The following is a 57671-nucleotide window of genomic DNA, read 5'->3' as shown; positions in this document are numbered from 1 at the left end:
TGCGGGGTCGGCCAGGTCCGCTTTCAGCAACGCCGACTGTCTCGTTATGGTCGACCAGAGGCTGTCGTGCCTGCCCGAATTGAATAGCCGCGCGGGTGTCTGGCTCCCGCATCACACATCAGCTGATCAGAACTTGTACTCCGGATTCTTTGGATCGAATACCGAGTCGTCGAAATGTTTCGGCGTCACCTCCGTGAACGAAAACTTCTCCAAGAGTTCCTTGTCGTTGTCCCACGCTTCGCTCGTGCGAAAAAAAGGTTGCCGCAAGTCGAGGCCGAGCCGCTCCTTCTTTGCATAGAAGTCGGGCCGCCCGGTAGGTGTTTCCCACGTGAACGCCACTACGCGCGCACCATGATCGTTCAGCACCTCGATCTTCGAGGGCTTCTCGACGGCTGCCGCGCGATACTTCTTCAGCTCAGCCAGAAACAGATCCGTGAAATAGTCTATGCCCAGTTCACGCACGGTATGGTTCGACTGCGCCTTGACGCGAGCGCCATCGATTGGTACCCACAACGACACGAGGTTGAGGATCCCACCCGGATGCGCGTAAAGCTGGTCTGGATCCTTCTTCTCGTCATAAATCATTTCCTGCCCGGCATTCCTGCCGTCAGCCAGCCACTTGACATAGACTTGCCGTGGCTCCTGACGATAGCGGACCAGCATGTGAGCCGGCTTCGTCTGCCACTTGCCTTTCACGCGTTGTTGGCTGAACGTCTGGAACTCGCACTCCCGGTAGCGCGTGATGCCCGTCTGCACGTAGCGAGGCACAGTGTCGGGCGCGAGCGCTTGAAAGAGTTCGATCAGTTGCGCGTCGTCCAATCTCTCGAGCTCACCGCTTTGCGCGGCGCGGCTTAGCCAGGCGACCTGGCGCTCGACAGGCAGACTCGCCACCTGCGCGATCGCGACGGGTGACTGATCTGCCGGCGCTGGATGGCTCGCCGGTGTCGGCGCGTCCTCAGCATGCCCCGGCGCGACAATCATTGCAGCCGATATGAGCGCTAGAAATGCGAGCCTCGCGAACCCTGCGGCGCGGGAATTGATTGACGTCTTGGCGACACCCAGCATGTGGCACCCCGGTTTCGTCGATTTTTCGTTAAGACAGCGAGGCAGGCACGATCTGCAGCCTTCTGACATGAGCCTTGAACGCGTCGCGCGTTTCGCGATCGGCTGTCGATCAAGTGCGACGTCTCGGCGATTTCGACGTGCTCAGGGAAGTCATCGGCGACCTTGCTCCTTATGTCCGGTGGCAACGATCGAACGATAGTGACCAGAAAAGCCTCCTCAGCGTGAATCATCCCAGTATGGAACGGGTATCGAAGCGAAGGTCCTGTGGATCACAGGTGCGATCTCCGGGTCGGCCAACCACATGATCTTTTGCGCATCCGCCAGCGCCCTGCGCACAAGCGTCACGCGGCTAGTAACGAAGTCAACGCGAACTCCATCAATGGCGTTGATGGACATCGCTGGTTCCGTCGTGAGTCTCGAGGAATCCTGGCACGATCAATTCATGGGTTGACTCGCTTAGGGCGCGGATTCAGCCGCGCGTCGCACGGTCGGATCAATTGTGCATCTCCCGCACGTACGCTCGCCCCTTCTCTGTGATCAGACACCCACCGTGTGGGGCCGCCGAAATCAGGTCGCGCTTTTCCAGTTCGGTCTGGATGTCCCATTCAACCATGAGAGGTTGGTCGCTCGCCGCGCGTTGGCTGAGTTCCAGAAGCGTTTCTTGCGCTTTGGTGCTGAGCTCTTGTGCCATGGTCGTCTCCTTCCAGATCTTCAAGGAATTCTAGTATGAAGCAACGTCCGATTCTTTCGTCGACGCAGCGGCGCGCACTCGCAGCGGTAAGCCTTCACAGTCGCCCCCGAAATGCTCGGCTAACCATTGGTCCCGCGTCGGTCTTGCGACGTTGCGGCGCAACCCTGTTTCCTCCCATCACCAAAGCTGCCCACGTCCCGCTGTTCATTTAACCTCGACCGAAACAAAACTGCGCGCGTGGTTGCGCTGGATCAGCACGGCTACCTGTTTCCCTGCCTTGGCTTCCAGCGCGGTCACATCCGCCTGCGTTTCGACCAGCGTGTCATTGAGCGACAGGACGATATCGCCAGGCTGGATGCCGGCTTTTGCCGCCGGCCCGTCGACTTTGTCCACCATTAGACCAACGGCCAGGTCGCTTGCGTGGCTTGCACCTGCGATCGCACCTTGGCCGCCATGTTGATCGGGATGGCAAAGGCCAGGCTGGGGTACCTGCCTGAGTCCGCATAAACCTGCACGTCAATGCCGACCACCTCGCCAGCGCGGTTGAACAGCGGGCCACCCGAGTTGTCGGGGTTGACGGAGACGTCGGTCTGGAAAAAGGGAGAATTACTGCCATCCGGCAGCGTGCGGGAAGTGGCGCTGACTATGCCGGCTGTGACGGTATTCTGGAAGCGGTCGGGCGAGCCGATCGCCAGGACCTGTTCGCCGACGCGCACTCGCGACGAGTCGCCAAGTTTGACCGTCGGAAGCTTCGTGGCGTCGATCTGAATCACCGCGACGTCGCTCTGGGCGTCGACAGTCAGCACCTTTGCCTTGAACTCGCGCCGGTCGGTCAGCCTGACCGAAACTTCGTCGGCTTGATCCACCACGTGAGCCGTAGTCAGAATGAGGCCATCGGGGCTAACGATGAATCCGGAGCCCGCACCCGATCTCGCGCCTGGCGGGTTGCCTTGAGACTCCTGCGGTTGCTGCGGCGCGCGCTTGAAGAACGCAAAAAAGGGATCGTCAGGATCGAGCGCCACGAAGGCTGGCGCAGACGTTTGTTGCTCCTGGGCCGTCGTGCTGATATTTACGACGGCGGGCCCGTATCGCTCTACGATAGTGGGGAAGTCGACCGGCCCGGCAGCGTTAGCCGGCGAAACCCGCTTCTCCTTCGCAAGCAGCGGAGCCGCGCCCGCGGCAGTCGGCGTTGACTTCAGGCACGGATAACCAACGAGAAATACAGCTATCACGGCAGCGCGGAACAAGGTGCGGGCAAAAGTCTGGCGGAACACAGCGCACCTCCGGGGCGGTCGTTATGCCGGGGCCGGGCGCGTGAAGCGCCGGTGGCTAACAAGCACTGTGGATAAATTATTTCGCGCGTAGCAACCGGCGACTGTGACACAGCGCACCGATGAAATCGAAAACGAAAACGAAAACGAAAAAATCAGCAACGGCCAACGCATTGACAGCGGCCATGCGACCCACCATGCGATCCACGTTCCGGATTTACGGACGCGGATGGTGAGGAATCGAGTCAATAGACCTGTTCAGGCGGGTCGATGTCGACGTTAATCGCGGCGTAGAGCCCCCGCTTTGGCGCGGCCTCCGCGCCCGAGGGCTGGGTATGTTGACGTGCGCCCTCGAACATCGCGTTCGAGGCGGCTACTCCCCAATGAGCGGGTGCGATTTTATCGCGCTGGGTGTTACAGAAGCAAGTCGCCAGAAGAAAGCGGTGGCGGCGCTCCCATTGATTCAGGTGTCTGACGTTCGCGGCTCGGACGATGACACTGGAGATTCGCGCTGCAGCTTGGCCTGTCGCCGCGCCCGGTCGTTAATCACCTGGTGGCGCCGGTGGTCGGTCATCTTCTTCCAAGCCCGAATTTCATCGAGCGTACGAAAGCACCCGACGCACAATTTGCTCTTGCCATCGAAGGCACACACATCGATGCACGGTGACTTGACCGCCATGACTCAGGCCGCCGCGTGTGAAGGTTGCACTTCAACGGTGACATGCGACAGCCCCTTGAAGCGCTCGAGCACTGCGTGATAGAAGCGCGAGTCTCGCTGGGATTCACTGGTCGCCACCGACACCACGGCACTCATGTGACCTGGGCCCACGCGCCATACGTGCAGGTCGACAACCTTGTCGCCACGGTCCTCGATAGCATGGCGTACGTTCTCCGCCATGCGCCGGTCGGGACTCATGTCGAGCAGGATTGCGCCCGTGTCACGCATCAACCCATACGACCAGTTCGCAATCACCAGCGCACCGATGACACCCGCGAGAGGGTCCATCCAGAGCCAGCCAAATGTGCGCGCCAGTAAGAGACCGATGATAGCCAGCACGGAGACCGCCGCGTCCGCCATCACATGAATGTACGCGGACCGGATGTTATGGTCCCGGGTCGCTGTCTCATGCACGTCGTGGCCGTGCTCATGTTCTTCGAATTCGACTTCGTGCTCGCCGTCCGGAATCCGCACGATGACCTTGAAAGCATGCGGCTCGGGAATGTCTTCCTTCGATTCCAGATAGCCACCACGATCCGCCAGCGCGAATACCTGTTGCGCCCCATCGGGTCGCACCGTCGTCACGGACACCGCGGAAGCGTCCAGTCGTGAACCCTCCGCCGCCGGCGTAATGCGGAAAACGGGCGGCACGCCATCCTCGAAGACGGAAACGGCAAACACACCGGACGGCGCGAAAATCTTCTGCACCTCGTCTTCGTGAGCATGGTCCTCGTGACCATGACCATGACCGTGGCCGTGACTATGACCGTGGCTGTGCCCATGGTCGCCGCCGCTCAGCAGCCACACGCTTGCCAGGTTAACCAGCAGGCCGACCACCGCGATAGGAATCGCTTCACCGAAGTGAATGGGTACCGGCGACAGGAAACGCGACACCGCTTCATAGCCAATCAGCAGCGCAATCATTGCGAGCACGATGGCGCTCGTAAAGCCCGCGAGGTCGCCGAGCTTGCCGGTACCGAACACGAAGCGGGAGTCGGTGGCGTGCTTGCGCGCGTAGGTGTACGCGAGTGCCGCGATCAGCATCGCGCCCGCATGCGTCGACATATGCAAACCGTCGGCGACAAGCGCAAGCGAGCCGAACATACTGCCGCCGACGATTTCAACCAGCATCATCGCGCTGCACAGCGCAATTACAGCCCACGTCTTGCGCTCATTCTTTTCATGACCGGCACCCAGAAAGATGTGGTCATGTCCTGCGCCAAATGCGGCGTTATTGAAATCACTCATTTTTGAGTCTACTTGAAATAGCTGTGGACGACTTCGATGAGTTGGTCGGTCGCGCTGCCGTCCGGCTCTTCATTGGTATCAGCGTCCACGAGATGGGTGCGGATATGGTCCTCGAGCACCACGGCCAGCAGGCCGTTCATCGCCCCACGGCAGCTTGTGATTTGCTGCAGCACGTCGACACATCCTTGCTCCTGTTCCAGCGCCCGCTCGATGGCTTCGACCTGCCCCTTGATGCGGCGGACCCGGTTGAGAAGCTTCTGTTTCTCGCGAATGGTGTGACTCATTGATGCCCTCCGATATACCGTGGGGGAGTATATCTCAGATAGGGTAGAGGGGTATATCAATCTTCGCGGGCGAAAGCATTCTGAAAAAACCGGGTGCGGTCTACTTTGTTTTGTCTTTTGTGGATTGGCGGTCCTTCCACGCCGAAAGGAGAGCGCGTCAACATACTCGGGCTGTGACCGTGGTGCATTCGACTGGTTCGGTTCGGCGAGACCATGGGCGCGTTGCATCGCTCCTCGTCGGACGGCGGCCTGCCATCGGCGTCATGCGCACACCGTGGGACCCGGCGGGTGGAGATCCCAACGGGCGCCACGGGGTGCCCTTCTAGAAACGGACCTTTTCGGACGCTAAGCTTTTGCTAGATCTGGACGACAAACGGTGCCGGGTTCCAGGATGAACCTAACGGAGGCCGCCACGTTTCGGGTCGAAGACACCTACCCTACACACGCCACAGCGAATGCGTAAGCCCGTACATACCGACTCGTCGTTGTCAAACGTAAGCCACTTCGGTCATCATGCCAGCCGCCTGGTGATACTCGTTGTGACAATGCATAAGCCAGCGACCTGCGTTGTCCGCGTCGAATGCAACAGTGACCTTTGCCATCGCCGGCACGATCACGGTGTCGCGCATCGCGCCCTGGAACGCCTTGCCGTTGAATGCGACGACCTGAAAATGATGACCATGCAAGTGCATCGGGTGCGACATCATAGTCGTATTGTGAAAAGTGATGGTCACCCGTTGACCAGCCCGGACTTTTACGGTGTCGCGGTTGTCCCAACCCTTACCGTTGATTCCCCAACTGTACGGCTGCATCGACCCGGTCAGCATCAGCATGAACTTCGCATCCACGGGGCGGGTCGCCAAAGGTTCCAGTGCCGACAACCGCAGCTCCTGATCAAAACTCACGGCGCCAGCCTGTTCGACCGCCGTCCCCGAAAGCTTGCGTACATTCATGCCGCCAGTGGCGAGAATGACACCAGTTTGTTGCCTCTCGCCTTCCCGAACCGCGAGGATCGGCCACACCCCTGCCCCCTTCGGAAGGTCCACAAGGATATCGATTCGCTGGGCCATGGCTAAACCAAATCGGCTACCTGTGAGCGGCTGGACGGCGTCACCGTCGACCGCGGCGACCGTCCCTTGCAGCGTTCCAAGGTCGACGTGGAAGTTCGTGGACGCAGCGCCATTGATAATGCGCAAGCGAACCTTCCCGCCTCGCTCGACGCGGATGACTTCGGGGTCGTCGAGAGTGCGATCGTTGGCGAGATAGGCATCGAAATCGACATCGTTGAGATCCATTTTCATGCCGGTCATTTGCCCCGACATGTTCATCCCCGACATGTTCATCCCCGTCATGCCGGGTTTGCCTGGCATGCCTTGCGGCGTCGAACCCCCGACCGGACTTGCCATCGCGGCCTGATCGGCCCGTTCAGGCTTTTGCAGCGCGGCCATCACCTCGGCGGGATCGCGGAAAAGGAAATCCTCCAGGAATATCGTCACCTCTTGAGCGTCGGCACGCACGTCATCGCTCGTGCGAACGATCAAAGGGGCCGCAAGCAGTTTTTGGGGCTGCAAACCACTATGCGAATGCATCCAGTGAGTGCCGGGCCGCGCAACAAAATCATAAGAGCGTCGCTCGCCTGGCCGAAGCATGGGTACGCCGAACTCGCTCACGCCGTCCTGATCGGATGGTGGCGACTGTCCGTGCCAGTGGACGATGGTCGGTTCGCTCAGGCCATTATGCAGGTCTACCAGGAAGCGTTCACCCGGATCGAGCAAAAGGGCGCGGGTGCCGTCAGGTTGACGCAGCCCGAACATTGTGGCGGCACGGCCGTTGACTTCGATCGAACGCGTCTCGACGAGCAGACGACGCCGGACGCTACCGCCATTTCCGCTGCCGATTGGCGGCAAGCTACTGACGCCCCATGCACCAGGACCCGCAAGCGCCGCAGTTGCGGCCACGGCAGAGGTCAATAAAAATTTTCGGCGAGGTAGCAACATAACGTTTTTTCCCCTTAATTCAAGAGTTTCCTGGAGACAGTGTTACGAGGAGCGATGATGTGAGTCTGGACCTGCGGTTCGACCGGAGAACGACGAATTGCCGAACTCGCCAACTGTGTTGTGAACATCTTTGACTTGGCTGCGGCTGTCACCGACGCTTTCTATCCGGCGACCACAATCGCAGCGTCAGCGCGTTACTCACAACGCTGACACTACTGAACGCCATCGCCGCGCCTGCCACGACTGGATTGAGCAAGCCCAGCGCCGCCAGCGGCACGCCAACCACGTTATAGACGAACGCCCAGAAGAGGTTCTGCTGAATCTTCCGGTAGGTGCGGCGTGAGATGTCGATGGCGTCCGCGATGAGGGCGGGGTCTCCGCGCATCAGCGTAATGCCGGCCGCGTGCATCGCCACGTCGGTCCCGGTCGCCATCGCGATGCCGACGTCCGCCGCAGCAAGCGCGGGCGCATCGTTGATGCCATCGCCGACCATGGCAACTGTTCTACCCGACGCGCGAAGTTCAGATACGACGCGCGCCTTGTCCTCGGGCAGTACCTCGGCGTTCACTGCCCCAATACCAAGCCGTTCAGCTACAGCGCGTGCCGCGCCCTTGTTATCGCCGGTCAGCAGGACCGTCCGTATTCTCATGGCATGCAACTGGTCAACGGCCGCCGCCGCGGTGTCCTTGACAGTGTCGCCAAAGGCGAGCAGCGCCACAACCATGCTGGGATTGCCCAATTCGACAAGCCACGAAACGGTCCGTCCACCAGCTTGTGCAGCGTTGCCCTTAAGAAGAATCGCCGCCGGTACCTTGACGCCCGATTCCTGCAGGAATCGGGCATTCGCAATGGCGTAGGGCCGGGCATCGACGACCGCCTGCACTCCACGCCCGGCTATGGCACGCACGTCACTCGCCCTCGGAACGACTATCCCGTCCGCGTGCGCTGCTTGCGTCACTGCATGTGCCAGCGGATGCTCGCTGCCCTGCTGGATAGCCGCCGCGATAGCGAGCGCTTCATCGCGCGCGAGGCCAAGGGTATGGAACTCGACGAGTGCCGGCCTGCCAACTGTCAGCGTGCCTGTCTTGTCGAACGTGACGGTATTGATTCTATGAGCTATCTCCAGGGCTTCGGCATCCTTGATGAGAATGCCGTGCCGCGCCGCGACCCCAGTGCCAGCCATGATGGCGGTCGGTGTTGCCAGTCCCAGTGCGCACGGGCAGGCGATAACAAGCACGGCGACCGCGTTGAGAATGGCGGTTTCCACGTTACCTGAGTAGAGCATCCAGCCAACGAAAGTCACGCAAGCAATGGCCAGAATCGTCGGCACAAATACGGCACTGACCTTGTCGACCAATCGCTGAATCGGCGCCTTCTCAGCCTGTGCGGATTCGACCAGCCGGATGATTCTGGACAGCGTTGTTTCCGCGCCGACGGCTGTCGTCTCGATGACAAGCAATCCGTCGACATTGATTGCCCCACCGGTGACCTTGTCGCCGGGCTGCTTCGCGACGGGCAGGCTCTCGCCCGTGATGAGTGATTCGTCCACTGAACTGGAGCCTTCCAAAATCTTGCCGTCTACCGGCACGCGCTCACCCGGGCGGACGACCACCTGGGTGCCGATGCGTACGGCGGTGAGAGGTAGCTCGTGCTCAGTCCCGTCCATGCGGACACGCGCCCTGTCAGGCCGGAGTGCGTTCAATGCGCGGATAGCCTCCGTAGTCTGGCGCTTTGCCTTGGCCTCGAGCCATTTCCCGAACTGGACCAGCGTGATGACAACAGCCGATGCTTCGAAATACAGATGGCCCATGTCGCCCGGATGGGTGATGACCTCATAGACGCTCAGCCCGTATGCTGCCGACGTACCGAGTGCAACCAGCAAGTCCATGTTGCCGGCCTTCGCGAGCACCGCCTTGTACGCCGATTTGTAGAAGCGCAGGTCGAACCCGAATTGCACGACACTCGACAGTGCCAACGAAAGCCAGACCGGGAGCATGACGTGGCCGCCCAACCATTGCGCCACCATTGGCACGACGAGCGGCGCGCTGAAAATGGCTGCACCGGCGACCTTGAGCGCCGCCAGGTCTCGCTTGGGCGACGGCTCGATCTCAGTTGCCGGAATGGTCGCGTCGTACCCTGCCTTCTGTACGGCACCCACGAGGGCGTCCAGGGGGACTCCTGCAAGGGCTTTTATCGTTGCCTGTTCCGTCGCCAGGTTCACGCTGGCCGATGACATGCCGACGACCTTGTTCAGTGACTTCTCAACGCGCGCGACACACGATGCGCAGGTCATGCCATTGATGCTCAGCACGACCTCCTGTTCCGGCACCTCATAGCCAGCCGCACGGACTGCGTCCGCGACGGCAGCCTGCGCCTGCAGGGATTCAGCTTCGATCGACGCTTTCTCGGTCGCAAGATTCACGGAGGTACGCGTCACGCCGGGCACACGCGCAATAGCTTTCTCCACCCGCGCGACGCATGATGCGCACGTCATGCCCTCAATGGGCAGTTCAAACGTGGTGGTAGCGCCAGGCGTCGCGCCATTGATATTCAGAAGTTCGGTAGCCATGGTGTGTTTGGAACGCCGCACCGGTGGGTGCGGCCGTCGGGGACTGCAGCACCGGCACTATGCCGACAAGAGGGTCAAGCGCGAACAGCTGGGGTGTACCCCGCTTCCTGGATGGCTGACAAAAAGTCGGCCGTACCGTGGGCGGATTCGATGCGCACCGTCCTGGCCGCAACGTCGATGTCCACTTGCGCCTGTGCGTCGACATCCCTTACCGCTTTAGTGATGACACCCGCGCAATGCCCGCAGGTCATGTCTTTGACTTCCAGTTCCATTTTGAAAACTCCATTTTGTAGTGAGCAATTTCAGTATCGACATTCCAACCGTTGGAATGTCAAGTGTTGCAACTAATTTCTCTGGCCAGCCAGTTCTTCCAGAATCGGGCATTCCGGGCGTGAATCGCCTCGACAGTGCTGCGCCAAATGCTCGAGCGTGTCTCTCATTTCGGTCAGATCCCGGATACGCAAGTCCAACTCCGCGATGTGTTCCTGCGCGAGTCGTTTGACCTCGCTACTGGGCCGGCTCCGGTTTTCCCAAAGACCCAGCAATGCGGAGATCTGCTTCATTGAGAAGCCGAGCCGTCGAGCTTGTTTGACGAAACGGAGCACCTCCACATCCTTGCGCGTATACACGCGGTAGTTCGATTCCGTCCGCATGGCAGCCTGAATCAGGCCGGCCTCCTCGTAGTGACGAATCATCTTGGCCGAAACGCCGGATGCCTTCGCGACTTCACCAATGTTCATGTCGAGTTCCCTCCAAACAACGGCGCACTGGCCATCGGAGCTAATTTTCAACATTCCTACAATGGGAAGGTCAAGCAGTTCTTGAGCGGGATTTGATGGCGTGAGGATGGCCTCGACAACGGGTATCGCGGGTCCGGCGAGCCAGATGTGGTGCATCGGGCGTGGCGCGCCTCGGCCATCGTAAAACGAAGTAAAGTCGTCAACACCCGGTTTTGCGTATCGCACACGACAGTTTTGGGGCGTCGATCATTGGAAGCTTCTCGAGCACCGCCGCTGCCACCTGAGCCCGCGAGCTACAGGTCGCGATCGCCAATGCCAAGGCAAAAGCTGCCTGCCATGCGATTATGGAAATGGCGCGCGATGGCGATACGATGCTCTTTGCGCATCGCTGGCTTCGTTGCAAAAGCTGGAGGAGATCGGGTCGCGTGAAGCGCGCCGCAGCACGCACAACGATACGGTGAGCCCACAAGACTCGCGTTGAGGATGTAGGGTGTCTCCTGCCCGCAATGCTGGCATTTCGTCTCAAGCTTCTGTCGGTCAGCGGGACACCGGTTTTCACTGAACATCTGGTACGTCACGCTGTGATGACCAAGCGATGTGCATTGCCTGCAGTACCGGAAAACCGGGTGATGCCGTCCCCGCTGGCCAGTGAAAAAATCACTTCGCTCTACGAAGGTGGCGAGATCGGGCGCACAGAAGCGAAGCCGGATTAGCTGCCATCTGATTTCGGTCAGATTTATATGAGCATGCGATCCTGGCGCGGGCGCACGCCAGTCAACTGGTATGCAGACGCGGGCAACTCACAATGCTCCGGGGTCCGGAAATACAGGCCGGCGCATGCTGCGTCGGAACGACTGGCGCCAGTGAAAAAACTCGGCGAAGCACAGGCACCGGCCATACCGGCAAGCAGGTCGATCAGGAACGGTCCAGCCGGTTTCCGTCAATCCGCACGCGGTCGCCCGGACGGAGATCGCCGGGTGAGGGCACGTCGAAGGAGCGTGACGATCCGTCATTGAGTTGAACAACGATTCGATACGCGCTCGGGGCCGCATTGCTGTACTGCCGGCCAATCTGATTTCCGGCCACCGCGCCGCCGAGCGCACCCACTACGGTCGCCACGTCGCGGCCATGCCCGCCGCCAAACTGGTTGCCGACCACACCACCGACGACCGCGCCGACCACCGTGCCCATTACACTGCCCGGGCTCACCGCATTGGATGTGGCGAGAGGCTGAATTCCCGAAACAACCCCATACTGAAGTCCGTAACCGGAGCTTGCAGGAGGCGCGTTGCCATAGGCGCTTGCGCTATCGACTGGCTGTGGATAGGTTGGCTGCACATACGCCGGCTGGGCATATGCGGGTTGCGCATAGGCAGGCTGCGCCGGACTCGCACCGTACGGCATGTTTGCGCCAGGAACCACGCATCCACTCAGGGGTAAAGCTGCGCACAGCGCGATGTAAAAGATTGGTTTGGCAAATTGAGTGTTGTACATGATGCTCTCGACATCTTGACGCCGCATGTCAGCGGGCAAAGTTGAAGTTCGGCATGGAGTATAAGGAAGCGTTGCCGAATATTTTCACTGCGCCGCGTAACAGTGTGTAAGTTGTTCCGCCGCCAACGCTCAAGTCAAACGCATCGCCTTGCTGACTTGTGTAGTTTCTCTGCGACGCGTTCCCGGACGCTTCGCTCGACGGGTGAGCGGCGTCGCGGAGTCACTTTGAGTCGACCGCTTGATGTGTGCCGGGCACTAGGCAAACGGGGGTGCCGGAACACAGCCGCTCGAACGCACTTACGTCCTTCCTCGCGGCCGCAGTTCGAAACGCTGATCAGCACTCGCCTGTTTTCGCATGTCCCGGCGGACAGTGATCGGGCCCATGCCCGTGATGGCGATGACGCTCTTCCCATTCGTCGCGATCCCAGTAGCGGCGTCCGTCGTAGTAACGGTCGCCATGCCAACCCGGAGACACGACGACCACCGCTGCTGTTGGCGTTCACAATTGATGGGAGTGGACAAAAACTGGGGGAGCGCGGCGTTTTGCCCTAAGCTACCTTCGACACCCGTTCAGCGAGGTGACGGATGGATATGCACTGGACGATTTACCTGCAGCGAGACGGTGCCGACGAGAATGTGCCGTTGGCGAGGTTTCAGCGTCCGCTCGAAGGAGCGACCCCGGCTGACTTCGGATTGTCGATGTCTGAGGCAAGAAGCCTGCTTTCCAGTCTTCAACAAGTGGTGGCTCAGGACCAGATCCGCGCCTACGATGCTCGACGCCGCCGCTGCAGACATTGCGGGCGATACCGCCGTATAAAAGACTGGCGCCCTCGGGTGTTTGCGACCGCGTTGGGCAGTGTCAAAGTTCGAGTGCCCCGGGTGATATCGTGCTTGTGCACCCCTGAACCGCTCGACGAGAACGATGACTCAGCGGATCTTCGATTCTCCGAGTGCCCGATAGAAAGTTTGCTACCGGGACGACGTACGCCGGAGCTTGCATACCTGTGTGCGAAGCAAGGTGCTGCCGTTTCCTACCGGTCTGCTGCACGCAGTATCGCCGATCTCACCGGGTTGCAAACTCTGTCTCACGCCACTGTTCGCAAAGAGACGCTCAACTGCGGTGAGCAAATTGAGAACGACCAGTTCTACGTTGGGTGGTTCGCGGGAACCCAACACCGTGGTGGAACGAAGCACCTGGGTCTCGCAATTGACGGCACGGTAGTCACGGCGGTGCCGCTGGAAGAGGTGCGCAGGTTCGAAGTTATCGCGGGCCGTGTTGAGTGTGAGGGGATAGCGGCTCGACGATTCGCTCGTGCTCTCCAGCGTCCAAGCCTTACACGCGTGCTTATCGCTGCTGCACTCGACCAGTGTGGCTGGGGCCGTTCTACTTTGGTCGACGTGGTCACAGATGGTGCCCGGGGTATGCGATCGTTAGTGACTTCAGTGGCGTCTTGCGTCGCACCGCGGATTCTTGACTGGTTTCACATCGGCATGAAACTTCACGCTGTGCGGTCAGCGCTCTGCGCATACACATTTCCTCTCTACCAGCGACCGGTGGTGATGCGGCGATGCGAGCGACTAATAAATCGCGTGCGCGACAAGCTGTGGCGCGGCCGGGGCGACGCGGCAATCGAGATCCTACGTACCCTCATCGCCTCCCTGGATCTTGAGATCGGATCTTTGCCACAGTTCTATGGTCTCGGCGCTGGCACAGCGAGTAGCGCAGCCGCTCGATTATTGACTTTCCTTGTGAACAATCGGAGCGATCTTATCGACTATCAACAAGCACGTATGAACGGCCGTCGGGTATCGTCGGCATCGGCCGAATCGGTCATGAATCATTTGATAAACCGACGGCTCACGAAACGTCAACAAATGCGTTGGTCGTTGAAGGGCGCTCACTACCTACTGCAAACCCGAGTAGAACTGCTCGACGGGAGGCTGGAGACGTGTTTCGCCAAGCGCTTCCCTCACTTCAGATCGCCGGAGGTCGCTCGACAATGAGCGCCTTTCCCCCACTTTTTGTCCACTCCCATCGACACGGCTAGCGGCAATTGTGAACACCAACAAAACCCGAGACGGTAACGATCGACAAAAGCGGCGCCAATCTGGCTGCGCTGGAGGCCCTCAATGCCGAGCGCGACACGCCGATCAAGGTCCGCCAGAACAAGTATCTGAATAACCTCATCGAACAGGACCACCGGGCGATCAAGCGCCGTACCCGGCCGATGCTGGGATTCAAGAATTTTCGTTGTGCCCGCATCATCCTGTCGGGCATCGAAACGATGCATATGATCAGGAAAGGGCAGATGAAAGCTGATGGCGTCACGCGAACTGCCGCAGAGCAGTTCAATTCACCGTTCATGTAAGGAATCCTTAGCATGGCACCGCCTTCTAGCCTTGCCGGCCTTATTGCGACACAACCAACACACGTTCCCAGTAGTTTTTACGCCGTCGCCCCGTCAACGTAACAGCGCCGTTGACTTCAAGCGACGAAGCGCCCTCGATAGCGAGCGCGCTCCTTTTCGTCGTATGCCTTTTTGTGAACCCCGTGTTTTGTGGATTCGGCGGACGTAGTCAAGTAAGCGGCCCATCGGTGTCGCCAGGCTCGATATGCGGCTGTGCCAACCGGTGCGCATGCCCCTTGCCTGCTATCGCATCCAGAATCAGTTCAGCAATGATTCTGCCGGACGAGTGCCCTGTCGGCTGCACGATGGACGTTACCGTGCGGGGTGACGCGACGTCGGACGGCACACCGTCATAGACAATCAGCGAGATGTCCGTGCCGAGCTGCTTGCCGCTGTCTCTGATCGCGCGAAACGCGCCAACGCCGGCAATGTTGTTGTCCACCAGCAACGCGGTTGGTGGTTCGGCAAGTTCAAGCAGTGCACGCGTCGCTTCGTAAGCGTGCACCCGGTCAAACGCGCCCTCGATCATCAGCGAAGCCTCCGACTGAATCTCCGCCTCGCCTAGCGCGCTCAGAAATCCGGCGCGCCGTTGTGCCGCAAAGCTCATCGTAAGCGGCGCACTGATCAAGGCAATCCTTCTATGGCCGAAGGCAATCAGACGTTGTGCCGCAGCCCGGGCTCCGGCTTCGTTGTCGAAGTCGAACCACCCATAAGGCACAGGGCTGTTCGTCCGTCCATAGGCGATGAACGGAAACTGGCGTGCCTGTAGAAACTGGATGCGTGCATCGTCGATCTGGGTCCGCGCCACGATCAGACCATCCACCAGCTTGTTTTCGACCAGGCGGCGGTACGTTTCGAGTTCCGCATTCGGCCGGGCAGAGACGATGATCAGGTCCAGGTCGCTCTCTCCGAGGCGCTCCGTCATGCCGGCCACCACTTCCCCGAGGCGCGGATCGCCAAGATCGTCCGTCCCAAACGGGTAGATCATGCCCACTGCCTCGGCGCGGCCTGTCGCGAGCCGGCGAGCGGTCGGATCCGCGTGATAGCCCAGCGCGTGCGCCGCCTCGATGACCCGCTGGCGCGTTGCTTCATTGACGTCGTCGTATCCGTTTAGCGCACGGCTAACGGTCGTGCGGGAAAGTCCGAGCGAATCGGACAGCGTTTTCAGACTCACCTTCAAAGTTCCACCCTTGGAATTTCCTGTTTTGCACGTGACCGCCCTTGCAGAGCTGGATTTCCCGGCCCCCGGCCAGTCGCCATGTTACCTCAAGCCCACAAACGCGTTTGACAATCCAAACCGGTTTGAACTAAGATCCAAACCGGTTTGGAAAGATACTGGCTTCGAGAAATTGGAGCCGTTCATCCTGACACGGGCGCGCGAGAGACCATCTTTGGCCCGCTAAAAAACAGCCCGGCGGCCCTGTTGCGGCGAACAACTGCTGCATTCGGCTGCCGGAACGCTCCAGCTTCATCCACCTGAAAGCAAGGGCGGGCGGAGCCGACAAGCGTAGTTCATTTCATTGTTTCGCCGCAGTGAGCTTTCTGTTGTCTCCAGTACCCTGTATCTCGAGATACTGAATCAGATATTTCGGATAGCTAATAAGTCAAATGGCAGCTTTTCCGCTGTTCCGGCGGTTTCGGGCAGCCTTCGTTGCGCACTTACCTTAGGATGTGACACCCGATGAACAGACTCCGATCCTCCCAATCCCTGTCGACTCGTGCCCGCCTGCGTTCCACCGTGGTTTGCGGCTCCCTGCTCGTCACCGCGGCGGCACCCGCGCTGGCGCAGTCGTCGGTACCCGGTTTTCCTGCGCCGACGCCGCACACGCAGCAGGCCTATGACCCGGAAAGCAATTTCACCATGCGCTGGACCCGCGCTGACATCCGTCAGATCAAGGCGCAGTCGCATACGGCAAGCGCGGTGGACAAGAACTCGCTGCCTGCGTCGCTGACCATGCCGGACATTCCGCAGGACTTTCCACTCATCAATTCCAACGTGTGGGTATGGGACACGTGGCCGCTGGCCGATCTGAGTGCGAACCAGTTGAGCTTCAAGGGCTGGGAAATCATCTTCTCGCTGACAGCGGATCCGCACGCAGGCTACACGTTCGACGATCGCCACGTGCATGCACGCATCGGCTTCTTCTATCGCCGCGCGGGCATTCCGGCGTCCCAGCGTCCGGCCAACGGCGGCTGGACATGGGGCGGCCACCTGTTCCCGGACGGTGCGAGCGCCAAGGTATTCGGCAACGCACCGATGACCAACAACGCGGAATGGTCCGGCTCCGCGCGCCTGATCCACGGCGACAATGTGAGCCTCTACTACACGGCGCTGTCGTTCAACCGCTCGGCGCCAGGCGGCTCGGACATCACGCCGCCAATCGCGATCATTTCGCGCGCGGACGGACACATTCACGCAGACGACACGCACGTCTGGTTCACGGGCTTCGACGACCACGAGGCCCTGCTTCAGCCCGATGGGACGATGTATCAGACGGGTCAGCAGAACGACTACTACTCGTTCCGCGATCCGTTCGTCTTCACCGATCCCGCGCATCCGGGCAAGACCTACATGGTGTTCGAAGGCAACACGGGCGGCCCCCGCGGCGCCCGGACGTGTACCGACGCGGACCTCGGCTATGCAGCCAATGATCCGTACAAGGAGGACCTCAATACGGTGATGAACTCGGGCGCGGTGTACCAGAAGGCGAACGTCGGCCTTGCCATCGCGACCAACCCACAGCTCACCCAGTGGAAATTCCTGCCGCCGCTGTTGTCCGCGAACTGCGTGGACGATCAGACGGAACGCCCGCAGATCTACATGAAGGACGGCAAGTACTACCTCTTCACAATCAGCCACCGCGCGACGATGGCCGCTGGTGTAGACGGGCCGGACGGCGTGTACGGCTTTGTGGGCAACGGCATACGCAGCGACTTCCTGCCCTTGAATGGCGGCAGCGGTCTCGCGCTCGGCAACCCGACCGACTTCGACGCGCCAGTCGGCGCGCCTTACGCGGAAGATCCGAACCAGAATCCGCGCGCGTTCCAGTCTTATTCGCACTACGTCATGCCGGGTGGCCTCGTCGAGTCGTTCATCGACGCCATCGGTTCGCGACGCGGCGGCACCCTGGCGCCGACGGTGAAGATCCGGATCGACGGCGCGTCCACGACCGTGGATCGCACCTATGGCAACGGTGGGCTCGGCGGCTACGGCGATATCCCAGCGACCACGGCCGCGCCAGGCAACGGCCAGGGTCGGTGATCACGGCGCCTCCGGCGGTTTGCGCTTCGGCGCCGCAGCCGGCTGCGGAAATTCCGGCGAATAGGCGGCGCTGACACGGCGAGAGCAGGCAGAAGTGGTCTGCTCTCGCCCAGTCGCAACCGCATCCACCGAATAAACGATGCAACGATGAACCGCTGGATTCCCAACCTGTCTGCCCATCGCGGGCCGGCCTATCTAGCCGTGGCCGACGAAATCGAAACGGCGATTCGTGCTGGACACATCAAGGCGGGCAACAGACTACCCTCGCAACGCCTGCTCGCCGATTTCCTCGGCCTTCATGTGAACACGGTGAACCGCGCGATGCGCGAAACTGCGCGCCGCGGCTTGACGGCCGGCAGCAAACGCAGCGGCACGGTCATTCTCGGGCAACCGGCCTGAGCACATGATTCTTTCAGCTCGCTGCAAGGAGAAAACAACTCATGCATGACTCGCGACGCCACTTCCTCTACGCACGCCTTCTGCCGCCGCTGCTGTGCGCCGCGCTAACGGTTTCGATCACTGACAACGCTGCGTCGTACCAGTTGCCGGCCGCGAGTGATTCAGGCACACCGCAGTGGCGCTCCGCGCTTCACTACACGCCCCAGCGCAACTGGATGAACGATCCCAACGGCCTGGTCTACGACAAGGGCATCTATCACCTGTTCTATCAGTACAACCCGAATGCAAATGTCTGGGGCGACATGTCGTGGGGACATGCCACCAGCCGCGACCTCCTCCACTGGATCGAGCAACCGGTCGCGATGCGCGCGACTCAAACTGAAGAGATATTCTCCGGTTCAATCGTCGTTGACACGCACAACACGGCCGGGTTGGGACCGGCAAATTCGTCGCCACTCGTGGCGCTTTATACGAGCGTGTACAAGACTGGGTCCGGACATGCGCCGGGTACCCAGGCTCAGTCGCTCGCGTACAGTCTGGATGAAGGCCAGACATGGCAGAAGTACTCACGCAATCCGGTCCTGACGCTCAACCCGGAATCGAATAACTTTCGCGATCCTAAGGTTTCCTGGTATGGGCCGGGTGGGTACTGGTTGATGACTACCGTTGTCGCCGACGCGCACGTAGTCAAAATGTACCGGTCGGACAACCTCATCGACTGGACGTTCCTGAGCGACTTCACGCTTCCGGACATTCCTCATCAGGGGGCATTGTGGGAGATGCCCGATCTCTTCCCGCTTCCTCTCGATGGAGACAGTCACAATCAGAAGTGGGTCATGATTGTCAACGTCAACCCATGGTCGATTGCCGGTGGGTCCGGCGCGATGTATTTCGTCGGCAGTTTCGACGGCAGGACGTTCACGCCGGAGCACGTGCCGCCGGCCGGCTCCGATCCTTCACGATATCAATGGCTCGACCACGGCGCGGACTATTACGCGGCGGGAACCTTCGCCGGCGCGCCGGGCGGCAAAGCCATCACAATCGGCTGGATGAGCAACTGGGACTACGCGGCCCGCATACCGACCGCTCCGTGGAAGGGTGCGATGGCGCTTCCCCGCGTGCTGTCGCTGAAGACGGTCGACGGCATGCCGCGACTGACGTTCGAGCCGGTGGAGCAATACGCGTCCCTCGTACGCGAAGGTTCCACGACGCGTATAAAGGAGCGCACGGTTTCGTCCAGCACACAGGAACTCGCGCCGTCCACGCGAGGCACCGTGCAAAACGTCGACCTGACAATCACGCCGCGTTCGGCACAGCGTGCCGGCCTCATCGTGCGAGGTTCGGCGAATGGCGCTGCCGGCACCCGCATCTTCTACGACACCGGTAGCCAGACGCTGACGCTCGACCGTTCGAGCTCCGGCGAAACCGGTTTCTCGGATGCGTTCAGCAAACAGCACATCGTCAATCTGCCACTGGAGAACGGGAAGTTGCGCCTCACTATTGTGGCCGACAGGAACTCGGTGGAAGTGTTTGCGGGCGGCGGCGAAATCGTCGTGACGGATCTGATCTTCCCTGCACTCGACGACGATCGCCTGTCCCTTTCCGCCGACAACGGCACGGCGACATTCAGCGATATATCCATTACCGACCTTCCCGATCCGCGCAGCACCCTGCATGCGCGCTAGCAGACGTTCTTCTTGCGAGGTTTAGCCGGTTTCGGCCCAAACTAAGCTTGATGCGGAGTGTCAGCGAAGAATTCTGGAGGGAGGATGGCCTCTCCGGTGAAACACCACCGATAGGTCACCCATACGGCAGCGCTCAAGAAAACAGTTTTGGTGACTCAAATGCCGTTTGGCGCCGACGTCGCGAAGGCGTGGATCGGCTGGTTCGTGCGGGAGCTTTCTTGCCAACCGAAGCGAGGCGCTCATTGAGACCCCTTCGAGCAGTGCCTGGCACAAGTCGGACCGTGTCGTTGACGCTCGCCGCGTTACCGGAGATGGCGCAAAGCAGCGTCACGCTGCACGGTATCGTCGGCACCGGCATCGGTTATCAGAGCAGTACGACGACGCTCGGCTCGACCACGGGCGGGCGGCAGTAAGCGTCGTACCGCCAGTTGCTCGCACCGCACAGCCCGACGATCTGGCTTCCGGCAATGCGCCCATGCTGGGCGCACACGAAAAAGGCCTTATGGACATGCATCCATAAGGCCTTGATTTCTTTGGTTGGGGCGAGAGGATTTGAACCTCCTCCCACCTGCACCCCACGAAAGGAATAAATCGTCCCAAGCTGTAGAGCCTGCCCGGAGTCGAGGCGCTCGGCACTATTCGCCACGGAACAGCATTCCGGAGGGCTCGGTAATTTTGCGTATACACATGCGTATATCTAACGCAGATCTTGAAATTTTTTATTTCACAATCAAGTATTTAAACATAAAATTCGAGTCCTCTCCTGGCACCGACTGACGTCAAAGACATCAGTCCAGAGCAGGCCCTACGGCAGGGGTTCTACAAAGCTTTTCCCCGCAGTGAAATTCACAGTCTTCGCAAGGAACCTAGCTTTCAACTCCGACGGAAGACACTTACGTTGCCCTGCGTTGGTTCTAGCGTAGGTTTCTCCCAACATTCCCACTGAATAAGGCGCAACACAATCGTTTAAGAATTGTTAGATCGGTTGGTTGAAATTAAAAGACTGGCGGATTGGCGGCGAACCTGGCGCTTTTTGGGGTGCGTCGCGCCGCCGTCAGAATCTCCGCGGCAGGCGCGGCCCACACTTTTCACCTGCTGCTTTCAATCTCCGGCATCGGTGCGAATAGCGCGTCGAGGTCGTCGTCGGAGAACTTGGCGGCGCCGGCGGCGTCTTCGGAGAGAATGCTGTCGGCGAGTCCCGCCTTCTGCTCCTGCAACTCCACGATCTTTTCTTCGATGCTGCCCGCTGCGATCAGCTTGTAGACGAATACGGGCTTATCCTGCCCCAGCCGATGGGCGCGGTCGGTCGCCTGATTCTCGGCGGCAGGATTCCACCACGGGTCGTAATGAATCACGGTATCCGCAGCGGTCAGGTTCAGACCCACGCCACCCGCCTTCAGGCTGATCAGGAACAACGGCACCTCGCCTTGCTGGAAGCGCTCGACCGGTGTGATGCGGTCCGTCGTGTCGCCAGTCAGAATGACGTAGGGAATCGCGGCTTCCTCGAGCGCGTCGGCAATCAGCGCCAGCATGCCGGTGAACTGCGAGAACAGCAGCACGCGGCGTCCTTCCTCGATTAATTCAGGCAGCATCGACAGGAGCAAATCGAGCTTGGCCGAACGCGTGACGCGTGCGCCCTTCTCGACCCTTTCCGCTTTTTCCACTTTGCCGCGCTTCTCGGCCGGTTCGCCCAATTCGCCAGGCGCCTCGTCAACCCTGATTTTCCGCACGAGACGCGGGTCGCAGCAAACCTGGCGAAGCTTCAGCAAGGCATCGAGCACGATAATGTGGCTGCGCGCGAGACCCTGCGCGCTGACCGCCGCGCGCACCCGCTCCTGCATTGCCGTACGCACCGTTTCATATAGATCGCGCTGCGCGCCTTCGAGATCGACTGAACAGACGATGGTGGTCTTGGCCGGCAACTCCTTCGCGACCTCGTCCTTACGACGGCGCAGCATGAACGGCCGGATGCGGCGCGCCAGCAGCGCGCGGCGCACGCCGTCACCGTTCTTCTCGATCGGATTGCGCCAGCGTTTGGTGAAGTCTTTCTGGCTGCCGAGAAAGCCCGGCAACAGAAAATCGAACTGCGACCACAGTTCGCCGAGGTGATTCTCCAACGGCGTCCCCGTCAAACACAGCCGATGCCGCGCGCGCAATCCGCGAATCGTCTGCGCGGCTTTGGTGCTGGCATTCTTCACGTACTGCGCCTCGTCGAGGATCAGCAGGTGATAGTCATGCTCGGCGAGCACCTTCTGATCGCGCCACAGCAGCGCGTAAGTCGTAAGAATCAGGTCGTGCTCGCCGATCTGCTCGAAACGCTCCTTGCGCTGCGGGCCGTTCAATATCAGCACTTTCAGGTCGGGCGCGAAGCGGCGCGCTTCCTCGCGCCAGTTGTGCACCAGCGTGGTCGGCACGACGATCAGTGCGGGACGGTCGAGCCGTCCGGCTTCCTTCTCCGCGAGGATATGCGCGAGCGTCTGCACGGTCTTGCCGAGACCCATGTCGTCGGCGAGCACGCCGGCCAGATCGTGTTCGCGCAGAAACTGCATCCAGTTCAGGCCCTGCTGCTGATACGCGCGCAGTTCCGCCTTCAGACCACGCGGTACCGGCACCTCGTGCAATCCCGGGCCGGCCTGCAGACGCTGCGCCAGTTGGCGAATCGAATCGTCGCCCTGGAATTGCCAGCGGCCCGTGCTGTTCAATGCTTCGAGGCGGCCCGCATCGACGGAGGGCACCCGCAGCGGCGCGCCGTCGGCCAACGTGCCGCCCAGTGCGTCGAACAGATCGACCAGCACGCGCACCACCGGCTTCAGCCGGTCGGCGCGCAAACGCAGGCGTTTGTTTTCTTCGGTCCTCAACTCGATCGGTTCGTCGTCGGCGATGGCTTCAAGCGCGCCGCCGAGCCAACGCCGGTCGCGCCGGAACAGATCGGCGAGAAGCGGCTCGAGCCGCACATTGCGCTCGCCGATACGGATGCCCATCTCCAGATCGAACCAGCCGTCGCCCGCCTGCTGCGCGGTGCCGTCGATCGCGTCGATCTCGATGATGTTGTAGCGGAACTCCGGCGCCATCGTCACGCGCCAGCCTTTGCTCACGAGGTCCGGCACAGCGTCGTTGACAAAGGCGGACCAGGATTCGGCATCGGGCAGACCGAGCATTGTGTCCGGCAAAAGCCGCGATGCGTACACGCGACTGGTCGGCACTTTCTGCAGCCCGGTCTTGCGCAGTTCGAGCAAGCGCTTCTTTTCGGCTTCGTAGCGTCGACGGATATGGATGACGTCGCCGCCCGGCATGGGCACGAGGGTGACGCTGCTATCGACATTGATGCTGACGCCGTCGTAATCGAAGCTGACGCCGGCCAGTTCAACGGCCTCTGACTTGCGCTGCCCCGCCTTGGCCGTTGATGGCAGCGCGTGGCTGTTGAGCGTGAGCACCGGCACGGGATCGACGTCGATCACGCGGATCGCGGAGGCGTCGTGCGTGGGCGGCAGCGGCAAATCGGGCGCGATCTCACGCAACACCGAGGCGACGAGCGGCGCTTCGGCGAGTGAGATCGGCGGCATGGCGAGGTAGTCGGGCAACTGCTGGAACGGCAACGACGATTCGACGGTGCCCGCTTCATTCGCGACGCCGTCCACATACCAGATCGGCTCGGTGGGCAGCACCATGGTGGCGCGCGGCTCGGTGCACAGCACGGGCCGCAGGCGTTCGTCCGCAAGTGGCTCCCATTCGATCCGCCCGGGCCGGTTGGCGCCGCGCGACAACGGCGTCGGCCCCTCGTGACCCGGCGCCGGTTTGAACTCGAAAAACAGGCGCCCCGTGGCGATCAGCTTTTGCAACATCTCCGCGCCGCTCGTGCCGCGCAGAATGAACTGGCCGAAATCCTCGCGCGAGCGACCCAGCCAGAGGCCGCGCAGGATCGACAGGTCTTCGTCGGAGACAAACCTGGGTTGCTTGAGCAAGGCAGCTTCCACATTGCCCCAAGGCTCGTCGACTTCGACAATCGTGCCGTCCGGATTGCAGTGCGCCCGGTACAACACGACTTCGTGGCGCATGTGGAACTTGGACCAGTTCAGCAGGTAGGCCAGCGTTTGGGTACGTGCGGCGGCCGCCTTCTGGGCGACCGCATCGGCGGCTTCGGCGCGCGCCCGAAAACGCTCGAGCCAACTGACCAGTTCGGGACGCACGCCGGATGGCGGCTGCATTGCTGTTCCGGACGGCGCCTGCGGATAGTCGGCGGACGGGTGCTCATCGGAGTCGATGTCAGTGTCGACGTTGGTGATGTGGTCCATCTCGTCGTGATACTCGAGCTCGGCGAGCAGCAGCGCGGCGACATGCTTGCAGTTCCGGCCAACCGGGCAACTGCATTCGCTCTGCGCCCAAGGTCTGCCGCCATCGGTACGAAACCGCACCCGCGTGTGATAGGGCAGCACTCGTGAGCCCTGCACGTAGCCGCTGAGCTTGGCGCCGTCCCATTTCACGTTCGTGACGGCGCCGACTGAGCGCGCCTTGGCGACGGTGTGGTCACCCAGCCATTCCGTAATCCGTTCCCGATCGAAGAAAACTGACGACATCAGGGTCCATTCCTTTTCAAGCCGGCGGGGGCAACTGTGCGCGGACGCAGAAGTGGCGCGGCGGCGATGAATGGCGACTGCCCGCACAGTTTCAGCCCGGCATAGGTTGCCCGTGGTAACCCGCCATTTTACGCGTTGCACGCATTTAGCTGTGGAGACGGCTTGGAAGGCGGACTAAGGCGCCGAAAGCGTGGCCCGGGCTAGCACGTAGGCGCAGCGGGCGCGCCGATCAGCGGCCCAGCTTCGGAGGGTCGACGCGATTACCGTTTTCAGCATCCGGCTCGGCGCTGCGTTGTGCAGATGCCCCGACGCTCACTTCCAGCCCCGTTGCCGCGAACACCTGAGCGAGCGCCGGCACCGGGGTTTCGTCGGTGACCAGCAGATCGACCGCGTCCGGGCCGAAAGCATGTACCAGCGCGCTATGGCCGAATTTCGCATGATCCGCCGCGACCACGCGCCGCTCGGCCTGCGCAAAGGCGGCGAGCGAAAACGCGACGTCGGCGGGCAGTGCGTCCATGAAACGGCCCTGCATGTCAATCGCGGTGACCGAGACGATTGCGTAGCGCACATGGAATTGGCGCAGGAAGGCAAGCACGCTGTCACCGAAGGCGGCGGAGTCGTCGGCGCGCAGTTCGCCACCTGCAATGAACACCCGGTTGCCGTTGCGCGGCGCCAGCACGCGAGCGACTTCGATGGAATTGGTCACTACCGTGAGGCGCGAGCGCGCGGTGAGCGCTTGAGCAATATGAAGGCAGGTCGTGCCGCCCTCGAGGATCAGCGAATCGCCGTCCCGCACGAGTTCGCTGATGCGCGCGCCGATCGCCTGCTTGCCCTCACGGCTTGCCACCATGCGCCGCTGGAACGGCGGCTCGTCGAGCCGCTCGGGCAGCATGATGCCGCCATGGACCTTGATAAGCAGGCCGTCGGCGATCAGCGGTTTGATATTGCGGCGGATGGTCTCGTCGGAAACCTCGAAGCGGCCGGCAAGATCGGTGATCGTGCAGGTACGCTCGTCGCGGACGAGTCGCAGGATTTCGGCTTGGCGTTGGGTGGAGAACATAAGGTTCAGGCGATGACTGACGGACGGAGTCTAGCAAAAACGCACACTTAAACGAAGTGAATGTCCACACATTACCAATGAAAACCACATCGAAACTGGCTGTGATTCGTTCTCGTTAATGCAGTTACGCAATGGAAACGACCTTTTAACGCGCGCTACGTAGCGTTTGACCATGACCGTTTTGTGACACAAGTGCTATCCCAGCGAATCCCGGGAATCGTTGCATTCTGTGTTTTTTTGCGGCAAGCTGTGCGCAATCACCCAACCAATTCCCACATATGTCCACATCAATCCCCGCCCACGCCCGTGTCGTCATCATCGGAGGCGGCATCATTGGCTGCTCGGTCGCCTATCACCTGACCAAACTGGGCTGGACCGACGTGGTTCTGCTCGAACAGGGTCAGTTGTCGTGTGGCACGACCTGGCACGCGGCCGGCCTCGTCGGCCAACTGCGCGCGCAGGAAAGCATGACCAAACTGATCCGTTACTCGACCGCGCTCTACGCCGAACTCGAAGCCGATACCGGCCTCGCGACCGGCTGGAAGCAATGTGGCTCGCTCTCGGTGGCCCGCACCGCCGAGCGGATGACGCAGCTCAAGCGCACCGCCGCCGTCGCGCGCGCCTACGGCGTGGCGTGCGACGTGATCAGCCCGCAGGAAGCCGGTGAACTCTGGCCGGTGATGCGCACCGACGACCTGCTCGGCGCCGTCTGGTTGCCCGGCGACGGCAAAGCAAATCCCACCGATCTGACCCAGGCCCTCGCCCGCGGCGCCCGCACGCGCGGTGCACGCATTGTCGAGAACACCCGGATCACGGCGATTCACACGCGCACCGCGCTCGAAGACAAGGCAAACGCCACGACAGGCGCGCGCGAAGTCAGCGGCCTCGCGTGGCGCAACAAGGACGGCGAGGAAGGCACGATCGGCGCGGACATCGTCGTGAATTGCGCGGGCCAATGGGCCAAGGCGGTGGGCCGCCTGTGCGGCGTGACCGTGCCGCTGCACTCGGCCGAGCACTACTACATCGTTACCGAACGCATTGCCGGCGTGCATCCGGACCTGCCGGTGATGCGCGACCCAGACGGCTTCATCTACTTCAAGGAGGAAGTGGGTGGTCTCGTAATGGGCGGCTTCGAACCGAACGCGAAACCGTGGGGCATGAACGGCATCCCGGATAATTTCGAATTCCAGTTGCTGCCCGACGACTGGGATCAGTTCGAAATCCTGATGGAAAATGCGCTACAGCGCGTGCCCGCACTCGAAACAGCGCAAGTGAAGCAGTTCTACAACGGCCCGGAATCGTTCACGCCGGACAACAACTTCATGCTCGGCGAAGCGCCCGAATTGCGGCGCTTTTTCATCGGCGCGGGTTTCAATTCGATGGGGATCGCATCGGCGGGCGGTGCGGGCATGGCGCTCGCCGAATGGATCGTCGCAGGCGAACCGACGATGGACCTGTGGCCGGTCGACATCCGCCGCTTTGCGCGTTTTAACGGCAACGACACCTGGCTGCATGATCGCGTGAAGGAAACGCTCGGCCTGCACTACGCGATGCCGTGGCCAAATCGCGAACTCGACAGCGCGCGGCCGTTCCGCCGCTCGCCACTGTATTCGCTGCTGCGCGATGACGGCGCCTGCTTCGGCAGCAAAATGGGCTGGGAGCGCGCCAACTTTTTCGCGCCGACGCCCGCCGAAGCACAGATCGATTACGCGTTCGGCCAGCAAAACTGGCTGCCGTGGAGCGGCGCCGAACATCGCGCGTGTCGCGAAAGCGTCGCGCTATTCGATATGACGTCGTTCTCCAAATTTCTCGTCAAAGGACGTGATGCGGAAAGCGTGCTGCAAGGCATCGTCGCCAACGATGTAGAGGTACCGCCCGGCACCACGGTCTACACCGGCATGCTCAACGAGCGCGGCACTTACGAATCGGATTTCACGCTCACGCGCCTCGCCGACGATCAATACCTGCTGGTCACCGGCACCGCGCAAACCACACGCGATTTCGACACCATCGAAAAAGCAATTCCGCGCGACAAACACTGCACGCTGGTCGACGTCACCGGCCAATACGCCGTGCTCGCTGTGATGGGCCCGCGCTCACGCGAGTTGCTGCAAAGCGTGTCGAAGGCGGACTGGAGCAGTGAGGCGTTCGCGTTCGGTCAGAGCCGCGAAGTCGATCTCGGTTACGCGACGCTGCGCGCCACCCGCCTCACCTACGTCGGCGAACTCGGTTGGGAACTGTACGTGCCGATCGAGTTCGCGGTCAGCGTGTACGAAACCTTGCAACAGCCAGGCAAGGCACTCGGCCTCGTCAACGCGGGCTACTACGCGATCGACTCTTTGCGCATCGAGAAAGGCTATCGCGCGTGGGGTCGCGAACTGACGCCGGATACGAATCCGTTCGAGGCGGGTCTGTCATTTGCCTGCAAGCTCGATAAGGACATCCCGTTCCGCGGCCGCGACGCGTTGTTGAAATTGCGCGCCGAGCCGCTGCGCCGCCGCATGGTGGTGCTCACCGCCGACGGCGCCGCCGATCGCATGCTGTGGGGCGGCGAAGCCATTCTGCGTGACGGCAAGCCGGTCGGCTTCGTCAGTTCGGCGGCGTTCGGGCACACGCTCGGCTGTCCGGTGGCGATGGGCTATATCAACAATCCGGACGGCGTCGCCGATGCTGCGTATCTGAACAGCGGTCAATACATGATCGACGTCGCCGGCGATCTGCTGCCGGCGACCGTGCATCTGAAGGCGCCTTATGATCCGCGCTCGGAACGGGTGAAGGGCTAACGCCCGCCGCGCGCCATACTCGAAAACACCCCGTCGCGGCGGATCAAACCATGAAACAACGCCGCCGCGAGATGCAACAGCACCGTGGCGAACAGCGCGAATGCGAGCCATGTATGCAATGCACGCAGTAGCGCGAACAACTCCGTGTTATGCGGCGCGATCGGCGGTAAATGCAGGGGGCCGTATAGCGTGATCGGATATCCCGCCGCGGATAGCATCGCCCAACCGATCAACGGCATCGCCGCCATCAGCGCGTAGAGGATCAGATGCGACAGCCTCGCGACGGTACGCTGCGGCGCGGGCATGTCCGCCGGCAACGGCGGACTGCCGCGCCGGATACGCACGCTCACGCGCAGTATCACCAACAGCAGCAGCGCTATCCCAAGCGGCTTGTGAATCGCGATCAGCGTGGTATGCGCCCGCGACACCGTCGCGACCATTCCCACGCCGATAAACAGCATCGCGATGATCAACGGCGCCATCGTCCAATGCAGGAGTCGCGCGAGCGGACTGAAATGGGTACGCGTCGGTGTCATGAACGCTCTCCGTTCGACTTCGTTTGATGAACCTCGGGACGCAGCGATTCTTCGCGCGTGCGGCGCTTATACGACAGCGCGTACGCAGCCGAGCGCGCGGCGAGCAACGGATCGTTGGAAGGCCGGATACCGGCCGGCAAGATGGTCGGATCAAAATTGACATCGCGACAGGCACCGTCCTCCTGCGACGTCGTGTGATCGATCACCAGCGTGCCGGCATCGATATGCTGACGATTGTCGGGCCATTGCATCGTCGCGTCGTCGATGGGATCGCCGGGCTGCGCGACTGTCAGGATCAGATGCCAGCGCAACGGCCCATTTTGCAGACGCTGATCGAGGTCGGCTTCGAGAAAATTCCTCTCTTCCTTTTGTGCATCGGTGATCGGCGCATACGGCGTTTCAGGCACCATCGCCCAACGCACGGCGCGAGTATTGCCCGCACTGTCGGTAAACCGGAAAGCGTTGATGCTGTAGTACGCGGCATTCGCCAGACTCGACGATGGCGGATGGGCCTTCACCCATGCCTGAAACGGTTTGGTTTCCGGATTCGCGGCATAAAACGCCTTCAGCTTTGCAGGGTCCAGTTTGCCGGTCGCGGCATCGGGTTTCGCCGCGACCAGTTGCTGATAGAACTGCTCGGGCGTATGAACCGCGAATACAGGTGTCGAGTTCATTCCGGTGCGCCACTGCTCACCGTTCTGCAACTGGAACAGCAAGGCCATGCTGCGTACCGGTGAACTCGTATCGGGCGCGGACGGATTGCCGCCGGGAACCGCGAAACGGCCGATGACCGGCGTGCGGCCCGGCGCGAATACTGCGGCATGTGAAAGAACCGAACCGGCGCCGCTACTGTCGAAATACCCCGCCACACACAAGCCCTTTGCATGGTTGCGGCGATAGCCGGGATGGGCCTGGCCGGCTACCACTTCGAAGGTATTGATGAAACGTGGCGCGGTGAGCCGCGCAGGTGTCAGCCAGCCTGCCGTATAGGCGAAGCCTCCGGCAAGAACCGCGACGACCGCGCCGATCGCGGCGAGCCGGCATGGCACGCATCGAGGCGCAGCGTTGGGAGCGGATGGTTTTGTCACGACGACTCCTTGACTCTCGGATAGATGCACTCATCGGCAAACACCGAGTTCGGCGATCTATTCCATTCGACATCCGGCGCGTCCGTTCCGTGTGCGCGCCGGCTATCGATACCGTCAATTGACGCTGCCTGCCGGCGCGGTGCTGCTCGCGGCATGGCTCGCGGCGGCCGCCTTGGCGGCAAGTGCTTCCTTGTTGTGCGCGACCTGCTGTGCGAAGATGGGGTTCACATCCGGATACGACGTATCAGTGACGTAGTCAAGGCCGTTCTGCTGGGCTTCGATCAATTCCTGGTACACCTGAGCACGTGTCTTGCCTTCTGCAAAAACACTCGACGAAGCGGCGAGAACGGCAAGGGACAATGCGGCAAAAGCAATCTTCTTCATGATGAACTCCAGAGAGTTTTGTGCGGGTTTGCATGAGGGATAACCACGAGTTCGCGGCTTTTATTCCTGCCTTGGCGCTTCGTAAAAAACAAACTTCGAACGTGGAATAAACCCCCACCTGTGTGTGTTCGCCACTCGATAGCTGAAATCCGACGAATGCCGAAACCATGACCTCAACCGCCCCTCCCGCCGATTCGCCGCTTTCCGAAGCCGACATTCAGGCCTACGCCGATGGCACGCTGACGCCGGAACGCGCTGCTTTTCTGCAGGACTATCTGGGCAAAGATCCGGCGGAAGCACGCCGCGTGGCGTTCTACGGCAGGCTCAACGCGCAGATGCAGCAGGCCTTCCAAACAACTGACGAACCCGTTTCGACCCGCGCCGAAGGATGGCGCGGCGTACTCGACCGATTGAAGGCCGCAAAGCGCCCGGGCAAAGTGTTGAACGCTCTCGGGGCGCTCGTTCTGACACTGGTCGCCGCGAGCGGCTGGCTGGCCGCCACCCAGGTGTCCCGGCAGGCGCTCAACAATGCCGCCGTGATGGCGTTGGCGGAAACCGCCGCCGCACAGTATTCCGCTGCCTCGCCGACGCGAACCGACGTGGCCGCCCCCAACCTCGCGGCGATCGGATTGCGACTGGTGGATCAAAGGGTCCTATCGCTCAGCCCCTTCCAACGCGCCAGCGAATTCATCTATCTGAACGGCGACAACCGCCCCGTCGTGCTGATTTCCACGCTGGCACTGCTGGCTCCGGCCCAGCCGCAGTGGGCCGCCCTGCGTATCGGCGAGATCAGGCTGCTGACCTGGACGGCGCAGCGCCAGCGCTTTGTGGTCGCCGGCGACGCCCGCACCCACGGTCTGATGCGCGCCGCGGACGTGATGACCGTGCGATAGGCCCTCTCTAGGTTTTTGCAACGCTGCAAAAACAACGGAATAAAATGCACCCACGCGTGTTTGCAGTTCGAATGCGCGTGGTGGTTCAATCGACGGCCGCCCACCCGGCGCCCCACGAGAAGCCCACGATTGGGATTGAAAATGGATGTCCGTGACGAGCTGATTGAGCATGTGCCGCGCTTGCGGCGCTATGCGCGAGCGCTGATCAACAATCGCGATCTCGCCGACGACCTGGTGCAGGACACGCTCGAACGCGCGCTCGGCCGGACCGGCATGTTCCAGCCCGGCACCGACCTGCGTGCGTGGCTGTTCACGATCATGCATAACGTGTTCGCCAATCAGGCGCGCAAGGCGTCGGCGCGTGCAGTCCACGTGGCGGTCGACGACGACAGCGTCCACGAAAGCGAATTTGCCGTGCCGTCCGATCAGACCCGTTCGCTGGAAATGCGCGACCTCGACTACGCGTTGCAGCGTCTGCCGATGGAGCAGCGCGAAGTCGTGCTGCTGGTCGGTCTCGAGGAAATGAGCTACGCCGACGTGGCGCTCGCGTTGAACATTCCGATCGGCACGGTCATGTCGCGCCTTTCGCGTGGGCGCGAGCGGCTTCGGGCATTGATGGCGGGCGCGCAGCCCGGTGCAAAACTACAGGTGGTGCGATGAGCGACCAACACACGCCGATCGGCGAACAGGACCTGCACGCGTACGTGGACGGCACGCTGTCCGACGAACGACGCGTCGAGGTGGAGCGCGCGCTCGAACAGAACCCCGAGTTGGCCACACGCGTCAGCGATTATTTCTCGCTGAACAACATGTTTCATGAACGCTATGACCGCGTGCTGAGCGAGCCCGTGCCCAAACGTCTGCAAAAGCCTGTGGCCAGTGGGCGCCGCTGGCGCATAGCCGCCAACTGGCCGCAGTTCGCCGGGATGGCGGCAGCGCTGGTGCTGGGCGTGGGCATCGGCGTCGGCACGCATATGGGACAGGACGTCGTGGCGCCGGTCACCGGCCACTCCGACACGCGCCCGGTCAGTGCGGACAGTTCGGAAATGTTTGCGCGGCAAGCCGCGGTGGCGCATGTGGTCTATATGCCCGCCGTCGACCGTCCAGCCGAAATGACGGCGGATCACGAACAGGATTTCGTGCAGTGGCTGTCCAACCGGCTCGGCACCAATGTGCATCCGCCGATGCTTTCGAAGAGCGGTTTCAATCTTTCGGGCGGGCGTCTGTTGCCAGGCGCCGATGGGCCGACCGCGCAGTTCATGTATCGCGGGCCGAATGGCGAACGCGTGACGCTGTGCATTTCGCATCGTCAGGTGAACTCGAATACCACCGCGTTCAAGCTGTATCAGGACGGTCCGGTGAACGTGTTCTACTGGGTGGACGGCGACTTTGGGTATGCGGTGTCAGGCGGAATCGATCGCAAGGTGCTGTTGCAACTCTCACATGACGTGTACTCGCAATTGACGGGCGCAGCGCCGGGTTGAGATGCCGCACCACGCCGCGACAGCGGGTTCAGTTTGCCGAACTGCTGCCGCGATCGAGCGACGCCGCGCGCATCGCGTCGCTCGGATTGGTGAAGAAGTGCTGGCGCAACTGCGCGATCTGCGCGTCGCGTTGCTGAGGCGGCAAATTCCATTTGTCGATCTGCGCGCGCTGGCTTGAATAGTCCGCATAGCGGGCTTGCCAGGCGTCGTCAGCCTGCTGCATCTGCACGACGCGTTGCGCCGCTTCAGGCCCAAGTGTCTGCGTAATCTGTGCGCGCATCGTATCGAGCGAGCCGCCCTGCTTCTGCGCCTGACTGATCGCGTCGAGTGCGGCCTGCTGCTGGCGTGCCCGTTCGTGGGCCGCGCGTGTTTCCGGCGGCAGTGCCGCGTCTAGTGCGGCGAGACGCGCCGCTTTTTGCGCGGCGCTCAACGAGCCATCTGACGCGATGCGCAGACGCGCCACATCCGTATGTTGCTGCTGCGATTCGGCGCCGAAGAACGGCTCGCTCCATTCGCCCATCAAGCGGGTGCCTAAGGCATCGCGCTGGTCGAGCGAGAGCTGCAGCGCGTCGAGGTCCAGCTTTGCGCCGCTCTGGCTTTGGATTGGCGAGGTTTGTGGCAACTGGTCGAGCGCCGTGCGATAAGCGTTGTAGCGCTGCCAGACAGTCACCGCTTCCTCGGCGGCCGGCGTGCCATCGAGTTGCGCGGCGATCTGCCGACGCACCAATGCATCGAGCGTCGCGGGAGAGATTTCGTTTTGCGCCGTCAGGAAGTAGTCGAAGAAATCGCGGACCGCACGCGTGTGCGCGAGGTGGCCGCGGCCATCGGTCGGCAGATGAGGTGGCGACGAACCGTCGAGCGAAGCGGGCAATGCGCCGGCCGCCGACGTGCCGGCGGCCATGTCCTTGCCCGAAGCTGGTGCGGGTTGCGCAGAACTCGCTGCATTCACCGCATGCAGCGCTGACGCATCATGCGCAGACGGCAGGCGGTTCAGCCACAATGCCGCGCCGCCTGACACCGCACCCACCGCCACGAAAACCAGCCACTGACTCCGCGCGCTGCCTCGCTGCCGATCCAATCGCCGCATCCGTTCACACGCCTTGCGTCTTCAGGCGATTTGCCTGCGTACGAATCACTGCCACCGGGTCGGCCGCATTCGCGCCGCGCACGCCGAGCAACTGGTTGATCTCGTCGAGATGGTTCCACTTGTAGCTCGTGCCAAGCACCTTGCCGTAGAGCGCGCTGCACACTGAGACAAGGCCGTCGTTCTGCCCGGATTGGCGGCTCAGCATGATCGCGCCGGTGCCGTACAAAACGAGTGTCGACGGATCGAGAACGTTGGCGGAATCGATCGGCGCAACACTGGTGTCGGTGGCGCCCGGAATGCCGAGCAGCGAGGTCGGTTGAATCGCACTGCCCGCCCACGAGTACAACAGATGCGTGTTGCCGTTGACGGTTTCAGTCGCGGCGCCCGTTTGGCACGAGCCGGGCGCAGCGAGGCCGTCGCTCGGATAGCGCAAGTTGTAGGCCGCGGCGTTGGCCGTGGTCAGCGTTTGCAGCGCGGCTACCGCATTCTGATTCGTGTTGTGATTACTACTCGTCAGGATGCCGAATATATTCGCAAACGCGCCGATGATCGATGTCGAAAGACCGGTCGGATCTTTTTGCAATGCGTCCTGCACGAAATCGGCGAACTCCGAGCCGCGATGCGGCGTCCCAATCGTGGTGACCGAAGCGACGAGTTCCGGCGCTACCGCAGCGACATAGCGCGAAGTCAAGCCGCCCTGGCTGTGGCCGATCAGATTCACCTTCTGGGCGCCGGTCGCGGCCAGGACCTGTTTCACGTAGGCGAGTAATTGTTCGCCGCGGCCGTTCGGACCGTCGTCGCTCTGAAAGCCCGACAGGTTCGCCACATACACGCTTGCGCCGTGCTGCTGGAGGTCGGACTGAATGCCGTACCAGTAGTCGAGTACGCCGAGATATTTGTCGGTCCCGGTGAGGCCATGGACGAGGATGATCGGATAGCGGGTTGCCGCATAATCGTCGGCGCTGGTGGTCGACGTCGCGGCGACTGCGCGATCGATGGCAACCGGTGTGGCGATTGTGAGAAGCACAGCGAGCGGCGCATTGGCGACAGCGGCCGCGATCGCCCAGGCGACGATGCGAGAACCCTTCGATTTCGACATGTGACGGCCTCCGGTTGCGAAGTCCGCGTATTTAGCTATACAAATCGAGTGAGGGCAATAGAGCGGGAACTCCAAACTGCTTATGCTGCAGTGCGTTTCTAAGGTCTATCGCAGTGTGGCGATGCGACGGGCATTGACGGCATCGAGCTCGACAATGCTTCCTGGATTCGCGCTTGACTTGACCAACTCCCGCGGCGTCACCCCCAACAACCGCCCCATCCAATGCGCCATATGACTCTGATGCGCAAAGCCCGTCTCCAGCGCGATCTGACTCGCGCTCAACCTGCCTTGAAGCAATAGCGCCCTCGCCCGCTCCACTCGCCGTTGCACCACATACTGATGCACCGGCATGCCGAGCGTTTCGCGGAACAGCACCTTGAAATGCGGGACACTCAATTCAGCATGCACCGCCAGTTCGCCAAGCGTGAGGCGCTGATCGAGGTGCGCTTCGATAAACTCGATCACGCGGGCGGCGGTCTTCGGCGCAAGCGTGCGACGTTTGTTCTCGAGTTTGTCGAGCACCGGCGCGCTGCCGATCAGCCGTACCACCATCGCGGTACACAGGCTTTCGGCGTAGAGCGGATCGGACGCATCGTCCGCTTCGAGTTCCGCGCGTAACGCCCAGGCCAGATGCTGAAAACGCGGGTCGCGCATCTGGAACTGCGGACGAAGCCGCGCTTCGCTCGTCTTCAATTCCAGTTGCTCGACGGTCCTCTGTGCGAAGTCTTCGCCGATCCACACACTGAAAATCGTGCAGGCGGCTTCATCGGTCCACTGTCCGTCGACGCCAGCGGGAATCACATCCGCATCGCCATGCGCCTGAATCCGCGAAAAGCGGCGCTCATTGCACATGCAACGCGCCTTGACCGGCGCGCCGACATGCACACCCACGCGATGATGCTTGAGCGCCGGAATCCGGTGCAGCCCGGCCGACACGTTGACCAGGTCCGCGCCGAAGCCCTGCCAGCCGAGCGTCTTGCTCGAGAGCAGCGCGATGCGGGAGCCACTGTGCGGCTGCGGTATCGGTGTCACGGCGTTCATTGCTTTTCCTCGTGGATGGCGGCAAACGTGTGTGCATTGTGCTGCGTTTTTCGCTCCTTCGCTTGGCTCGCACCGCCTCAACACACGTGCTGCGCCGCCACAAAGAAAAACAATCATCCGAATCTGCGCACGACGATCCGTGCCCGCGCGTTTCTCCGTCCCCGTATCCCTAAGATGGCCGCATACCGACCCAGGAAGGAGCTCAACGTGTTCGTGATCTTTGGAGCAGCAGGCAATGTTGGCAGAGTGAGCGCGGCGGCGTTGCGCCGGGCGGGCCGCGAAGTGCGCGCGGTCGTGCGCCACGCCGGACAAGGCGACGTGTTAGCGGAAATCGGCTGTGAAATCGCCATCGCCGATCTGCTCGACCCAGCTTCGGTAGCGCGCGCTATCGAGGGAGCGTACGCGGTACAGATACTGTGCCCAGTGCCGCACGCAGACGCCGATCCCGCAACCACGATGCGGCGCATGATCGACGTGAGCGCGGACGCATTACGCGCCAACCCGCCGCAACGCGTGCTCGCGCTGTCCGACTACGGCGCGGAACACCCGAGCGGCACCGGCATCACGACGATGTTTCACACCCTCGAAACGCAACTCGCGCCCGTTGCCTCACAGTTGACGTTTCTGCGTGCAGCGGAACACATGCACAACTGGGGTCGCGTGCTGCCAATCGCGCTCGCGAGAGGCGCGCTGCCGAGTCTGCATCATCCATTGAGCAAGCTGTATCCGACGGTCGCCGCACAGGATGTCGGGCTGCTGGCCGCCGAACTATTGCTCGACGACAGACCGGCGAAGGTGTCACCACGGGTGGTGAGCATCGAAGGTGAAGCGCGTGTCAGCGCGTTAGACGTCGCGCGTACGCTCGGTGCATTGGCGCACCGTCAGATCACGGCCCACGAAGTGCCACGCGGCGAATGGGCCGCCATGCTCCATGGCGCGGGACTCGGCGAGAACCACGCGCGTCTCATCACGGATCTATACGACGCGCACAACGCGGGCCGCATCGACGTCGAAACGGAGATCAGCGAGCGGCGCTTCGGCGCGACTGCGCTAGCGGATGTGTTTGCGTCGATCCTGGCGCGTGTCGCTGCAACTTCAACTTCAACTTCAAATGCAAACGCAAATACGCGCTAAACGGCACTCGTATCAGGAGGAATGACATGCATACCTGCCCTTTGCTGCGCGCATCGATGGAATCGCGAAAGATCGTAGCGCATCGAATCTCGCGAACGCGCGCGACTACGAGCGCCCGCTATTGGATGGCGATCCGGGCAAGTCTTGCTGGACTGACAGGCTGGCGAGCGCTCAGGGACGTGCTGAACGCAATCCCGGATAGCAACGACGACTTTGGCTTGTTCTGATTCGCCGCGGCTCGATACGCCATAGACACGCTTCAGATGCGTCATCACCGCATCAAAAGGCCGCACTACATTGACAAAACCGACGCCACGACACCGGCCGCCGTTTGCAAACGGTGGCCGGTGCGCATGCGTCAATTATTCGTTCTCGTCGAAGTAGTGCCCAAACTTCAACTGTTTGGTGCGGATATAGCGCTCGTTTTCCTCGCGCATCGGAATCGCCAGCGCGACGCGCTCGCACACCGGAATGCCATGCTTTGACAGCGTGTCGAATTTTTCCGGATTGTTGCTCATCAGGCGAACCGAGGTGACCTTGAGCGTGCGCAGAATGCCTGCCGCGGAATCGTATTCGCGCGAGTCGTCGGGTAAGCCGAGATCGAGATTGGCCTCGACGGTGTCGCGGCCCTGCTCCTGCAACGCATAGGCGCGAATCTTGTTCGACAGGCCAATGCCGCGCCCCTCGTGGCCGCGCAGATACAGCAGCACGCCGCAGCCTTCAGCCGCGATATAGCGCAGCGCCAGATCAAGTTGTTCGCCGCAATCGCAGCGGTACGAGCCGAGCACGTCGCCCGTCAGGCACTCGGAGTGCAGGCGCGTCAACACGGACGACTGGTTTGCGACGTCGCCCATCACGAGCGCGAGATGTTCGGCGCCGCTTTCGGCCACGCGAAACACGTAGGAGGTAAACGTGCCGTAGCGCGTGGGGAGCGTGGCGGTAGCGTCGAGGACGACGCACTCGCCGCTGGGTGCGCCGTCTGTTGCTTGCGACGGATCGTGAGACGTGAGCATGGCGTTGGACAATGGTGCTGACATGAACCCGCAATATTGGGATGCGGTATGGACCGGCAGTTTACCGCTAATCGGCACACCGCGCCCGGATGCCCGCGTGCCGCGTACGAAACCGACGCGCATCACATGGCTACCTGAGTTGAACGCACCGCGCGCCACAGGTATTCCCGAGGTCCGTCCGCCGCACACCGCGCCTATACTGGAATGGCCTGTCCCTCACGCCAGCGCGCCGCATCGGCGTGCTGCACTGCGAAACGGAGTCGCTCCATGACAAGCGTTGCACAGCTTCTTAAAACCAAACCGAACAACACCACCGTCTTCACGGTCGGGGCCGACGATTCTGTCTACGAGGCGATCAAGCTGATGGCTGAAAAAGGCATCGGCGCACTGGTCGTAACGGACGGCGACAGCATCGCCGGGATCGTTACGGAGCGGGACTATGCGCGGAAGGTCGTCCTGCTGGACCGTTCGTCGAAGGCTACGCCGGTGCGCGACATCATGAGCAAAGCCGTGCGCTTCGTCCGTCCCGACCAGACCACCGATGATTGCATGGCCCTGATGACCGAACGGCGCATGCGTCACTTGCCGGTCATCGAAAACGACCGCCTGGTAGGCATGGTATCGATCGGCGACCTGGTGAAGAACATCATCGCCGAGCAGCAATTCACGATTCAGCAACTCGAGTTCTATATCCACGGCGAACGCCCCTGAGGTTCGCGGCATATCGCAGGTCGCGCCGCACGCCGGGCGTCGCACCCTGCCGAAACGGGGCGCAAAAAAAGCCCAATCCTTGAAAAAGGTTGGGCGAAGCTACCTTGCGGCAGCGGAGGTTCCTGAATTGTGGACTGCGAGAATGCACGCCGCATAAAGCGCGCATGTGCCTCGCCACATCACACTGCTGATTGCTTGCAGAACGCGGAACGTGCGCTGAGCTGGTTCACGCACGCCCCGCTTCGATCAGATCAACTGCCGGCCGCACCAGCCGGGCTCCAAACCTAGTTACCGAAATAAACCGACTTCGGGCCGGACGTCGGTTGCAAGACGCCACCCGCTTGTGACGAACCGCTCACCCGGCCACCGTAGCCACTGGTATCCGCGACGGGTTCCTGCGTCTGCGCGACAGCCGGGTTTTGCGCCTGCACACGGCTTTCGGCGGCTTGAACGTCGCGCGGATAGTTCGTGTCGTTGCTGGCGGCCGGGTTGTAACCCGCTTGTTCAAGCTGGATCAACTGATTGCGGACCTCTGCGCGGGTCGCGGGCTGGTCGCTCGACTGGGCGAACGAAGCGACTGGGGTGGCGAGGACGGCTGCAATGGCGATTGCCTTGATGAGCGATTTCATGACTTACCTCCAGATCTGTTTTTTGCTTCGCTTGCCACACCACGTGAGAAGCGAGTGATTTCAGTCTAGTCACCCAATCATCGCGGGAAAACCCTTAATTGCGAGATAGATAATTGTTCAAAACGCAAGAATGCGGCGGAACTTACCGCCAAACTTGATTGAAGGCTTCGTTTTACCGTAATAATTGTCGGAATCGTAACCTTTGCGTCTGACGTTTCGAGAAAGCACCCCCGCTGAGCGTGTTTTGCCGCATTGCCCGGCGAGGATAGTCAGATTTGCGCACTGGTCAATGCGTCGGCGTGCGGCGGTAGCAGCAATTTTCGCGGTCCGCTGACGAACGCGCTGCCGGGTTCGAAAAACCGTAACGGCCGATGCATCTCGCGCGACAAGCCGATGCGCGTCGTCACGCCGATCTGCACATCACCCGTCTCGATCACGCCGATCCACAGGCCATGTCCGCTGCAAAGATCGCGGCCGTCAAACGACTGGTCGATGCCCAAGGCCACGGTGAGCCGGCCGGGACCGCGCGCGAGATCGCGCAACGGCACGCCGGGCCGCCGCGCTTCCATCAACTGCAAGCCCTCCAGCGGTTCGATCGCGCGGAGCAGAATGCCTGCGCCGACCTCTTCCGCTTCCGCAGACATGTTCAGCATGTACGAAAGCCCGTACGTAAGCCGGATATAAGCGTGGCCGGGGGCGAGAAACATCGACCCGTTATACGGGCGGCGGCCTGCAAACGCGTGGCTGGTCGAATCGCCGAGCGGGTACGCCTCGGTTTCGACAATGCGGCCGCTGATACGGCCTTCGGGGAGGTCGTGCACCAGATATTTGCCGATCATGAAACGTGCCAGCGCGACGGTATCGAGCGGCAAATCGTCACGAAGCAATGGGAGGATAGATAGAGGCTGATTCGGCATGCAATTCGGACGAGTCGTTAAGCGCCAGGCGCAGGGTTCGATAGATGCGCGACCTGCCAGTGCAGCAGACACGCCAACGGGCGTGCCACCCGCGCCGCACCAAGCGGTGGAGCGCCATCGGCCTGCCTTCATCGGCCCATTCGTTGTACCAAAACCTCATTTCCAGGCACTGACGCATTCACCATGGCACTAATTGGAGTATCGTGTGTTTCCGGCTTGCAGGACAGCCTTTGCCGGCATGCGTGTGCTTAGGCGCGCCTGATCAGCTTACAGATTGCAAGAAGTCGCTCGATCGCAGCAACGTTCCATTCAGATTTGATCCCGCAGTGCCCGCTGGTGCAGTACACCGGCCCATCCCGGGGCCGTCGTATTCATGACAATAGGAGAGAGTTGAATGAAAGCATTCCAGGCAATCAAGATGGTCGGCGGCGCGCTGATCGTTCTGGCATCCGTCAATGCGTACGCGCAAAGCAGCGACGCTGCTCCGGCGGCCCCCATGGCTGCTTCTTCGGCGCCGAGCGCCAAGGCGGCCAACCGTGCGTTGGGACGCAAGGTGCGCACCGCCCTGTCGAAAACCAAGGGCCTGAGCGTGACCAACATCACCGTGCGCGCACGTGGCGGCGCAGTGACGCTGGCCGGCACGGTGCCTGAGCAACCGCAAGTCGACCTGGCAACCCAGGCCGCGCAAGCCGTGCCGGGCGTGACGTCGGTCAAGAACGCACTGTCGATCCGTCCGGTCGGACAGTAAACCGCTTTAGTCAGTCGTTGCGCTACATCCGGACGCAACGCTTCATCACGAGGCGGCGCGTCCGGACCTAAACATTCGGATTCTTTCCCTGAAACTGCCAACCTGGCAGTGGTGGTCTGATGGAGTTTCACCCATCGAACCCGCGTCGCATTTTCCGCGCAATCCTGCGCGACTCAATCCTTCAGATGCCGATGAGCCGCAGGTTGCCTTGCCGCCTTCGCCACTGCGTCGGCACAATCCGTCGCACGGACTGACAAAACCTCGTCCGCTATGAACTATCCTTTATAATTTAATGCGTTAGGGCGCGTTGTTGACAGGATGGTTTAGGATTTACGCCCGCACCCGTGTCCCATCGGCGCCCGTCCGCGCTTGCTGCGCCAGTCCAATACAAGCAACAAGAACACGCAACGAAAGGAAGCCCTGAATGACCACGCCCGCGACCGTTTTGCCCCGCTGGACCATTGCCGCGCCCTTCGTTGCCTGGATCGTGCTGGGCATCGCGTATGCCTTGCCGGGCAACGGGTTGCTGCTCGCGCTGATCGGGGTCGCACTGTGCGCTGCGGTGTTCACAGCGGTGCACCACGCGGAAGTGGTCGCGCATCGCGTCGGCGAGCCGTTCGGCACACTGGTGCTGGCGGTGGCCGTCACGGTGATCGAAGTCGCGCTGATCGTTTCGGTGATGTTGACGTCCGGGCCGGAAAAGGCCGGGCTTGCGCGCGACACCGTATTCGCCGCGGTGATGATCGTGTGCAATGGGATCGTGGGCATCTGCCTTCTGGTAGGCGGCATCCGGCATCGCGAGCAGGACTTTCAGAGTCGCGGCGCTGCGGCGTCGTTGGCAGTGCTTGCGTCATTGTCCGTGTTGACTCTGGTCATGCCGAACTACACGACGACGAGTGCCGGCCCGGTTTTGTCGTCGTCGCAACTGGCGTTCGCGGGGCTGTCGTCGCTGGTGCTGTATGGGGTGTTCGTGTTCGTCCAGACCGTGCGGCATCGCGATTACTTTCTTGCCGGCGTCCCCGACGAGGACGTCCATGCCGCCCCGCCGAGTGCCGGTGTCGCGCTGGCAGCCGGCGGCTTGCTGGTGGTGTGCCTCGTCGCCGTCGTGTTGCTCGCGAAAGTGCTCTCGCCAGTGGTCGAAACCGCGGTGAAGAATGCGGGCGCGCCGCCGGCGGTGGTCGGCATTATCATTGCCGCGCTGGTGCTGTTGCCGGAAGGGCTCGCCGCCGTGCGCGCGGCGCGCGCCGATCGCTTGCAGAACAGCCTGAATCTCGCGCTCGGTTCGGCGCTGGCCAGTATCGGGTTGACCATCCCAACGGTCGCCGTGGTGTTCTTGTGGACCGCTCAGCCGCTCATCCTAGGTATCGACGGCAAGGAAACTGTGCTGCTGGTGCTCACGTTGATCGTCGGCACCCTGACGCTCAGTTCCGGACGCACGACGATCCTGCAAGGCGCCGTCCATCTGTCGTTGTTCGCGGCGTATCTGTTTCTGTCCTTCGCGCCCTGACGATAAGGCTCGGGGCCGCGCTCTACGCAAACAACCGGCCTCTGTCCTTACTCTTCCCAATGCTCCGCAATCCAGTCGCGGAACAGATTCAGCTTCTGCTGATGCGCGACTGAATCCGGATACACGAAGTAATACCGCCAGCCGGTCTTGAGCACCGTATCGAATGGCCGCACGAGACGCTTGGCCGCGACGTCTTCGTCTATCAAGGCAAGATCGCTGATGGCAACGCCGAAGCCCTGCAAAGCAGCGTTGGTCGCCATGTCGAGCGTGTCGAAGCTCGGGCCGTGCTCAGCATCGATCGCAGGCGCATTCGCGGCATCCACCTCGGTCACCTTGGCGAGCCACATCTTCCAGTCGCGATGGTCGCGCGTTGGATGCAGCAGCGTGTGGCGCGCCAGATCCGCCACCTCGTCCAGCGGTTTGTCTTTCAACAGATCGGGCGCGCACACCGGCGTCAGACGCTCCTCGAATAACGGCACCGCCTGCACGTCCACACCCGGTGACGAGCCATAGATGATCGCCGCGTCGAACGGCTCGAGCTGGAAGTCGACGTCATGCTGCCAGGTGGTGGTGATCTGAACGTGCAGCTCGGGATACTCGGCCTGGAAACGCATGATCTTCGGCAACATCCAGCGCATGACGCAGGTCGGCACTTTCAGCGCGAGATCGGTGCGTTGACGCGTGAGGCGCAGCGATATCTCTTCGATACGCGCGAAGCTCTCCTTCACGGCCGGCAGCAACAGTTCGCCTTCGGCGGTCAGCGTCAGGCCCTTTGCATGGCGCTTGAAGAGCGGAAACTTGTAGTAGTCCTCGAGCGCGATGATTTGCCGGCTGACCGCGCCTTGTGTCAGGCATAGGTGGTCAGCGGCGCGTGTGAAGCTGCGATGCCGCGCGACGGTTTCGAAAATCTGCAACGCATTGAGCGGCGGGAGACGTCGCATCTGGATAAGTCCGGTCAGGGATCAGGAAAAGTCATTGCGCGGGCGGGCGGCCTTGCGTGCCATCACGCCCATCGAGCCCACAGGATACGCGATCAGAATGTTTCGCACGTGTTGTCCGCGGGCAAATATGCATGCATTTCGCTCATGGCCCGGTTATTAATCCGAGTCTGAGCGCCACCGCTTGCACCGACTCAGGGCGCATCCCGCCGGATACCGCACCAGAACCGAGCTTTCCTCATACCTCCCTCCAGCCCGCCTGCGCAAAAAAATCATGGACGTTAACCCCGATACGCCACTGGATTGGCGTTCCCACGGACCACAGCAAAGCCGCCGCTAGCGTCGCGCGACAGCCTACCCATGAGATTCCGTCATGCGTTCCATGCGCATATTTCGTTTGTTGAGGGATTTTGGCAAACCTAGAGTGCATCAACACGCAACGCACCCGGTATCGCGTGAGGTTGGGAACGACGGGCAACGCAAATGGGCGATGCAGCAGCAGCGGTCAGAGCGAATATCACCAGGCAACAGGCGTTCAACACAGGAGACCGCCATGCAAGAGATCAAACGGGGTAGAAGGCAGGCCATCAAGGCAATCGGCGCAGCACTCGCGGCGTCCACATTGCCGATGCCGTTCATCAATGTGCGGGCACAGGAGCACAACTTCTCCGGCAAGACACTGCGCTTGCTGACCTGGTCGGACGACACCGGCGCCGCCGCCTTGCGCAACATCGCCGCCACGTTTACGGCGAAGACCGGCGCCAAGGTGATCGCCGACCGCGCCGACGGCACGTCCGGCATGGTCGCCAAGGTGAAGGCCGCGGGCGATCGCCCCACTTACGACGTCATCACGCTGGCCGGTGTCGGCGCGGCGGGTCTCGGCGACGCGGGCCTGCTGATGAAGCCCGATCTCGACAAGCTGCCGAACCTGAAGGAGGTCGCGCCGCAATACCGCACGGGCGCGAACGGCTTCGGCGTGGGTTATCTGCTGTGGTCGGATGGGTTGATCTACAACACGTCGACGGTCAAGACGGCGCCGTCTTCGTACGAAGCGCTGTGGGACCCGAAGTACGCCGGACGCCTGTTCCTGCCGCCGCCTGAATGGGCCGAAGCGGTGGACCTCGCGATCATCGCCGCGAAAATGAACGGCGGCTCGCAACAGAACATCGAGCCGGGCTTCAAGAAGCTGATGCAGTTGAAAGACCACGTGATGACGCTTGGCGAGAATCCGAACCAGGTGGCCGATCTGTTCCGCACCGGCTCGCTCGATATCGGCGGCATCTATTCGCCGGCCTTTTTCCCGGACCAGATCCGCAAACCCGAGTACAAGATGGGCGTGACCTACGGGATGAAGGAAGGCTTCGCCACGCAGTTGATGTTCACGGTGATCCCGAAGTCGCATCCCGCCGACAGCGATCTGATCCACGCCTTTATCAACCATTCGCTCGATGCCGGTGTGCAAGGCCGCATGGCTGCCGACGTGCTGAACGGACCGGTCAATTCGAAGGCGGTGATTCCGGCCGAGAGCCGCGCGTTCGTGCCAAGCCCGCAGCAGATCGCCGAGAAAGCAATCCTGCATGACGACAAAGCGCTCGCCGTCGTGCAGCCGGCGTGGATCAAGCGCTACACCGAAATTTTCTCGGCATGACCGCGATGCTCGCGCGTTTTTCGCGGCGTGCCTCGTCGGCGTCAGACACTGCGTCCGGTGACGCGTCGGGCGCGGCTTCCGGCTCGCCCGGCGCCGCTTCCCGCGCACCAGACGAGCAGGCGTCCACGGCGCTCGCGAAAGCGCGCCCCTGGATTCTGCTCGCGCCGATCCTGCTGTTTCTGGCCATTCTCGGCGCGGCAGCACTCGTCGTGCTGCGCATGAGCTTCGGTACGCAAGGTAACGAATGGCACGGCTTCACGCTGCAGAACTACGCCGATCTCATCGACGGCTATTTCATGAAGTCGCTGTGGCTCACGCTGCGGCTCGCATTTCAAAGCATGGTCTGCGCCGTGCTGCTGGCGATTCCCGTTGCTCTCGCGATGGCGCGCACCAAGTCGCGGCTGGCGCGGCGGCTGTTGCTCGCGGGCGTGCTGCTGCCCTTGCTCGTCAATCTGCTGCTGCAAGGTTATGGCTGGCTGATCATTCTCGGCCCAGCAGGCCTGCTCAATCACGCGCTGCTCGGCAGCGGCCTCGTCGACCACCCGGTGATGTGGCTGTATCGCGAACACGGCGTGTTGCTCGGTTTGATCCAGACGGCGTTTCCGCTGGCCGTGCTGCCGTTGTCGAGCGCGATGCGCGCGGTTTCGAGCTCGTATGAAGAAGCCGCGGCCACGCTCGGCGCGACGCGTTGGCAAACGCTGCGTCATGTGTTGCTGCCGCTCGCCATGCCGGGACTCGTGTCCGGCGCCCTGCTCGTGTTTGCGTATAACGCCAGCGCCTTCGCCGTGCCCCTGCTGCTCGGCGGACGCCGCGTGCCGATGCTCGCCGTGCTGGTCCACGACCAGGTCGCGCCCTTGCTTAACTGGCCCGCCGCATCCGCATCGGGCGTCGTATTGATGGTCGCGACGCTCACCGTGATGGCACTGTCGCAGCGCCTCGTGCGCCGTACACAACGTCTCGCCGAGGAGCCTCACGCATGAGCACGCCGATCCAGACTCCCCTGGCACGCCCACCGCGCCTGCCGCGTTTGCCGCGTTTGCCGACCACCATGCCCGGCCAGCTCGGCAAGGCCACCGCGCTGCTCGCCGCCATCGTGCTGTTTCTCGCCGCGCTGCCGATCCTGACGATGATCACGATGTCGTTCAGCGCCGCCGACACGCTCGAATTCCCGCCGCACGCCTACGGCCTGCACTGGTATCGCGCGGCGTGGCACAGCTTCGTCTCGCCGGACGCGAGCGACTCCCTCTCGATGGGCGCCGCGCTCAGCACGAGCCTGATCGTCGCGCTCTCGACGATGGTCATCGCCACGCTCGTCTCGGTGCCCGCCGCCTACGCGCTGAGCCGCTACCGTTTTCGCGGCAAGCCCGCGGTCGAACAACTGGTGGCGTTGCCGCTCGTCTATCCGCTGGTGATGCTCGGCCTGTCGCTCTTGCTGGTGTTCAACGTGCTGCCGATCGAACTCGGCGTATTCCGCCTGATCATCGCGCACGTGATTCTGGCGCTGCCTTTCACCGTAAAAAATTGCGCGGCGTCGGTGGCCTCGATCGGCCCGGAGTTCGAGGAAGCCGCCTGCGTGATGGGCGCGAGCCCAAGCCGCGCGCTGATCGACGTGATCCTGCCGCTCATGCGCCCCGGCATTCTCGCCGGCATGCTGTTCGCGTTCATCGTCTCGTTCAATGAATTCACGGTGACGTTCTTCCTGTACGGCATCGACACGATGACGCTGCCGGTGTGGCTCTACAGCCGCACGGTGTCGTCGCTCGATCCGACCGTGTTCTGTTTCGCCGTATTCATCGTCGCGATCGACTTCGCGCTGATCTGGCTGCTCGAAAAGCTGATCGGCGACGAAGGGGTGGCGCTTTGACCGCCTTTTCGATTCACGCTGCGCTGACGCCTTTTTGCTGGAGCATTCGATGACCCATCTGACTTTGCAGGCCGTGACCAAGCGCTTCAACGCGGCCTATGCCGTCGACAGCGTCGATCTGAGCGTGCCCGACGGCAAGCTGGTGTGCTTTCTCGGGCCGTCCGGCTGCGGCAAGACCACGCTCTTGCGGATGATCGCCGGGCTGGAAACGCCGAGCTCGGGCAGCATCAATTTTGCCGGCCGCGACATTACGCATCTGCCTGCGAACCAGCGCGACTTCGGCATGGTGTTTCAGTCGCTCGCACTGTTTCCGCATATGACGGTGGCGCAGAACGTCGCGTATCCGCTCAAGCTGCGCAAGACCGCGAAAGACGCGCAAGCGCGCCGCGTCGCCGAATTGCTGGAACTGATCCAGTTGCCGCACATGGCGAACCGGCCGGTCACGCAACTCTCCGGCGGCCAGCGGCAACGCGTGGCAATTGCCCGCGCGATCGCCTCGCAACCGAAACTGCTGCTGCTCGACGAACCGCTCTCCGCGCTCGACGCCAAACTGCGCGAAGCGATGCAGGTCGAGATCCGCCTGCTGCAACAGCGTCTCGGCATCACGACGATCATGGTCACGCACGATCAGCGCGAAGCGATGACGATGGCCGACGAAATCGTGGTGATGGAAAAAGGCCGGATTGCGCAAGTCGGCAAGCCGCTTGATATTTATCGCGATCCGGTCAGCGAATTCGTCGCGGACTTCATCGGCCTCGGCAACATCCTGCCGGTCAGCTACGACGGCGCGGGCGGCGTCAGTCTGCCGGGCGGAAGACGCATTGCGGTTACGCAACCGGCGCGGATGCCGGAGTCCAGCAGCGATATCCGTCTGCTGATCCGGCCGGAAGACGTGTGCGTCAAAACAGCGTCCGGCGATGCCGGGCAGAACCGGCTCGCGGGCACGGTGACTTTTATCCGTGACGTGGGGGCGTCTCTGGAAGCCACGATCGATTGCGCAGGATTCACCCTGACTGCCGCGACCACACCGCGCGAAACGCCGGGGCTGACGCTCGGCATGCCGGTGTTCGCGGAATTGCCACCGCACGCGTGCAAACTGATCGCCGCCCGTGCGGCGCATTGAAACGTATCGCTGAGGCAAGGCACCGAAACGCGTCGCTGAAGCGTTCACTGAAACCCATTCCAATACCGAGTTTTCGACAGAGGAAAGACCATGAATCAGCCCCAAGTTGCCCAATCAAACGCACGCCGCGTCTTCGCCACCCTCGCCGCGACGCTCGCCTTCACCGGCCTCGGCGCACTGTGCGCCTTTTCGTCGGCCGCGCATGCGGACGCGCTCGACAACATCGCCAAGTCCGGCACGGTACGGATCGGCGTATTCGAGGACTACCCACCCTTCGGCTCGATCGGCGCGGACATGAAGCCGATGGGCTACGACATCGACGTCGCCAATCTGATCGGCAAGGCGCTCAACGCAAAGGTCGAGCTCGTGCAGGTGACCGGCGACAATCGCATGGCCTACCTCGCCGACCACAAGGCTGACATGCTGCTTTCAGTCGGCCAGACCCCGGAACGCGAAAAGGTGATCGACTTCTCGCAGCCCTACGCGCCCTACTATCTAGCCGTCTTCGGCCCGAAAACGCTGCCCGTGAAGAACGCCGCCGACCTCGCCGGCAAGTCGATTTCGGTCGCGCGCGGCACGCTGGAAGACCTGAGCGTCAGCAAGATCGCGCCCCCCAGCGCGACCATCAAAAGATTCGACGATCCTAACGGCGCAATTTCGGCGTTTCTTTCTGGTCAGGTACAGTTGATGGTAGTCGGCAACGACGTCGGCGCAACCATTCTCGCGCGTCATCCGGCGAACGATCCCGAGCAGAAGTTCTCGCTGTTCAGCTCGCCGGATCACGTCGGTTTGAACAAGAACGAGCCGCGTCTGAAGCAGAAAGTCGACGAAACGATTGCCAAGGCCCGCAAGGACGGCACCATGAACGCGATTTCGCAGAAATGGCTGCGTGCGCCGCTGCCGGCCGACCTCTGAACCTTTATTGCGCGGACCGGCCAGGCCGGCCCGCGCCGGAGTTTGACCACACGATGAGCGCCACGCTATGACCTATGCGTTCGATTTCAGCGGCTTCGGCCTGTATGCGGGGCTGCTTGCGCGCGGCGTCGCCGTCACGCTGGGGCTGACCGCCGTGTCCACCCTGCTCGGCGGTCTCGTCGGCATTGGTGGCGCAAGCATTGCGGTGGCCGGGCCGAAGTGGGCGCGCTGGGTGGTCGCGACTTACGTCGAGTTGATCCGCAATACGCCCTTCATCGTGCAGTTGTTCTTCATCTTTTTTGGCTTGCCGAGCCTCGGTATTCATATCGACGAGGTGCAGGCCGCGATTCTGGCGATGACCGTCAATCTCGGCGCGTACGCGATCGAAATCGTGCGCGCCGGTATCGACTCGATCCCGCGCGGTCAGGTGCAGGCGGCGCAGGCGCTCGGCCTGCATGGAAGGCAGGTGTTTCGCTACGTCGTGCTGCCGCAGGCGGTCGCCAACGTGTTTCCCGCGCTGCTGAGCCAGGTGCTGATCGTGATGCTCGGCTCGGCGGTGGTCTCGCAGATCTCGGTGCCCGATCTGACCTATGCGGCCAACTTCATCCAGTCACGCAATTTCCGCTCGTTCGAGAGCTACGTGATCATCACCGCGACCTATCTGGTGTTGTCGATCGTGTTGCGGCAACTCATGAACCGGCTCGGCCGTGGCCTCTTCGCGGGCCGCGTAGCTCGCGGCGGCAGCAGCGACAGCGCGCCGCGTAACTGGCGCACCCGACTGATGTGGCGCGCCGCCCGCACTCTGCCGACGGAGCGTTGATCATGGTCGAATTCACGCTGTGGGACATCGCCCGCAATCTGTTACTCGCCGCCCGCTGGACGGTGTTGTTGTCGCTGATCGCGTTTGTCGGCGGTGGCGTTGTCGGGCTGATCCTGCTCGCCATGCGCGTGTCGCCGTTGCCTTGGCTGCGGCGAATCGTTGTGGTGTATGTGGAAGTGTTTCAGGGCACGCCCTTGCTGATGCAGTTGTTTCTGGCGTTCTTCGGCCTGCCGTTGCTGGGTGTCGATGTGTCGCCCTGGGTTGCGGCAGCCGTCACGCTGACGCTTTATACCAGCGCGTATCTGGTCGATATCTGGCGCGGTTGCGTGGAAGCCGTGCCGCGTGGTCAATGGGCTGCGGGCGCGAGTCTGGGCATGACGTTCAGCCAGCAACTGCGCTACATCATCTGGCCGCAGGCGCTGAAGATCGCTGTGGCGCCGACGGTCGGCTTCCTCGTGCAGGTGGTGAAGAGCACGGCGCTCGCGTCGATCATCGGCTTCACGGAATTGACCAAGACCGGCACGATGATCACCAACGCCGCATTCCGCCCGTTCCCGATCTACGGCATGGTCGCGATGATTTACTTCGCGATGTGTTTCCCGTTGACGTGGTATGCGCGCGTGCTGGAGAAGCGGCAAAAGGTGGGGCAGCACCGATAACGCTTTCCGCGGGTCCATAAAAAAGCGGCAACCGTTTTGCACGGTTGCCGCTTTTTTCGTTGTCAGCCCGGTGCGTCTATCGAGCCGCCTGGGTCGACTTCCGCAACTTCGCCACGTCGCCCGCCGTGACAGCCGAACCACCGTTATTCCACCCGGCCCGCACGAAGGTCAGCACGTCGGCGATCTGCTGGTCGTTGAGCACCGGCGCGTACTTCGGCATCGGATACGGCGCGGGAATACCGCCGATCACCAGGTCCTCCGTGCCGTTCAGCGTCACGTTGATCAGCGAGGACGGATCCTTCTCCAGCACGTTCGGATTGCCGGCCAACGGCGCGAGCATCGGCGCAAAGCCGCGTCCATCGACACCATGGCAGTGCATGCAATACGCCGTATAAACACGCGCACCGGCATCGTTCGCGGGACGGTTCAGCGATACTTTCGTCGCTTGTGGATCGTACGCATAAGGCGGTGCGCCACTGCCGCCCGCCGGCGGTAGCGACTTCAGGTACGTCGACATCGCGGCTATGTCGGTGTCGTTCATGCCCTGCGTGCTGTTGTTGATCACACTGGTCATCGAACCGAATGCCGACGCATGGCGATTGGCGCCGGTCTTCAGGAACGCCTGCAGATCCTGATCGTTCCAGCGACCCAGGCCGACGTTGTGCTCGCCCGTCAGGTTCGCGGCGAACCAGCCGTCGAGCACGCCGCCCGTCAGGAACGCGTTGCCGCTTTCATCCAGCGCCTTTTCCTGGAACGCGACGCCGCGCGGCGTATGACACGAGCCGCAATGCCCCAGCCCCTGAATCAGATACGCGCCACGATTCCACGCGACATCCTTGCCCGGCTTGTCCTGATAGGCGCCCTTCTCCAGGAACACCATGTTCCAGAACTTCAACGGCCAGCGCATGTTCAAGGGCCATTTGATGTCCGGCTCGCGATTCGCCTGCAGCACCGGCGCGACGCCGCTCATGAAGTACGCGTACAGCGCTTTCATGTCGTCGTCGTTGACCTTTGCATACGACGGATACGGCATCGCCGGATACAGGTTGTGCCCGTCTTTCGCGACGCCTTCGCGCATCGCCTTCGCAAAGTCCTCTTCCGTGTAATTGCCGATGCCGGTTTGCTGATCCGGCGTGATGTTGGTGGTGTAGATCTGGCCCATCGGCGTGGTCATCGGCAGGCCGCCCGCGAACGGTTTGCCCTTCGGCGCCGTATGACAAGCGACGCAATCGCCAACCTTCGCCAGATAGGCGCCGCGCTGCACCAGCGCCTGATCCGCGGCTTGCGCCGGAACTTCCGTGAGGAACGGTAACGCCATACACAGCGCAGCACCGAAACCCTTCAGTGTGTTTTTCATGTTGGGCTCCAGTCAGGCGGTTTGTAGTTGACTACCGACGGGCAATTGCCGCAGCCGCTTGCCGGTGGCCGCAAAAATCGCATTCGTCAGAGCCGGCGCGAGCGCCGCCGTCCCCGGCTCGCCGATGCCGCCAGGCGCCTCGCTGCTCTTCACGATATGCACCTCGATCGGCGGTGCCTGATCGATGCGCAGCATCCGGTAGTCGGTGAAGTTGTTCTGCTCGACTCGACCGTCCTTGATCGTGATTTCGCTGTAAAGCGCCGCCGTGATGCCGAAGATGATGCCGCCCTGTACTTGCGCTTCGATCGTGTTCGGATTCACCACCATCCCGCAATCAACCGCACACACGACCCGCTTGACGGCCACCTCGCCCTGATCGACCGCAACGTCGACCACCATCGAAAAGAAGCTGCCGAACGCGTGCATCACCGACACGCCGCGCCCCTGGCCCTTCGGCACCGCGCTGCCCCAGTTCGCCGCCTGCGTAGCGGTATTGAGCACGTTCAACGCACGCGGCGTTTTGCCCAGCAGATCCTGGCGGTATTTCACCGGATCGATTTTCGCCTGCGTGGCGAGTTCGTCGATGAAACTCTCGACCACGAAGGTGCCGCGCGTCGGCCCCACGCCACGCCAGAATGCAGTCGGCACCGCATGCGGTTCCTGGCGCACATAGTCGACCAACTGATTCGGCAGGTCGTACGGCAGGTCCGAGGCGACTTCCACCGCATCCGGGTCGACACCATTCTTGAACGCGGGCGGCGCGAAACGCGCCAGGATCGACGAGCCGACAATCCGATGCTGCCATGCGATCGGCTTGCCGTTCGCGTCGAGGCCGGCGGAAATCTTGTCGTAGTAATACGGCCGGTACATGTCGTGCTGGATGTCTTCTTCACGCGTCCACACGACCTTCACGGGCGTCGACACCTGTTTGCCGATCTTGACCGCCTGCGTGACCATGTCGAACTCGAGCCGCCGGCCAAAGCCGCCGCCGATCAGATGGTTGTGCACGACAATCTTGTCCGCGGGCAAGCCGGTGACGGCAACCGCGGCGTCCACCACCCGCGTCGGCACCTGCGAGCCGAGCCAGATATCACAACCGTCGGGCCGCACGTGTACCGTGCAGTTGATCGGCTCCATCGTGGCGTGCGCGAGGAACGGCTGCTGATACACGGCGTCGACGCGCGTTTTCGCGTTTGAAAACGCGTTGTTCACGTCGCCGTCTTTACGCGCCACCGCACCGTTTCGCTGCGCGGCATTGGCGAGATCGTCGACGATCTGCTTCATCCCGATCTGCGCGCCCGCGCCTTCGTTCCATTTGATATCCAGCGCCTGCAAACCGCGTTTGGCGGCCCACGTGTGATCGCCGATCACTGCGACCGCGTTATCGACTTTGACGACCTGGCGCACGCCGGGAATCTTCTTCGCGTTGGTATCGTCGACGCTCGCGAGCGTGCCACCGAACACCGGGCAGTTCGCGATGGCCGCGTAGACCATGTCCGGCACGCGCACGTCCAGTCCGAACATGGCGGTGCCGTCGACCTTCTCGGGCGAATCGAGGCGCTTCACCGCGGTGCCGATCAGCTTGAAGTCTTTCGGGTCTTTCAACTTGACGTTCTGCGGCGCAGGCAATTTGGCGGCCGCTGTCACCAACTGGCCGTAGCCAATGCTGCGATTGCTCGCCACATGAATCACCTGACCGGCTTCTGCATGACAGCTTGCCGGATCGACTTGCCATTGCTGCGCGGCGGCGCTGATCAGCACCGTGCGCGCGGTCGCGCCAGCCCGGCGCATCGGCTCCCATGCATAGCGGATCGACGTCGAGCCGCCGGTGAGCTGGCCGCCGAGCAGCGGATCCATGAAGAGCTTTTCGTTCGGCGGTGCATGGTCGAGCGTGACCGAATCGAGCGGCACTTCGAGCTCTTCGGCGATCAGCATCGGGATCGACGTGTAGACGCCTTGCCCCATTTCGACCTTCGGAATCACCAGCGTGACCTTGCCCGCTGTGTCGATCTGGATGAACGCGTTCGGCGCGAACACGCCGCTCTGTGGCGCTTCATCCCCATCGCCGCCGATCACTGATTTGCCGGCTTTCTGGTCCTGACTGACGGCCGACATGCTGAAGCCGAGCAGCAAGCCTCCGCCGGTTGCCGCGCCTACCGTGACGCCAAATTTGAGGAAGGTGCGGCGCGAGATGCCACCCTTCGACGACTGCGCGCCGTTTTGTGAATCGAGCAATCCCTGGGACATGTCAAGCCCCCTTCGCGGCTTGCTTGATCGCCGCGCGGATGCGGTTGTACGTCCCACAGCGGCAAATGTTGCCGGCCATGGCGGCGTCGATATCCGCATCGGTTGGATTGGGGTTGCTCGCGATCAGCGAGGCCGCCGACATCACCTGCCCCGACTGACAGTAGCCGCATTGCACGACGTCGAGCTGACGCCATGCCTGCTGCACCTTCTGCCCGGCCGGCGTGCTGCCGACCGCTTCGATGGTGGTGATTTTCTTGTCGCCCACAGCCGCCGCCGGCAGCACGCACGAGCGCGCCGCGACGCCATCGAGATGCACGGTGCATGCGCCGCATTGCGCGATGCCGCAACCGAACTTGGTGCCGGTCAAGCCGACGAGATCGCGCAACACCCACAAGAGGGGCATGTCAGGCGGTGCGTCGACGGTATGCGTCTGGCCGTTGATGTTGAACGTTGTCATGGGCGGCTCCGGGTGGGGTTTATTGTTTGTCAGGCGGATGTTTAGACAGAGACGTCGAACCAAAACGCAAAGACTTGCCGGGTTTATTCGACACGCCGTGCTAATACGCGATGCGGCTGCGGTTCAATGCGTACAGGAGATGATGCGCAGCGCGAGTGCACTGGAAGAGACCTGGAAATTGTAGCCGTGGATAAAGAAGTTCGCAGACAGGGTGCACATGTCCGCAGCGTGTCCACGCATTGAGAAAGACGCAGCCGCGGCCCCTGCCGCAAGTGAAACGAGATTTAAATCAATGCGTTACCATTGCGACACCGGCTTGATCTGATGCGCTTCGCGTGCGCGCATCAATCTTATTTATTGATGCATCTTCGAGCGATTTTGTTAGCATGGATCTGGCTTGACCCGATCGCCCGGCTTGATCCGGCATGACTATCCGAAGGAGCGGCAAGATGAACGACCAGCAATGCATTCAATTCCTCTCGGAAATTCGCAAACCGCTACTGGCGCTGCATAAGTCGATTCTCGATCACGAGCGCGCGTCGTACGAAAAGGAATTCGGCCCCGTGACCCCGGCGGCCTTCCTGCAGGTGCTCATCAACGGCTCTGCGTTCCGCTGGCTCACGCCGCTCTCCACGGTGATCGCCAACGTCGACGAAATTCTCGACGACAAGGAGGCGGACGCCGCCGATCGGCTCGCCGCAGCCGAAGCCGTCTCTGGCCTCTTTTCACCCGACCAGCCCAACAACGCATTCCTGCCGCGCTACTTGCCGCTCCTGCAAGCCGACCCGGCGATCCTGCATCACCACGGCCAGGTTTCGCAATTGCTGCGCGGCGCTGAAGCGAAATAGCCGGTGGCGCGTCACTTCACCGGGGCTTCGTTGGCGTTAGCCAGAGCTGGTCGCCGTGGTGGAGTGCGGCAGTGCCGCATCCGGTATTGATTGAGCCTTCGGCTCCCGAATTTGCTCACCATTGCCACGCGCACATTTTGGTTGATCACGCGTCGTTTCGTTGAATACCGAATCGACGCGTCCTCGACGATTACCAGGCTTCCCGAATCCAGCCAACACAAAAATACCTTGTTTCAAGGTGATTTATGCTCGTTTCGTAACAGTGCGCTGTGTCAGCACCACGCACCGATCGATCCGGCGACGCCGTGAGTCAGAGTCTTTTGAATTTGCCTGGCTTTGCCGACTAAAACAAAGGTGAGCTTTTGCGGGAGGTACCCGGAGGATGCTGCGAAAAGCCGGTCAGCGCGCTTCGGAGCACCCTGCTAAGGTAAGCAGACTTTCTCGTGACGCTCATCACCATGCAAAACTGGCTGCTTCCCGAAAGCTATACGTTCCGTGATCAAACCGTGCGTTTTCGCGTGACCGGCAACGGCCCGCCGCTGGTGCTGGTTCATGGCACACCGTTTTCTTCGTATGTGTGGCATCGCATCGCCCCGCATCTCGCGCAAGTTCGCACCGTGTATTACTACGATCTGCTTGGCTACGGCCAATCCGAGCAACGCGACGCTCAGGATGTCTCGCTCGGCGTGCAGAACGTGCTGCTGGCGGAATTGCTCGCGCATTGGCAACTGACGAATCCGGACATCATCGCGCACGATTTCGGCGGCGCGACTTCCTTGCGCGCGCATCTCATTGACGGGTGCGACTATCGCAGCCTGACGCTGATCGATCCGGTCGCCGTCGCACCATGGGGGTCGCCGTTCGTGCAGCACGTGCGCGAACACGGCGCAGCCTTCGCCGGGCTGCCGCCGTATATCCACGAAGCGGTCGTGAAGGCATACGTGCGTGGCGCCATCGCTCGCGACATTCCGGACGAGGAACTCGCGCCTTATGTAACACCGTGGCTCGGCGCAATGGGACAAGCCGCGTTCTACCGCCAGATCGCCCAAATGGATCAGCGCTATACCGACGCGGTCGAAACACGTTATCCGCAGATGCGTTGCCCGACGCAAATCCTGTGGGGCGAAGACGACCAGTGGATTCCACTCGAACGCGGCCGGCAACTGGCGGCGGTCATACCCGAGGCGCGCTTTCAGGCAGTGCCCAAGGCCGGTCATCTGGTGCAGGAAGATGCACCCGAAGCGATCGTCGCAGCGGCGCTGCGCTGGTTCGATTGAAGGAAGGCGCGTTACCGGTAGCCGATCTGATCTGCCCTGTAGTCGAACCGGATGCGAGGATGTGACAAAGCAGCGATACCGGCAAATGACTAACCGGGATCGCTGCTTGTTTGGTATTGGCGAAAAATCGTCGGCTAATTCCTAGGCTCGCCTAGCCGCGGCCTTGCGGCAAATACGGCATCGGATCGATCGGCTTGCCGTCGCGGCGCAACTCGAAGCCGACCGAGACGCGCGAGTTGTTCTCATCGCCCATCTCGGCAATCTGCTGGCCTTGCCGCACGATGTCGCCGATTTTGACCAGTAGCTTGCGGTTATGCGAGTACGCGGTCAAAAAGTCCTTGTTGTGCTGAACGATGATCAGACTGCCGTAGCTGTTCAAACCGGTGCCGGCGTACATTACCTTGCCGTCGGCCGCGGCCCGCACCGGATCGCCGGCCTTGCCGCCGATTTCGATGCCGCGTGTTTCGCCCGGCTGGAATGCTTCGACTACACGGCCACCTGCAGGCCATGCCAGCGATACGCCGTTTGCATGCCGGGAGGTTTGCTGCGCGACTTCGCGTGCCTCGGCGGCGCTGGGCGCGGGTGATGGCGTGGCGGACTGCGCCGTTGCCTGCGACGTGGTTGCCGCCGGCGCCTGCTGCGCGGCAAGCGGAACAGCCGGCGCGGCGGCTGCCGCGTTTGCTGCCGCATTGGCCGAATTAACCGCCCGTACCGTTTCCGGCGAAGCGACGTGCAGCACCTGCCCGAGCTTCAACCGCGAGGAGGGCTTGAGGCCATTCCACGCCTGCAACTGCCTGACACTGCAATGATGATGCTGCGCGATGCGTGCCAACGTGTCGCCACGCTTGACGCGATACACCAACGGCGGCGATTTTTTAAGCGGCGTGCCGTCGTCGGCGGCTGGCTTGACCGACGAACCTGCGAGCGCATCAGAAGCCGGCGCTGCAGCCGCAGCCGGCACACCGGACGCAGCCGACGCGTCCGATGCCGCGCCGTTTT

51 protein-coding genes and 2 pseudogenes (1 of these 53 running past the window's edge) are annotated in these 57671 nt (G+C 61.8%); 24 read left to right on the top strand and 29 right to left on the bottom strand.

From position 1 onward, the window contains the following. Positions 1-126: 126 nt before the first annotated feature. From M0D64_RS18890 to cueR, 11 genes and pseudogenes are all read right to left on the bottom strand, one after another. On the bottom strand, positions 127-1065 hold the full coding sequence (locus M0D64_RS18890; RefSeq protein ID WP_266258839.1) for a DUF1571 domain-containing protein: 939 nt from the start codon (positions 1063-1065) through the stop codon (positions 127-129). Positions 1066-1281: 216 nt separating this feature from the next. After that, entirely contained in the window at positions 1282-1461 is a 180-nt protein-coding gene (locus M0D64_RS18885) for a hypothetical protein (RefSeq protein ID WP_266258838.1), read from the bottom strand. A 97-nt stretch (positions 1462-1558) separates the two neighbouring features. After that, positions 1559-1756, bottom strand: coding sequence for a hypothetical protein (locus tag M0D64_RS18880; protein WP_266258837.1), 198 nt, complete (start codon positions 1754-1756; stop codon positions 1559-1561). Positions 1757-1960: 204 nt separating this feature from the next. Next, positions 1961-3030: pseudogene (locus M0D64_RS18875) on the bottom strand (trypsin-like peptidase domain-containing protein). 460 nt (positions 3031-3490) lie between these two features. Beyond that, positions 3491-3706, bottom strand: a complete 216-nt coding sequence (locus M0D64_RS18870; protein ID WP_266258836.1) for a DUF1289 domain-containing protein — start codon at positions 3704-3706, stop codon at positions 3491-3493. A gap of 3 nt (positions 3707-3709) precedes the next feature. Then, positions 3710-4993 carry a CDF family Co(II)/Ni(II) efflux transporter DmeF gene (dmeF, locus tag M0D64_RS18865; protein WP_266258835.1) on the bottom strand — a complete coding sequence of 428 codons (1284 nt, stop codon included), beginning with the start codon at positions 4991-4993 and terminating at the stop codon, positions 3710-3712. 8 nt (positions 4994-5001) lie between these two features. Next, complete coding sequence (locus M0D64_RS18860) at positions 5002-5277, bottom strand: metal/formaldehyde-sensitive transcriptional repressor (protein WP_266258834.1); 276 nt, start codon at positions 5275-5277, stop codon at positions 5002-5004. Positions 5278-5765: 488 nt separating this feature from the next. After that, the gene (locus M0D64_RS18855; protein WP_266258833.1) at positions 5766-7274 is read right to left on the bottom strand and encodes a multicopper oxidase family protein; all 1509 of its coding nucleotides are present in this window, start codon (positions 7272-7274) and stop codon (positions 5766-5768) included. Between the two features lie 148 nt (positions 7275-7422). Continuing rightward, positions 7423-9843: a heavy metal translocating P-type ATPase gene (locus M0D64_RS18850; RefSeq protein ID WP_266258832.1), complete on the bottom strand. Its 2421-nt coding sequence runs from the start codon at positions 9841-9843 to the stop codon at positions 7423-7425. A 74-nt stretch (positions 9844-9917) separates the two neighbouring features. Further along, positions 9918-10115, bottom strand: a complete 198-nt coding sequence (locus M0D64_RS18845; RefSeq protein WP_266258831.1) for a heavy-metal-associated domain-containing protein — start codon at positions 10113-10115, stop codon at positions 9918-9920. 72 nt (positions 10116-10187) lie between these two features. Next, entirely contained in the window at positions 10188-10583 is a 396-nt protein-coding gene (gene cueR / locus M0D64_RS18840) for a Cu(I)-responsive transcriptional regulator (RefSeq protein WP_266258853.1), read from the bottom strand. A gap of 506 nt (positions 10584-11089) precedes the next feature. Between cueR and M0D64_RS18835 the strand changes: the two genes are divergently transcribed. After that, positions 11090-11296 (top strand): hypothetical protein, encoded by a 207-nt coding sequence (locus M0D64_RS18835; protein ID WP_266258830.1) that lies wholly within the window; start codon positions 11090-11092, stop codon positions 11294-11296. Between the two features lie 202 nt (positions 11297-11498). Here M0D64_RS18835 and M0D64_RS18830 read toward each other — a convergent pair whose 3' ends face one another. Next, a complete protein-coding gene (locus M0D64_RS18830) occupies positions 11499-12077 on the bottom strand; it encodes a glycine zipper 2TM domain-containing protein (RefSeq protein ID WP_266258829.1) in 579 nt (192 codons plus the stop codon). Positions 12078-12662: 585 nt separating this feature from the next. On the opposite strand from M0D64_RS18830, the gene M0D64_RS18825 reads away from it, so the two are divergent. Next, positions 12663-14081, top strand: a complete 1419-nt coding sequence (locus tag M0D64_RS18825; protein ID WP_266258828.1) for an ISKra4 family transposase — start codon at positions 12663-12665, stop codon at positions 14079-14081. A gap of 65 nt (positions 14082-14146) precedes the next feature. Further along, positions 14147-14446: pseudogene (locus M0D64_RS18820) on the top strand (DDE-type integrase/transposase/recombinase); the annotation flags it as partial. 208 nt (positions 14447-14654) lie between these two features. Here the strand turns inward: M0D64_RS18820 and M0D64_RS18815 are convergent. After that, positions 14655-15665, bottom strand: a complete 1011-nt coding sequence (locus M0D64_RS18815; protein WP_154565325.1) for a substrate-binding domain-containing protein — start codon at positions 15663-15665, stop codon at positions 14655-14657. A gap of 501 nt (positions 15666-16166) precedes the next feature. Here M0D64_RS18815 and M0D64_RS18810 point away from each other — a divergent pair. The 4 genes from M0D64_RS18810 to M0D64_RS18795 all read left to right on the top strand — a co-directional run bounded on the left by M0D64_RS18810 (position 16167) and on the right by M0D64_RS18795 (position 20244). Next, positions 16167-17747, top strand: a complete 1581-nt coding sequence (locus M0D64_RS18810) for a glycoside hydrolase family 68 protein (RefSeq protein ID WP_266258827.1) — start codon at positions 16167-16169, stop codon at positions 17745-17747. Positions 17748-17894: 147 nt separating this feature from the next. Beyond that, positions 17895-18146, top strand: coding sequence for a GntR family transcriptional regulator (locus tag M0D64_RS18805; protein ID WP_154565323.1), 252 nt, complete (start codon positions 17895-17897; stop codon positions 18144-18146). A 41-nt stretch (positions 18147-18187) separates the two neighbouring features. After that, positions 18188-19831, top strand: coding sequence for a glycoside hydrolase family 32 protein (locus M0D64_RS18800; protein WP_266258826.1), 1644 nt, complete (start codon positions 18188-18190; stop codon positions 19829-19831). 281 nt (positions 19832-20112) lie between these two features. Continuing rightward, the gene (locus M0D64_RS18795) at positions 20113-20244 is read left to right on the top strand and encodes a porin (RefSeq protein WP_233465025.1); all 132 of its coding nucleotides are present in this window, start codon (positions 20113-20115) and stop codon (positions 20242-20244) included. 675 nt (positions 20245-20919) lie between these two features. Here M0D64_RS18795 and M0D64_RS18790 read toward each other — a convergent pair. Both M0D64_RS18790 and M0D64_RS18785 read right to left on the bottom strand, forming a co-directional pair. Then, positions 20920-24405 carry a DEAD/DEAH box helicase gene (locus M0D64_RS18790; RefSeq protein WP_266258825.1) on the bottom strand — a complete coding sequence of 1162 codons (3486 nt, stop codon included), beginning with the start codon at positions 24403-24405 and terminating at the stop codon, positions 20920-20922. Positions 24406-24634: 229 nt separating this feature from the next. Further along, entirely contained in the window at positions 24635-25465 is an 831-nt protein-coding gene (locus tag M0D64_RS18785) for a DeoR/GlpR family DNA-binding transcription regulator (RefSeq protein ID WP_266258824.1), read from the bottom strand. Between the two features lie 278 nt (positions 25466-25743). On the opposite strand from M0D64_RS18785, the gene M0D64_RS18780 reads away from it, so the two are divergent. Beyond that, complete coding sequence (locus tag M0D64_RS18780) at positions 25744-28248, top strand: FAD-dependent oxidoreductase (protein WP_266258823.1); 2505 nt, start codon at positions 25744-25746, stop codon at positions 28246-28248. Here the strand turns inward: M0D64_RS18780 and M0D64_RS18775 are convergent. The 3 genes from M0D64_RS18775 to M0D64_RS18765 all read right to left on the bottom strand — a co-directional run bounded on the left by M0D64_RS18775 (position 28245) and on the right by M0D64_RS18765 (position 30256). After that, positions 28245-28784: a cytochrome b gene (locus tag M0D64_RS18775; RefSeq protein ID WP_266258822.1), complete on the bottom strand. Its 540-nt coding sequence runs from the start codon at positions 28782-28784 to the stop codon at positions 28245-28247. The two genes, M0D64_RS18780 and M0D64_RS18775, sit on opposite strands and share 4 nt — an antisense overlap. Next, positions 28781-29872: a catalase family peroxidase gene (locus tag M0D64_RS18770; protein WP_266258821.1), complete on the bottom strand. Its 1092-nt coding sequence runs from the start codon at positions 29870-29872 to the stop codon at positions 28781-28783. The genes M0D64_RS18775 and M0D64_RS18770 overlap by 4 nt, the downstream gene beginning before the upstream one ends. 114 nt (positions 29873-29986) lie before the next feature. Then, a complete protein-coding gene (locus M0D64_RS18765; protein WP_266258820.1) occupies positions 29987-30256 on the bottom strand; it encodes a DUF4148 domain-containing protein in 270 nt (89 codons plus the stop codon). 167 nt (positions 30257-30423) lie between these two features. Between M0D64_RS18765 and M0D64_RS18760 the strand changes: the two genes are divergently transcribed. From M0D64_RS18760 to M0D64_RS18750, 3 genes are all read left to right on the top strand, one after another. Further along, on the top strand, positions 30424-31149 hold the full coding sequence (locus tag M0D64_RS18760) for an anti-sigma factor (protein WP_266258819.1): 726 nt from the start codon (positions 30424-30426) through the stop codon (positions 31147-31149). 141 nt (positions 31150-31290) lie between these two features. Beyond that, complete coding sequence (locus M0D64_RS18755) at positions 31291-31809, top strand: sigma-70 family RNA polymerase sigma factor (RefSeq protein ID WP_171926978.1); 519 nt, start codon at positions 31291-31293, stop codon at positions 31807-31809. Beyond that, positions 31806-32633: an anti-sigma factor gene (locus tag M0D64_RS18750; RefSeq protein WP_266258818.1), complete on the top strand. Its 828-nt coding sequence runs from the start codon at positions 31806-31808 to the stop codon at positions 32631-32633. Before M0D64_RS18755 ends, M0D64_RS18750 begins: the two co-directional genes overlap by 4 nt. 28 nt (positions 32634-32661) lie before the next feature. On the opposite strand, the gene M0D64_RS18745 is transcribed toward M0D64_RS18750, so the two are convergent. The 3 genes from M0D64_RS18745 to M0D64_RS18735 form a co-directional block, all read right to left on the bottom strand. Then, positions 32662-33633, bottom strand: a complete 972-nt coding sequence (locus M0D64_RS18745; protein ID WP_266258852.1) for a lipase secretion chaperone — start codon at positions 33631-33633, stop codon at positions 32662-32664. A 91-nt stretch (positions 33634-33724) separates the two neighbouring features. Further along, positions 33725-34819, bottom strand: a complete 1095-nt coding sequence (locus M0D64_RS18740) for a triacylglycerol lipase (protein WP_266258817.1) — start codon at positions 34817-34819, stop codon at positions 33725-33727. Positions 34820-34924: 105 nt separating this feature from the next. Beyond that, positions 34925-35860: an AraC family transcriptional regulator gene (locus tag M0D64_RS18735; RefSeq protein ID WP_266258816.1), complete on the bottom strand. Its 936-nt coding sequence runs from the start codon at positions 35858-35860 to the stop codon at positions 34925-34927. 207 nt (positions 35861-36067) lie between these two features. Between M0D64_RS18735 and M0D64_RS18730 the strand changes: the two genes are divergently transcribed. Then, entirely contained in the window at positions 36068-36994 is a 927-nt protein-coding gene (locus M0D64_RS18730; protein ID WP_266258815.1) for an NAD(P)H-binding protein, read from the top strand. A gap of 362 nt (positions 36995-37356) precedes the next feature. Here the strand turns inward: M0D64_RS18730 and ribA are convergent, their stop codons facing one another. Next, positions 37357-38007 (bottom strand): GTP cyclohydrolase II, encoded by a 651-nt coding sequence (gene ribA / locus M0D64_RS18725; protein WP_154565331.1) that lies wholly within the window; start codon positions 38005-38007, stop codon positions 37357-37359. A gap of 267 nt (positions 38008-38274) precedes the next feature. Between ribA and M0D64_RS18720 the strand changes: the two genes are divergently transcribed. Next, on the top strand, positions 38275-38718 hold the full coding sequence (locus M0D64_RS18720; RefSeq protein ID WP_154565306.1) for a CBS domain-containing protein: 444 nt from the start codon (positions 38275-38277) through the stop codon (positions 38716-38718). A gap of 284 nt (positions 38719-39002) precedes the next feature. Here M0D64_RS18720 and M0D64_RS18715 read toward each other — a convergent pair whose 3' ends face one another. After that, entirely contained in the window at positions 39003-39347 is a 345-nt protein-coding gene (locus tag M0D64_RS18715) for a DUF4148 domain-containing protein (RefSeq protein ID WP_266258814.1), read from the bottom strand. A 269-nt stretch (positions 39348-39616) separates the two neighbouring features. Then, entirely contained in the window at positions 39617-40264 is a 648-nt protein-coding gene (locus tag M0D64_RS18710) for a DNA-3-methyladenine glycosylase (RefSeq protein WP_266258813.1), read from the bottom strand. Between the two features lie 394 nt (positions 40265-40658). On the opposite strand from M0D64_RS18710, the gene M0D64_RS18705 reads away from it, so the two are divergent. Both M0D64_RS18705 and M0D64_RS18700 read left to right on the top strand, forming a co-directional pair. Further along, positions 40659-41012: a BON domain-containing protein gene (locus tag M0D64_RS18705; protein ID WP_266258812.1), complete on the top strand. Its 354-nt coding sequence runs from the start codon at positions 40659-40661 to the stop codon at positions 41010-41012. Positions 41013-41436: 424 nt separating this feature from the next. Then, a complete protein-coding gene (locus M0D64_RS18700) occupies positions 41437-42519 on the top strand; it encodes a calcium:proton antiporter (RefSeq protein ID WP_266258811.1) in 1083 nt (360 codons plus the stop codon). Positions 42520-42566: 47 nt separating this feature from the next. On the opposite strand, the gene M0D64_RS18695 is transcribed toward M0D64_RS18700, so the two are convergent. Beyond that, positions 42567-43460: a LysR substrate-binding domain-containing protein gene (locus M0D64_RS18695; RefSeq protein ID WP_266258810.1), complete on the bottom strand. Its 894-nt coding sequence runs from the start codon at positions 43458-43460 to the stop codon at positions 42567-42569. Positions 43461-44010: 550 nt separating this feature from the next. On the opposite strand from M0D64_RS18695, the gene M0D64_RS18690 reads away from it, so the two are divergent. The 7 genes from M0D64_RS18690 to M0D64_RS18660 all read left to right on the top strand — a co-directional run bounded on the left by M0D64_RS18690 (position 44011) and on the right by M0D64_RS18660 (position 50486). Next, positions 44011-45105 carry a PotD/PotF family extracellular solute-binding protein gene (locus M0D64_RS18690; RefSeq protein ID WP_171926988.1) on the top strand — a complete coding sequence of 365 codons (1095 nt, stop codon included), beginning with the start codon at positions 44011-44013 and terminating at the stop codon, positions 45103-45105. Then, on the top strand, positions 45102-46085 hold the full coding sequence (locus tag M0D64_RS18685) for an ABC transporter permease (protein ID WP_266258809.1): 984 nt from the start codon (positions 45102-45104) through the stop codon (positions 46083-46085). Before M0D64_RS18690 ends, M0D64_RS18685 begins: the two co-directional genes overlap by 4 nt. After that, positions 46082-46969, top strand: a complete 888-nt coding sequence (locus tag M0D64_RS18680; protein WP_266258808.1) for an ABC transporter permease — start codon at positions 46082-46084, stop codon at positions 46967-46969. Before M0D64_RS18685 ends, M0D64_RS18680 begins: the two co-directional genes overlap by 4 nt. 49 nt (positions 46970-47018) lie before the next feature. Continuing rightward, on the top strand, positions 47019-48092 hold the full coding sequence (locus tag M0D64_RS18675; RefSeq protein WP_266258807.1) for an ABC transporter ATP-binding protein: 1074 nt from the start codon (positions 47019-47021) through the stop codon (positions 48090-48092). Positions 48093-48182: 90 nt separating this feature from the next. After that, the gene (locus tag M0D64_RS18670) at positions 48183-49007 is read left to right on the top strand and encodes a transporter substrate-binding domain-containing protein (protein ID WP_154565297.1); all 825 of its coding nucleotides are present in this window, start codon (positions 48183-48185) and stop codon (positions 49005-49007) included. 67 nt (positions 49008-49074) lie between these two features. Continuing rightward, entirely contained in the window at positions 49075-49827 is a 753-nt protein-coding gene (locus tag M0D64_RS18665) for an amino acid ABC transporter permease (RefSeq protein WP_171926991.1), read from the top strand. A 2-nt stretch (positions 49828-49829) separates the two neighbouring features. Then, a complete protein-coding gene (locus M0D64_RS18660) occupies positions 49830-50486 on the top strand; it encodes an amino acid ABC transporter permease (protein WP_171926992.1) in 657 nt (218 codons plus the stop codon). Between the two features lie 76 nt (positions 50487-50562). Here the strand turns inward: M0D64_RS18660 and M0D64_RS18655 are convergent, their stop codons facing one another. From M0D64_RS18655 to M0D64_RS18645, 3 genes are read right to left on the bottom strand one after another with little or no spacing between them, the layout of a single operon-like run. Beyond that, positions 50563-51843: a cytochrome c gene (locus M0D64_RS18655; protein ID WP_266258806.1), complete on the bottom strand. Its 1281-nt coding sequence runs from the start codon at positions 51841-51843 to the stop codon at positions 50563-50565. Positions 51844-51855: 12 nt separating this feature from the next. Next, complete coding sequence (locus M0D64_RS18650; protein WP_266258805.1) at positions 51856-54090, bottom strand: xanthine dehydrogenase family protein molybdopterin-binding subunit; 2235 nt, start codon at positions 54088-54090, stop codon at positions 51856-51858. 1 nt (position 54091) lies between these two features. Then, positions 54092-54547 carry a (2Fe-2S)-binding protein gene (locus M0D64_RS18645; protein WP_266258804.1) on the bottom strand — a complete coding sequence of 152 codons (456 nt, stop codon included), beginning with the start codon at positions 54545-54547 and terminating at the stop codon, positions 54092-54094. Positions 54548-54996: 449 nt separating this feature from the next. Here M0D64_RS18645 and M0D64_RS18640 point away from each other — a divergent pair, with 449 nt between their 5' ends. After that, positions 54997-55395, top strand: a complete 399-nt coding sequence (locus tag M0D64_RS18640; RefSeq protein WP_154565293.1) for a hypothetical protein — start codon at positions 54997-54999, stop codon at positions 55393-55395. A 458-nt stretch (positions 55396-55853) separates the two neighbouring features. Next, positions 55854-56672, top strand: a complete 819-nt coding sequence (locus M0D64_RS18635) for an alpha/beta fold hydrolase (protein ID WP_266258851.1) — start codon at positions 55854-55856, stop codon at positions 56670-56672. 151 nt (positions 56673-56823) lie between these two features. Here M0D64_RS18635 and M0D64_RS18630 read toward each other — a convergent pair whose 3' ends face one another. Beyond that, positions 56824-57671: the 3' portion of a peptidoglycan DD-metalloendopeptidase family protein gene (locus M0D64_RS18630; RefSeq protein WP_266258803.1), read on the bottom strand. The gene runs 103 nt beyond the window's last position; the window shows 848 of its 951 coding nt (coding positions 104-951); the start codon falls outside the window, past its right edge — the gene reads right to left on this strand; its stop codon occupies positions 56824-56826.

Source organism: Paraburkholderia sp. WS6, assembly GCF_030464835.1.
Classification (GTDB): Bacteria; Pseudomonadota; Gammaproteobacteria; order Burkholderiales; family Burkholderiaceae; genus Paraburkholderia; species Paraburkholderia madseniana.
The sequence above is the reverse complement of the archived record's forward strand: the minus strand, read 5'-3'. Positions and strand labels throughout refer to the sequence as shown.

Excerpts from the sequence above, each read along its gene's own strand:
- M0D64_RS18890 (WP_266258839.1), bottom strand. The coding sequence starts at position 1,065 with ATGCTGGGTGTCGCCAAGACGTCAATCAATTCCCGCGCCGCAGGGTTC.
- M0D64_RS18885 (WP_266258838.1), bottom strand. The coding sequence starts at position 1,461 with ATGTCCATCAACGCCATTGATGGAGTTCGCGTTGACTTCGTTACTAGC.
- M0D64_RS18880 (WP_266258837.1), bottom strand. The coding sequence starts at position 1,756 with ATGGCACAAGAGCTCAGCACCAAAGCGCAAGAAACGCTTCTGGAACTC.
- M0D64_RS18870 (WP_266258836.1), bottom strand. The coding sequence starts at position 3,706 with ATGGCGGTCAAGTCACCGTGCATCGATGTGTGTGCCTTCGATGGCAAG.
- dmeF (WP_266258835.1), bottom strand. The coding sequence starts at position 4,993 with ATGAGTGATTTCAATAACGCCGCATTTGGCGCAGGACATGACCACATC.
- M0D64_RS18860 (WP_266258834.1), bottom strand. The coding sequence starts at position 5,277 with ATGAGTCACACCATTCGCGAGAAACAGAAGCTTCTCAACCGGGTCCGC.
- M0D64_RS18855 (WP_266258833.1), bottom strand. The coding sequence starts at position 7,274 with ATGTTGCTACCTCGCCGAAAATTTTTATTGACCTCTGCCGTGGCCGCA.
- M0D64_RS18850 (WP_266258832.1), bottom strand. The coding sequence starts at position 9,843 with ATGGCTACCGAACTTCTGAATATCAATGGCGCGACGCCTGGCGCTACC.
- M0D64_RS18845 (WP_266258831.1), bottom strand. The coding sequence starts at position 10,115 with ATGGAACTGGAAGTCAAAGACATGACCTGCGGGCATTGCGCGGGTGTC.
- cueR (WP_266258853.1), bottom strand. The coding sequence starts at position 10,583 with ATGAACATTGGTGAAGTCGCGAAGGCATCCGGCGTTTCGGCCAAGATG.
- M0D64_RS18835 (WP_266258830.1), top strand. The coding sequence starts at position 11,090 with ATGCTGGCATTTCGTCTCAAGCTTCTGTCGGTCAGCGGGACACCGGTT.
- M0D64_RS18830 (WP_266258829.1), bottom strand. The coding sequence starts at position 12,077 with ATGTACAACACTCAATTTGCCAAACCAATCTTTTACATCGCGCTGTGC.
- M0D64_RS18825 (WP_266258828.1), top strand. The coding sequence starts at position 12,663 with ATGGATATGCACTGGACGATTTACCTGCAGCGAGACGGTGCCGACGAG.
- M0D64_RS18810 (WP_266258827.1), top strand. The coding sequence starts at position 16,167 with ATGAACAGACTCCGATCCTCCCAATCCCTGTCGACTCGTGCCCGCCTG.
- M0D64_RS18805 (WP_154565323.1), top strand. The coding sequence starts at position 17,895 with ATGAACCGCTGGATTCCCAACCTGTCTGCCCATCGCGGGCCGGCCTAT.
- M0D64_RS18800 (WP_266258826.1), top strand. The coding sequence starts at position 18,188 with ATGCATGACTCGCGACGCCACTTCCTCTACGCACGCCTTCTGCCGCCG.
- M0D64_RS18790 (WP_266258825.1), bottom strand. The coding sequence starts at position 24,405 with ATGTCGTCAGTTTTCTTCGATCGGGAACGGATTACGGAATGGCTGGGT.
- M0D64_RS18785 (WP_266258824.1), bottom strand. The coding sequence starts at position 25,465 with ATGTTCTCCACCCAACGCCAAGCCGAAATCCTGCGACTCGTCCGCGAC.
- M0D64_RS18780 (WP_266258823.1), top strand. The coding sequence starts at position 25,744 with ATGTCCACATCAATCCCCGCCCACGCCCGTGTCGTCATCATCGGAGGC.
- M0D64_RS18775 (WP_266258822.1), bottom strand. The coding sequence starts at position 28,784 with ATGACACCGACGCGTACCCATTTCAGTCCGCTCGCGCGACTCCTGCAT.
- M0D64_RS18765 (WP_266258820.1), bottom strand. The coding sequence starts at position 30,256 with ATGAAGAAGATTGCTTTTGCCGCATTGTCCCTTGCCGTTCTCGCCGCT.
- M0D64_RS18760 (WP_266258819.1), top strand. The coding sequence starts at position 30,424 with ATGACCTCAACCGCCCCTCCCGCCGATTCGCCGCTTTCCGAAGCCGAC.
- M0D64_RS18755 (WP_171926978.1), top strand. The coding sequence starts at position 31,291 with ATGGATGTCCGTGACGAGCTGATTGAGCATGTGCCGCGCTTGCGGCGC.
- M0D64_RS18750 (WP_266258818.1), top strand. The coding sequence starts at position 31,806 with ATGAGCGACCAACACACGCCGATCGGCGAACAGGACCTGCACGCGTAC.
- M0D64_RS18740 (WP_266258817.1), bottom strand. The coding sequence starts at position 34,819 with ATGTCGAAATCGAAGGGTTCTCGCATCGTCGCCTGGGCGATCGCGGCC.
- M0D64_RS18735 (WP_266258816.1), bottom strand. The coding sequence starts at position 35,860 with ATGAACGCCGTGACACCGATACCGCAGCCGCACAGTGGCTCCCGCATC.
- ribA (WP_154565331.1), bottom strand. The coding sequence starts at position 38,007 with ATGCTCACGTCTCACGATCCGTCGCAAGCAACAGACGGCGCACCCAGC.
- M0D64_RS18720 (WP_154565306.1), top strand. The coding sequence starts at position 38,275 with ATGACAAGCGTTGCACAGCTTCTTAAAACCAAACCGAACAACACCACC.
- M0D64_RS18715 (WP_266258814.1), bottom strand. The coding sequence starts at position 39,347 with ATGAAATCGCTCATCAAGGCAATCGCCATTGCAGCCGTCCTCGCCACC.
- M0D64_RS18710 (WP_266258813.1), bottom strand. The coding sequence starts at position 40,264 with ATGCCGAATCAGCCTCTATCTATCCTCCCATTGCTTCGTGACGATTTG.
- M0D64_RS18705 (WP_266258812.1), top strand. The coding sequence starts at position 40,659 with ATGAAAGCATTCCAGGCAATCAAGATGGTCGGCGGCGCGCTGATCGTT.
- M0D64_RS18700 (WP_266258811.1), top strand. The coding sequence starts at position 41,437 with ATGACCACGCCCGCGACCGTTTTGCCCCGCTGGACCATTGCCGCGCCC.
- M0D64_RS18695 (WP_266258810.1), bottom strand. The coding sequence starts at position 43,460 with ATGCGACGTCTCCCGCCGCTCAATGCGTTGCAGATTTTCGAAACCGTC.
- M0D64_RS18690 (WP_171926988.1), top strand. The coding sequence starts at position 44,011 with ATGCAAGAGATCAAACGGGGTAGAAGGCAGGCCATCAAGGCAATCGGC.
- M0D64_RS18685 (WP_266258809.1), top strand. The coding sequence starts at position 45,102 with ATGACCGCGATGCTCGCGCGTTTTTCGCGGCGTGCCTCGTCGGCGTCA.
- M0D64_RS18680 (WP_266258808.1), top strand. The coding sequence starts at position 46,082 with ATGAGCACGCCGATCCAGACTCCCCTGGCACGCCCACCGCGCCTGCCG.
- M0D64_RS18675 (WP_266258807.1), top strand. The coding sequence starts at position 47,019 with ATGACCCATCTGACTTTGCAGGCCGTGACCAAGCGCTTCAACGCGGCC.
- M0D64_RS18670 (WP_154565297.1), top strand. The coding sequence starts at position 48,183 with ATGAATCAGCCCCAAGTTGCCCAATCAAACGCACGCCGCGTCTTCGCC.
- M0D64_RS18665 (WP_171926991.1), top strand. The coding sequence starts at position 49,075 with ATGACCTATGCGTTCGATTTCAGCGGCTTCGGCCTGTATGCGGGGCTG.
- M0D64_RS18660 (WP_171926992.1), top strand. The coding sequence starts at position 49,830 with ATGGTCGAATTCACGCTGTGGGACATCGCCCGCAATCTGTTACTCGCC.
- M0D64_RS18655 (WP_266258806.1), bottom strand. The coding sequence starts at position 51,843 with ATGAAAAACACACTGAAGGGTTTCGGTGCTGCGCTGTGTATGGCGTTA.
- M0D64_RS18650 (WP_266258805.1), bottom strand. The coding sequence starts at position 54,090 with ATGTCCCAGGGATTGCTCGATTCACAAAACGGCGCGCAGTCGTCGAAG.
- M0D64_RS18645 (WP_266258804.1), bottom strand. The coding sequence starts at position 54,547 with ATGACAACGTTCAACATCAACGGCCAGACGCATACCGTCGACGCACCG.
- M0D64_RS18640 (WP_154565293.1), top strand. The coding sequence starts at position 54,997 with ATGAACGACCAGCAATGCATTCAATTCCTCTCGGAAATTCGCAAACCG.
- M0D64_RS18635 (WP_266258851.1), top strand. The coding sequence starts at position 55,854 with ATGCAAAACTGGCTGCTTCCCGAAAGCTATACGTTCCGTGATCAAACC.